Source organism: Salmonella sp. 2018103 (assembly GCF_026247685.1).
Lineage (GTDB): Bacteria > Pseudomonadota > Gammaproteobacteria > Enterobacterales > Enterobacteriaceae > Salmonella > Salmonella enterica.
Genome location: NZ_CP111029.1, coordinates 4,545,997 through 4,603,667 on the forward strand (window position 1 = coordinate 4,545,997; position 57,671 = coordinate 4,603,667).

Below are 57,671 nucleotides of genomic sequence, written 5' to 3' on the forward strand. Positions count from 1 at the left end.
TGACAGACCGCCTGCGTGCGCTTTACGCCCAGTAATTCCGATTAACGCTTGCACCCTCCGTATTACCGCGGCTGCTGGCACGGAGTTAGCCGGTGCTTCTTCTGCGGGTAACGTCAATTGCTGCGGTTATTAACCACAACACCTTCCTCCCCGCTGAAAGTACTTTACAACCCGAAGGCCTTCTTCATACACGCGGCATGGCTGCATCAGGCTTGCGCCCATTGTGCAATATTCCCCACTGCTGCCTCCCGTAGGAGTCTGGACCGTGTCTCAGTTCCAGTGTGGCTGGTCATCCTCTCAGACCAGCTAGGGATCGTCGCCTTGGTGAGCCGTTACCTCACCAACAAGCTAATCCCATCTGGGCACATCTGATGGCAAGAGGCCCGAAGGTCCCCCTCTTTGGTCTTGCGACGTTATGCGGTATTAGCCACCGTTTCCAGTAGTTATCCCCCTCCATCAGGCAGTTTCCCAGACATTACTCACCCGTCCGCCACTCGTCAGCAAAACAGCAAGCTGCTTCCTGTTACCGTTCGACTTGCATGTGTTAGGCCTGCCGCCAGCGTTCAATCTGAGCCATGATCAAACTCTTCAATTTAAAAGTTTGATGCTCAAAGAATTAAACTTCGTAATGAATTACGTGTTCACTCTTGAGACTTGGTATTCATTTTTCGTCCGAGGACGTCAAGAATCCGTATCTTCGAGTGCCCACACAGATTGTCTGATAAATTGTTAAAGAGCAGTGCCGCTTCACTTTTTCTCAGCGGCGCGGGGTGTGCATATTACGCTTTCCCGCTTCAGAGTCAAGCGTTTATTTTCGCTTTTCTCCGTGAGGTTCTGGTCTGAACCCCGCTGACCCGGCGGTCTGTATGCCGTTGTTCCGTGTCAGTGGTGGCGCATTATAGGGAGTTATTTCTGCCTGACAAGAGGAAATTTAAAATAATTTTCTGAGTGTCTCTTTTTTCATCAATGGCGTGCTTAACGTGCCATAAAATAAGCAAATTGCCGTTATTGCAACTGCAATCACACTTCCAGGTGGCATACTAATAACCAAACGAAAGAGAAAGGAAGAACATTCATGCCTTTAAGCGCACAACAATTAGCCGCACAGAAAAATCTATCCTATGTTCTGGCTGAAAAGCTGGCGCAGCGGATATTAAAGGGTGACTACGCCCCTGGTACGATTCTTCCCGGCGAAATAGAACTGGGCGAGCAGTACGGCGTAAGTCGAACGGCAGTTCGCGAAGCGGTGAAAACGTTGACGGCTAAAGGTATGGTGCTACCCCGTCCGCGCATTGGTACGCGGGTGATGCCGCAGGGAAACTGGAACTTTCTGGATCAAGAGCTGCTGACCTGGTGGATGACGGAAGAAAATTTTCATCAGGTGGTGGATCATTTTCTGGTGATGCGTATTAGCCTGGAGCCGCAAGCCTGCCTGCTGGCGGCGACTCTTGGCACACCGGAGCAGAAAGCGCGGCTTAATGCCTTAATGGAAGAGATGGTCGCGCTGAAAAAGCATTTTAAGCGTGAACGCTGGATTGAAGTGGATATGGCGTGGCACGAGCATATCTACGAAATGAGCGCCAATCCCTTTCTAATCTCTTTTGCGACGCTATTTCATTCGGTTTATCACACTTACTTTACCTCAATCACCTATAACGAGGTGGTAAAGCTGGATTTGCACCAGGCCATTGTTGATGCCATCGCTGATGGCGACGGCGAACGCGCTTTCCAGGCCTGCCAGGCGTTGTTAATAGCGCCCAATGAAAGACCAGATAATTAACAGGATATTGAATGACCAGCAAAAAAGCGCGCAGTATGGCTGGCCTGCCGTGGATCGCGGCGATGGCCTTCTTTATGCAGGCGCTAGACGCCACCATTTTGAATACCGCTTTACCGGCTATTGCGCATAGTCTTAACCGTTCACCACTCGCCATGCAGTCCGCTATTATCAGTTATACCCTGACAGTAGCTATGTTAATTCCGGTAAGCGGCTGGCTGGCTGACCGCTTCGGTACGCGTCGCGTCTTTATGGTTGCCGTAAGTCTGTTTACGTTAGGCTCGCTGGCCTGCGCGCTCTCCAGTTCACTATCTGAATTGGTTATTTTTCGCGTCGTACAAGGCGTCGGCGGAGCGATGATGATGCCAGTGGCGCGGCTTGCGTTATTGCGAGCCTATCCGCGTAGTGAGCTGCTGCCTGTTCTTAACTTTGTCACTATGCCGGGGCTGGTAGGTCCGATTCTGGGGCCGGTATTAGGCGGCGTACTGGTGACCTGGGCAAGCTGGCACTGGATCTTCCTGATTAATATTCCCATTGGTGTTGCAGGCATTCTGTATGCCCGCAAATATATGCCCAACTTCACCACGCCGCGTCGCAAGTTTGACATGACCGGCTTCTTTCTTTTTGGGTTAAGTCTGGTTTTATTTTCCAGCGGAATGGAACTGTTTGGCGAAAAGATTGTGGCGACATGGATCGCATCCGCCATTATTTTTTGCAGTATCGTTCTACTATTGGCCTATATCCGCCACGCCCGCCGTCATCCGACACCGTTAATATCACTATCGCTGTTTAAGACACGCACATTTTCCGTCGGTATTGCCGGCAACCTCGCCACGCGTCTGGGGACAGGCTGCGTACCTTTTTTGATGCCGTTAATGCTACAGGTTGGTTTTGGCTACCCGGCTCTGATCGCCGGCTGCATGATGGCGCCGACAGCTTTGGGTTCTATTATCGCGAAATCGACCGTAACGCAGGTTTTGCGACGTTTGGGATACCGGAAGACTCTGGTCGGCATTACGGTATTTATCGGTCTGATGATTGCCCAGTTTTCGTTTCAATCTCCCGCCATGCCGATCTGGATGCTCGTACTGCCGCTATTCATTCTTGGAATGGCGATGTCCACTCAATTTACGGCAATGAATACAATTACTCTTGCGGATCTGACGGACGATAACGCCAGCAGCGGCAACAGCGTTCTGGCGGTTACGCAGCAATTGTCTATCAGTTTAGGCGTGGCGATCAGCGCGGCGGTGTTACGTATTTATGAAGGTTTTGCGGGCACCAGTACCGTGGAACAGTTCCACTACACCTTTATCACGATGGGGGCGATCACTATCGTGTCCGCGCTGATGTTTATGCTGCTAAGAGCCAAAGACGGCAACAATCTGATTAAAGAACGGCATAAATCTAAACCGACCCACGCACCGTCAAAACCGGAGTAAGCTGAAGTCGCTGTTGTTGCAAGGCGGGCTGCGCCATCCGATGAATCAACACATCAATAGCCAGCTCGCCCAATTCATCTTTCGGCTGATGGATAGTCGTCAGCGGCGGCGTCATATAGCGCGCCAGCTCAATATCATCATAGCCAATGACCGCCATATCCTGCGGAATACGAAGCCCCGCCTGATATAGCGCCTGATAGGCGCCGACAGCCATCGCATCGTTTCCGGTAAAAACCGCTTGCGGTCGCTGTTGATGGGCGAGTAACGCCTGCATGGCGTCAAAGCCGCCGCCAAATTCAAAATCGCCGGTGATCTCATAGCCTTGCGGAATAGCCAGCCCTGCGCGTTTCATCGCCGCCCGATACCCTTCCAGCCGCAAACGCGCTGGCGTTTTGTCCAGCGGGCCTGTAATACAGGCTATTCGGGTAAATCCTTTATCGATAAGGTGTTGGGTCGCAAGATCGCCGCCTAACAACGAATTATCCTGAATGAGATCGCTATCGCCCTCACCATCAAACGGCGACCAGTCCATCATGACGGTAGGAATAGACGGATAACGCTCCATGATTTCCCGAGAAGGCTGATGCGTTTCGGTACACAGCAGCAGTAAACCGTCTACCCGTTTTTGCATCAGCGTCTCCAGGTTACGGTTCATCCGTTGCTCGTCGCCTTCGGTATTGCACAGCACCAGACTATAACCGCGCTCAAAACAGCTTCGCTCAACGCCGCGCACCAGTTCGGAATAAAAAGGGTTGGTACTGGCGGTAATTAGCATACCAATCGTGCGGGTCTGGTTTAACTTGAGGCTTCGCGCCAGCGCGGAAGGCGCATAGTTAAGTGATTTAATCGCCGCTTCAACTTTTTCGGTTATCGTCTCACTCACAAAGCGATCTTTGTTAATAACGTGAGAGACCGTCGATGTAGAGACTCCCGCCAGGCGGGCAACATCTTTCATAGTAGCCAAGCGTTACCCCTGCTGATGTAAAAACGCTTCTATCTCTTCGCGCCACGGAACGGACGGTTGCGCGCCTTTACGCGTTACGGCAATCGCGGCGGCGGCATGGGCAAAGCGAATCGCTTCCGGCAACGGCGTCTCCTCCAGTATCGCGGTGATAAAGGCGCCGTTAAACGTATCTCCGGCGGCAATGGTATCGACAGCCTCAACGCTAAATCCAGGAACGCGGCGGCCCTCGCCGTCTACGCTGGCCCAGACGCCACGGCTTCCTAAGGTAATTAATACGGTTCGAATGCCTTTATCATGCAAAACCTGCGCAGCTTTCGCGGCATCGTTGTCATTTTCCACACGCACGCCCGTCAGCTTTTCAGCTTCCGTTTCATTTGGCGTGATGATGTCCACCAGCGCCAGCAGTTCATCCGGTAGCTCACGGGCAGGCGCCGGGTTAAGCGCAACAGTAGTATGATGTTGATGGGCGATTTTCGCCGCCGCCAGTACGCTTTCCAGCGGCGATTCCAGCTGCATCAGTAACGCATCCGCCTGCGCGATACGTTCACGTTGCGCATCAACCAACGCCGGCGATAACGCGGCATTCGCTCCGGCATGAATACCGATGACATTCTCGCCTTCGCCATTAACGAAAATCAGCGCCACCCCGGTAGACTCGCCTTTAATGACGCTAACTGGCGCGATATCAATACGATCGCTGACTAATTGTTTACGAATACTGTCGCCAATATCGTCATCGCCCGTGCAGGCGATAAACGCAATATTTGCCCCGCTACGTCCCGCAGCAACCGCCTGATTCGCGCCTTTCCCGCCAAACGCGACCTGATAATGGCTACCGGTTACCGTTTCACCCGGGGTAGGGAAGGACTCAAGATTAAGGATATGATCGGCATTAATGCTGCCAAGGACGATGAGATTACCTGCGGTTTTCATATTCGGGGTTCCACGTCAAAGTGCGCCACCGGTTAGGGTGGCGCGTGCCCTGCTTTTCTTTTTTTACGTTCACCTCAGCGGAGGCTCGCGTATTTCTGTCGCCATCAGGCCATAGTTGACCCGTGTCGTTTATTACTGCTTGATGACCAGTTTCAGGTCAACCGGATATTTGGCCTGAACTTTTTCGCCTTTCAGCACCTTATCCGCCACCTCAACGCCTTTGGCGCCGATTTGATCCGGTAACTGAGCGATAGTCGCTGCCAGTTTGCCATCTTTTACGGCCTTTTCGCCATCCGGCGTACCGTCAAATCCAACCACCATCACATCTGCTTTACCGGCAGTTTGCAGCGCGCGCAGTGCGCCCAGCGCCATTTCATCGTTCTGGGCGAAGACAGCCTGAACATCCGGATGCGCGGTCAGCAGGTTCTGCATGACGTTCAGACCCTTAGTACGGTCGAAATCGGCAGGCTGGCTGGCCAGGACATTAAATTTGTGGGCGGCTACCGCCTGCTGGAAACCTTCGCCACGCTCACGCGCCGCAGATGTTCCGGCAATGCCTTGCAGCTCAATCACTTTGGCGCCTTCGCCAGCTTTTTTCGCGATATAGTCGCCAGCGATCTTACCGCCCAGCACGTTATCAGACGCGATATGGCTGACGACATCGCCTTTGGTTGCCTGGCGGTCAAGCGTGATAACCGGAATCTTCGCCTGGTTCGCCATCTTCACCGCGTTACCCACCGCATCGGAGTCAGTCGGGTTGATCAGCAGAATTTTGGTCCCGCGAACGGTTAAATCCTGCACGTTCGCCAGCTCTTTGGCAGGGTTGTTCTGGGAGTCCAGCACCACCAGGTTATAACCCAGTTTATCCGCCTCTTTTTGCGCCCCGTCTTTTAACGACACGAAGAAGGGATTATTGAGGGTAGAGATCACCAGCGCAATGGTGTCCTTCGCCATTGCATTCGCGCTCACGGTGGCGCTCAGCGCAACAGCAGATACCAGGGTAGCCAGTTTTTTCATGTTCATATTTCAGATGTCCTGTAGTCGTTGTTACTGCTTTTTGTTGTCTACCAGTACCGCCAGCAAAATCACCACCGCTTTGACGATCATCTGGTAATAGGAGGAAACACCTAACAAATTCAAACCATTATTAAGGAAGCCGAGAATCAATGCGCCGATCAATGTCCCAACAATGCGTCCTTTACCGCCAGCAAGGCTGGTGCCGCCCAGCACCACGGCGGCAATAGCATCCAGCTCATAGCCGGTACCCGCCGTCGGCTGCGCGGAAGAGAGGCGCGCCACTTCAATGATGCCCGCCAGCGACGCTGTCAGGCCGCAAAGTGAATAGACGATAATTTTCACTTTGCTCACGCTAATGCCAGACAGGCGCGTCGCCGCTTCGTTACCGCCCAGCGCGTAGATATAGCGTCCCAGACGGGTGTGATGCAGCATATACCAGGCGGCGATAAAGACGATAGCCATGATCCAGACCGGCGTAGGAACGCCCAGCGGACGGCCGATACCGAACCAGCCAAACAGATCGGCGTTATCGGTAAAGCCAGTGTTGACAGGGCTACCGTCGGTGTAAACCATCGTCACGCCGCGCAGTAGCAGCATCATCACCAGCGTAGCGATAAACGCCTGTACGCGGCCTTTCGCGACGATAACGCCAGTGACGGCGCCAATCGCAGCGCCCAGCGCCAGCGCGGCGGCAACCGCGACCAGCGCATTCACTTCAACGCCGACGATTGAAGCGGCAACCGCGCCGGTGAGCGCCAGCAGGGAACCGACGGACAGATCGATCCCCGATGTCAGAATCACCAACGTCATCCCCACCGCCATAATGGCGTTGACGGAGGTCTGTTGAAGAATATTGAACAGATTATTAACGGTAAAAAAGTTGGGGCTCAACGTCGAAACAATCGCGATCAACACCAGCAGGGCAATGAGCGACTTCTGCTCAAGAAGCCACGCTTTAGTGAAATAACGGCGACCAGAAACAGCCTGGGTTGTCATCTTTTTTACTCCTGATTCACGCGATTAAGCTTGCCCACTGCGGCAGCCATTAACACTTCCTGGGTGGCCTGCTCGCGAGTAAATTCACCGCTGAGATGCCCTTCATGCATGACGATGATGCGATCGCTCATGCCTAATACTTCTGGCATCTCAGATGAGACCAGAATGATGCTCAGGCCGTCGGCCTTAAACTGGTTGATAAGCTGATAAATCTCTTTCTTGGCGCCGACGTCCACGCCGCGAGTCGGCTCGTCGAGAATGAGCACTTTCGGGCGCGTCATCAACCCGCGGGCAATCGCCACTTTTTGCTGATTACCGCCAGAAAGCAGGCCTATCGCCTGTTCCATTGACGGTGTCTTGACGTTGAACAGACGGATAAAATCCCCCACCGCCTGTTGCTCATCTTTGTGTTTCAGGCTTCCGCCAGCGCGGCTGAAATAGTCCAGCGCCGTCAGCGACATATTCTCTTTAACTGACATGCCGAGCACCAGTCCATCGCGCTTACGGTCTTCAGAGATATAAACGATGCCATTGGCCAGTCCGTCCTGCGGAGAACGCGTCACCACTTCGTGTCCATCAAGCGTCACGTAACCGCTGGTTCGCGGCATCGCGCCGTACAATACTTTCATCAGCTCGGTGCGACCGGCGCCCATCAGGCCGGAAATGCCAAGAATCTCGCCTTTTCGCAGCACAAAAGAGACATCATTCACGCCCGGTCCGCACAGATTATCGACCTTGAGGCGAATCTCACCCGGCGCGTTATCCAGATGCGGGTACTGATCTTCCAGCTTACGTCCCACCATCATTTCGATAAGAGAATCTTCGGTCAACGTGGCCACTTCACGCTCGGCGATAAATTGCCCATCGCGGAAGACCGTCACGTCATCGCAAATTTCGAAAATCTCTTTCATACGGTGGGAGATATAGACAATGCCGCGCCCCTGCGATTTTAATTCGCGGATAACGCGGAACAGAGAGTCGGTTTCAGTGTCGGTCAGCGCATCGGTCGGTTCATCCATAATGATGACTTTGGATTCGAAGCTCAGCACTTTGGCGATTTCCACCATTTGCTGATCGCCGATAGAGAGTTCGCCCACCAGCTTATCGCTCTTAAAGCGCAGATTGAGTTTGGCTAAGAGCTGGTCGGCTTCGGCATACATCTTTTTCCAGTCGATTTTGCCAAAGCGATTCACAAATTCACGGCCCAGGAAGATATTTTCCGCAATGGTCAACTGCGGAATCAGGTTCAGTTCCTGATGAATAATGCCGATCCCGGCTTCCTGAGACGATTTAGGCCCGTTAAAGGTGGTCTCTTTACCCAGCCATAACAACGATCCCGCATCTCGCGTATAGATGCCGGTTAATACTTTCATCATGGTGGATTTTCCGGCGCCGTTTTCCCCCACCAGCGCCATAACGCGGCCAGGATAAACGTTTAACGCGGCGCCGGAGAGAGCCTTCACGCCGGGGAACGCTTTATCGATCCCTTTGAGTTGCAGTAATGCGTCCATAGCGGCCTCAGAAAGTGACGCCAGCGCAAAGAATGACGTTCGCATACGGGGAACACTCCCCGCTGCGAATCACCGCCTGACTGTCTGCAGTCAATTTTTTGAATTGTTCGTGTGTCGTATAACTAATTTTTATGGTGTTTCCCTGGTGTTGCTGCAGTTGCTCAAGGTGAGTGAGCAACGTTTCGTGGAGCTGCGGATTCTGTTGTTTGATTTCCGTTGCAAGAATCGCCGCCTCAACCTGCATTTCCCGGGTCACAACATCCACCACCTGCATAAAAGAAGGTACGCCCTGGGTTAGTGCCATATCGATACGCGCGGTGCTATTCGGGATAGGTAAACCCGCATCACAGACCACCAGAGTATCAGTATGCCCCAGACGGGAAATGACCGACGAGATTTCAGAGTTGAGTACGGTGCCTTTCTTCATTTTTCTGCTCCACTAGCGAAACGTTTCGCTGGCCGCATTGTAACCCTGGATGTGTTCATAAAACCATCATGACGTAACAGAATTGTGATCGCCGTCGAAACGTTTCGCTAGCGGAAATCAGGCGATTATCGTGTGGGAATCTACGGATTGGCCAGGCCGGGTAAGCCAACGCGGCCCCCGGCATGGTGATGGGAGGTTAAATCTCGACCTGCGTTCCTAACTCAATCACGCGGTTAGGCGGGATCTCGAACTGATCCGGCGCGCGCAGAGCGTTACGTTGCAGCAACAAATACAGTTTACCGCGCAAACGCAAATACCACGGGCGTTTGCCGACAATCAACGACTCGTGCGACATAAAGAACGACGTTTCCATCATCCGACAGCTAAGCCCTTCCAGACCGCAGCGGTGGAACACCTCTTCAACGTTTGGCGTTTCGCGCCAGCCGTAGCTGGCCACCACGCGCCAGAATGTCGGAGACAACTGCTCAATCTGCACCCGGCGAACGTTATGCACATAAGGCGCATCTTCCGTACGCAACGTCAATAAGATTACGCGCTCATGCAACACTTTGTTGTGCTTCAGGTTATGCAATAAAGCAAAAGGGATCACACTGAGCGCGCGCGACATGTATACGGCAGTACCCGGCACCCGAACCGGCGGTGACTTCTCCAGTGAAGCAATCATCGCTTCCAGCGAATTACCGTGTTCATGCATACGACGCAACAGACGGAAACGCTCGCTCTTCCAGGTGGTCATGATCGTGAACATGATCAGACCCAGGCTCAGCGGCAGCCAACCGCCGGACAACAATTTGTCGAGGTTAGCCGAGAACAGCGGGATATCCACGCACAGGAACGCGATGAGGATCAGCGCGACAAAATATTTGTTCCAGTGCCAGTTCTTACGCGCCACGGTCGTAGAAAGAATAGACGTCAGCACCATCGTGCCGGTCACGGCGATGCCATAGGCCGCCGCCAGGTTGCTGGAGTGCTCAAAGCTAACAATAACAACCACGACTGCGAAATAAAGCAGCCAGTTAACGAAAGGGATGTAGATCTGACCGGACTCCATCTCGGAGGTATGGATAATGCGCATTGGCGACAAATAGCCAAGACGCACGGCCTGACGCGTCAGCGAAAAGACGCCGGAAATGACCGCCTGGGAGGCGATCACCGTCGCCAGCGCGGCCAGAATCAGCAGCGGAATTAACGCCCAGTCCGGCGCCAACAGGAAGAAGGGATTTTTAATCGCTTCCGGATGCTTTAGTAGCAATGCGCCCTGACCAAAGTAGTTCAGTACTAACGACGGCAGTACCACGGTAAACCACGCCAGGCGAATCGGGAACTTACCGAAGTGTCCCATATCGGCGTACAACGCCTCTACGCCGGTAATCGACAGCACCACCGCGCCCAACGCAATAAATGATACGGTTTTATATTCAAGGAAAAAACGTACCGCCCAGACAGGATTCAGCGCATGTAACACTTCGGGATTGGCGATAATACTGCGCAGGCCAAGTACCGCCAGGATTAAAAACCAGGTCAGCATGATCGGCGCAAAGAGTTTCCCGACCATTCCCGTACCGTGCTTCTGAATCATAAACAACAGAGTCAGCACAATAATGGAGAGCGGGACAATCCAGGTATCCAGCTGCGGCGCGACAATCTCCAGGCCTTCAATCGCCGACATCACCGAAATCGCCGGCGTAATCACCACTTCGCCATAGAAGAAGCTGCCGCCTATCAGTCCCATGATAACTAACATGGATGTGGTGCGCGCCGAGGTATTACGCCCGGCAAGCGACATCAGCGTCAAAATTCCACCTTCACCCGCGTTATCGGCGCGCATCACGAAGGTGAGATATTTGATGGAAACCACAAAGATGAGTAGCCAGAAGATCAGCGACAGAAAACCAAACACGGCATCTCGTTCAACGCCAAAACCAAACTGACCGGACAAACATTCACGAAGCGTATAAAGCGGGCTGGTACCAATATCACCGTAGACAACCCCAATAGCTGCGAGGGTAATCGCAGGCAACGATTGCTTATTATCAGTGCTCATAGACTCATCTTTCGTTTATACACGTCACCCTTCACGCTACCTCCTTGTCGGCTGCATTCGCTTACCCCAGTCACACGTTGAATGTTAGTGCCAGGGGATTCACTCCTTTGCCGCCTTGATGTAGTTTGAATGAATGAGTGTATAGATATGAAATGTGTGCTTAGTCCCTTGGCCCACAAAAAAGCGCACAGTATGCACGATTAATCATAAAATCGTACCCCTAAATGAAGCCAGATTAACCTGGCTCAAAGAAAAATAAACAGCGCATCAGACGATTATAGCCCCGGTGGTGAAACGTCTATACTCGCAATTAGCATGATCCATTTGTCGAAAGGACGCCTCTTTATTATGGCTCACCCACATTTATTAGCGGAAAGAATTTCCCGTCTGAGCAGCGCCCTTGAGAAGGGGCTGTATGAACGTAGTCACGCCATACGCCTTTGCCTACTGGCGGCGTTAAGCGGTGAAAGCGTCTTTTTGTTGGGCCCGCCCGGTATCGCCAAGAGTCTGATTGCCCGCCGCCTGAAGTTTGCTTTCCAGCGCGCCCGCGCTTTTGAATATCTGATGACACGCTTTTCCACGCCGGAAGAGGTTTTTGGCCCGCTCTCTATTCAGGCGCTGAAAGATGAAGGTCGCTATGAACGCTTAACGACCGGCTACCTTCCCGAAGCCGAAATCGTTTTTCTGGATGAAATCTGGAAAGCCGGGCCCGCTATCCTGAACACATTGCTGACCGCCATTAACGAACGCCATTTCCGCAACGGCGCATTTGAGGAAAAAATTCCGATGCGGCTGCTGGTGGCGGCCTCTAACGAACTGCCCGAAGCGGACAGCAGCCTGGAAGCCTTGTACGACCGAATGTTGATTCGCCTGTGGCTGGATAAAGTTCAGGATAAAGCCAATTTCCGCTCCATGCTGGTTAGTCAGCAGGATGAGAGCGATAACCCGGTCCCCGCCTCGTTACAGGTTAGCGACGAAGAATATCAACAGTGGCAAAAAGATATCGGCGCGATTTCACTCCCTGATCCGGTCTTTGAGCTGATATTTACTCTGCGCCAACAGCTGGATAATTTGCCGAATGCGCCTTATGTCTCCGACCGTCGCTGGAAGAAAGCCATCCGCCTGTTACAGGCCAGCGCCTTCTTTAGCGGACGCGACGCGGTTGCGCCGATTGACCTTATCCTGCTAAAAGATTGCTTGTGGTATGACGCGCAGAGTCTGAATCTCATGCAACAGCAACTGGAAATATTGATGACCGGACACGCCTGGCAGCAGCAGACCATGCTGACTCGCCTCGGCGGTATCGTCCAGCGTCGCCTCCAGTTGCAGCAACAGCAAAGCGATAAAACCGCCTTCACCGTCATTAAAGAAGGCGGTATGTTCAGCCGTCGCCCGCATTACACTTTACCGCCGGAAGCCAGCGCGTCAACGTTGACGTTATTGCTACAAAAACCGCTAAAACTGCATGATATGGAAGTGATCCATATTACCTTTGACCGCAGCGCGCTGGAACTTTGGCTGACCAAAGGCGGCGAGATCCGCGGCAAACTGAACGGGATCGGCTTTGCCCAAACGTTGAATATGGAAGTCGATAACGCTCAACATCTGGTGGTGCGCGACATCAGTCTACAAGGTACCCGTCTGGCGTTACCGGGAGCGGCTGAAGACAGTATGCCTGCGGAGATCAAACAGCAGCTGGAAACGTTAGAAAACGACTGGCGCCAGCAACATACCCGCTTCAGCGAGCAGCAACATTGCCTGTTTATTCACAGCGACTGGTTAGGGCGCATTGAGGCCAGCCTGCAGGATGTAGGAGAACAGATCCGCCAGGCGCAACAATGCTGACGCTGGATACGCTAAATACCATGCTGGCCGTCAGCGAAGAGGGAATGGTCGAAGAGATGATCCTCGCGCTACTGGCTTCCCCACAGCTGGTCATTTTCTTTGAAAAGTTTCCGCGTTTAAAAAACGCCGTGACCGCCGATCTCCCGCGCTGGCGGGAAGCGCTACGCAGCCGTCTTAAAGACGCACGCGTTCCGCCGGAACTCATGGAAGAGGTCATGTGTTATCAGCAAAGCCAACTTCTCTCTACCCCACAGTTCATCGTGCAACTGCCGCAAATACTGGCGTTGCTTCACCGCCTGCATTCACCGTATGCCGCGCAGGCGAAGCAGTTGACGGAGAGCAACAGTACCTTTACCCCTGCGCTACACACGCTTTTTTTGCAACGCTGGCGGTTAAGTCTGGTCGTGCAGGCCACCACGTTAAACCAGCAACTACTGGAAGAAGAGCGCGAGCAGTTGCTGAGTGACGTTCAGGAACGGATGACGTTGAGCGGGCAACTGGAACCGACGCTGGCGGAAAATGATAATGCCGCAGGCCGCCTGTGGGATATGAGCGCGGGACAGCTTAAACGTGGTGATTATCAACTGATCGTAAAATACGGCGAATTTCTCGCCGCCCAGCCGGAGCTAATGCAACTGGCGGAACAACTGGGACGTTCGCGGGAAGCCAAATCGGTACCGAAAAAAGACGCGCCGATGGAAACCTTTCGTACACTGGTACGCGAACCCGCTACGGTGCCGGAGCAGGTTGACGGTATACAGCAAGGCGATGATATTCTGCGCCTGTTGCCGCCAGAGCTGGCGACGCTCGGCATCACCGAGCTGGAATATGAATTTTACCGCCGGTTAGTGGAAAAACAGCTCCTCACCTATCGCCTGCATGGCGAAGCGTGGCGTGAGAAAGTGACCGAACGGCCGGTAGTACACCAGGATGTCGACGAGCAGCCGCGCGGACCGTTTATTGTCTGCGTCGATACTTCAGGCTCGATGGGAGGTTTTAACGAGCAGTGCGCAAAAGCGTTCTGCCTGGCGTTGATGCGCGTTGCGCTGGCGGATAACCGCCGCTGCTTTATTATGCTGTTTTCCACTGACGTTGTGCGTTATGAACTCTCCGGCCCGGAAGGTATCGAGCAGGCCATCCGCTTTTTAAGTCAACGTTTTCGCGGCGGCACAGATATCGCCAGCTGTTTTCGCGCCATTATTGAAAGAATGCAGGGACGGGAATGGTTTGATGCCGATGCGGTGGTCATTTCGGATTTTATCGCCCAGCGCTTGCCGGATGACGTGGTGAGCAAAGTAGGAGAGTTGCAGCGTCTTCACCAGCATCGATTCCATGCGGTGGCGATGTCGGCGCACGGCAAACCCGGCATCATGCGCATTTTCGATCATATCTGGCGCTTTGACACCGGGATGCGAAGCCGCCTGCTGAGACGCTGGCGGCGCTAACGGCTTATAAAATAGCAGGAATGCTTTCGCGAACCTGAGCGGGCCATACGCCGCACTGTACCTGACCAATATGCGGCAATTGCAGCAGCAACATCGTCAGACGCGACTGCCCAATCCCGCCGCCGATGGTCTGCGGCATTTCGCCGCGCAGCAGCGCCTGATGCCACTCCAGTTGCAGACGATCTTCATCACCGGTCAACGCCAGCTGGCGCATCAGCGTATCGGCATCTACGCGGATACCCATAGAGGAAAGCTCAAACGCATCTTCCAGCACCGGGTTCCACACCAGGATATCGCCGTTCAGACCGGCGTAGCCCAGCTCAGATGCGGAGCTCCAGTCATCATAATCCGGCGCGCGTACATCATGGCGGTGGCCATCGCTCAGTTTACCGCCGATCCCCACCAGGAAAACGGCGCCAAGTTCTTTGGCGATCGCGCGTTCGCGCCCTTTCGCATCCAGATCCGGGAAACGCGCCAGCAGTTCCTGACTGTGAACAAAATGGATCTGATCCGGCAGGAACGGCGCCAGACCAAACTCTTTACTGACCGCGGCTTCGGTAGCTTTAATTCCTGCCCATATAGCCTCTACTGTGCTTTTCAGGGTGGAAAATTGGCGCTCGCCATCGCCCATGACACGCTCCCAGTCCCACTGATCCACATAGACCGAGTGGAGCGGAGAGAGTCGGTCTTCATCGGGGCGAAGGGCTTTCATGTGCGTGTACAGCCCTTCGCCCGCGCTGAAGTCATGTTGCCCCAGGGTTTGACGTTTCCACTTCGCCAGTGAATGCACCACTTCGAACTGGGCGTCAGGCAACGCTTTCACTTTTACCTGCACCGCTTTTTCACAGCCGGACAAATTATCCTGCGTACCATCCCCTACGCGACTCAGGATCGGCGCCTGGACCTCAATCAGACCCAGACGCTCCTCCAGCTGGCGAGAGAAATGTGATTTCACGAAGCTAATTTGACGTTGTTTGGCAATGTAAGCGGTTTTCATTTTTTTACTCCTGCGTCCTGTTGCCTATGATTAAGCAACAAAACGAAAGCACTATTCAATAATCAACAAATAAAAAGCTAACTTCGATTTTGATTCGTTAAAAATAATGGCTAAAATAGAGATAATCATTAATCTGCATAAGAAAAAGCGATGGAAAATTATCAGATCGACAATCTGGACCGCGGCATACTTGACGCCTTAATGGAAAATGCCCGCACCGCCTACGCCGAACTGGCCAAACAATTTGGCGTTAGCCCTGGAACCATTCACGTTCGCGTCGAGAAAATGAAGCAGGCCGGGATTATTACTGGCGCACGGATTGACGTCAGCCCCAAACAGCTGGGCTACGATGTGGGCTGCTTTATTGGCATCATTCTCAAAAGCGCCAAAGACTATCCCTCCGCACTGGCCCGGCTGGAAAGCCTGGATGAAGTGACGGAAGCGTATTACACCACCGGTCACTACAGCATCTTTATAAAAGTGATGTGCAAATCAATCGACGCGCTTCAGCACGTACTTATCAACAAGATCCAAACAATTGATGAAATTCAGTCCACTGAGACACTGATCGTCTTGCAGAACCCGATCATGCGCACCATCAAGCCATGATCGGCTTTTTTAATCCCACATTTTTCCACAGGTAGATCCCAGCTCGTTCACAGAGTACAATGCAGCCTCTTTACCTGAGCGAGCGATCAATGGCAGACATTACTCTTATCAGCGGCAGCACCCTGGGCGGCGCCGAATACGTCGCGGAACATCTGGCGGAAAAGCTGGAAGCTGCCGGTTTTTCAACCGAAACGGTGCACGGTCCGTTATTAGAGGATCTGTCAACTTCCGGGATCTGGCTGATAATCAGCTCAACGCACGGTGCCGGAGACATTCCGGACAACCTGACCCCTTTCTATGAAGACCTTCAGACGCAGAAACCCGATCTTTCCGCGGTACGTTTCGGCGCAATTGGCATTGGTAGTCGAGAATACGACACGTTTTGCGGCGCGATTGAGAAAATAGAAGCGGAACTGAAAGACGCTGGCGCAAAACAGGTTGGGGAAACACTGAAGATCAACATCCTTGAACATGAGATTCCGGAAGATCCAGCGGAGATTTGGCTCGGATCCTGGATTAATTTACTCAAATAAGTGTAAAGATCGTGCGATCCATTGTGGATAAATCTGGTGGAAAGCTTGGATCAACCGGTAGTTATCCAAAGAATAACCGTTGTTCACTTTTTGAGTTGTGTATAAGCACCCGTTTTGATCCCAGCTTATACGGACCACGATCACCGATCATTCACAGCTAGTGATCCTTTCCAACGCATTGATCTTTATTACAGGATCCTGGTTATCCACAGCCTGGCGCGATCCTAATAAGAGATCACAATAGAACAGATCTCTAAATAAAAAGATCTTCTTTTTAATAGCCCGGATCCCGGGGCTTTCTCCATCGGCTAAAGTTGAGTAGAATCCACCGCCCGGGCTTCAATCCATTTTCACACCGCGTTATGCGAGGCAATTACCATGTTTTATCAGGATCCTTTTGACGTCATTATTATTGGCGGGGGTCATGCAGGCACTGAGGCCGCGATGGCCGCGGCGCGTATGGGTCAACAGACTCTGCTTTTGACACACAATATTGACACGTTGGGACAGATGAGCTGCAACCCGGCGATCGGCGGTATTGGAAAGGGACATCTGGTAAAAGAGGTGGATGCGCTCGGCGGTCTGATGGCGAAAGCGATTGATCAGGCAGGTATTCAGTTTAGGATACTAAACGCCAGCAAAGGTCCGGCCGTTCGCGCTACCCGGGCTCAGGCGGATCGAGTCTTATATCGCCAGGCGGTGCGTACCGCGCTGGAGAACCAGCCGAACCTGATGATCTTCCAGCAAGCGGTTGAAGATCTGATTGTCGAAAACGATCGCGTTGTCGGCGCTGTGACCCAAATGGGGCTCAAATTCCGCGCGAAAGCGGTGGTGCTGACCGTCGGAACCTTCCTGGACGGCAAAATTCATATTGGTCTGGATAACTACAGCGGCGGTCGTGCTGGCGATCCGCCATCCATCCCGCTATCTCGCCGTCTGCGTGAGCTTCCGCTACGCGTCAGTCGCCTGAAAACCGGCACACCGCCGCGTATTGATGCGCATACTATCGATTTCAGCGTGTTGGCTCAACAGCATGGCGATAACCCGATGCCGGTTTTCTCGTTTATGGGGAATGCTTCTCAGCATCCGCAACAGGTGCCGTGTTACATCACGCATACCAATGAGAAAACCCATGATGTGATTCGTAATAACCTCGATCGTAGCCCAATGTACGCTGGCGTGATCGAAGGGATCGGCCCACGCTACTGTCCTTCGATCGAAGACAAGGTGATGCGTTTTGCCGATCGTAACCAGCATCAGATCTTCCTTGAGCCGGAAGGACTGACCTCTAACGAGATTTACCCTAACGGTATCTCCACCAGTCTGCCGTTTGACGTGCAGATGCAGATTGTCCGTTCCATGCAGGGCATGGAGAACGCGAAGATCGTTCGCCCTGGTTACGCGATTGAGTACGATTTCTTCGACCCGCGCGATCTGAAACCGACACTGGAAAGTAAATTTATTCACGGCCTGTTCTTTGCTGGTCAAATCAACGGTACTACCGGCTATGAAGAGGCTGCGGCGCAGGGCTTGCTCGCCGGTCTGAATGCCGCGCGTCTTTCCGCCGACAAAGAGGGATGGGCGCCTGCGCGTTCTCAGGCTTATCTCGGCGTGCTGGTGGACGATCTCTGTACGCTGGGCACCAAAGAGCCGTATCGCATGTTTACCTCCCGCGCCGAATATCGCCTGATGCTGCGTGAGGACAACGCCGATCTGCGTTTGACCGAAATGGGCCGCGAGCTGGGTCTGGTGGATGATGAACGCTGGGCGCGCTTCAACGAGAAGCTGGAAAATATCGAACGCGAACGTCAGCGGCTGAAATCGACATGGGTAACGCCGTCTGCGGAATCCGCCGATGAAGTGAATGCGCATTTGACCACGCCTCTCTCCCGTGAGGCCAGCGGCGAAGATCTGTTGCGTCGTCCGGAAATGACCTACGCGCAGCTCACTTCGCTTGCCGCATTCGCGCCTGCGCTTGAAGATGAGCAAGCCGCTGAGCAGGTGGAAATCCAGGTCAAATACGAAGGTTATATCGCTCGCCAGCAGGATGAGATTGAAAAACAACTACGTAACGAGAATACGTTGCTGCCTGCCACGCTGGATTATCGTCAGGTTTCCGGTCTGTCGAACGAAGTTATCGCCAAGCTGAACGATCATAAACCGGCGTCTATCGGCCAGGCATCGCGTATCTCCGGCGTTACGCCAGCGGCAATCTCCATTCTGCTGGTATGGCTGAAAAAACAAGGTATGCTGCGTCGTAGCGCTTGATAACACTAATTTGGCGGGGGCGCTTCGCTTACCCGCCCTACAAATTTGTAGGCCCGATAAGCGAAAGCGCATCGGGCATTTGATTATTAACAGGTAATGACCGTGCTCAACAAACTCTCTCGTCTGCTGGCTGATGCCGGTATTTCTCTTACCGATCACCAGAAAACGCTGCTGGTCGCCTACGTTGATATGCTGCACAAATGGAACAAAGCATACAACCTGACGTCAGTGCGGGATCCCAACGAAATGTTGGTACGCCATATTCTCGACAGCATAGTCGTTGCGCCGTATCTTCAGGGACAGCGTTTTATCGATGTAGGAACAGGACCGGGGCTGCCGGGCATCCCGCTGGCTATTGTTCTCCCTGACGCGCATTTCACCTTACTCGACAGCCTGGGCAAGCGGGTACGTTTTCTGCGTCAGGTCCAGCACGAACTGAAACTGGAAAACATCACGCCGGTTCAAAGCCGCGTTGAAGCCTATCCTTCCGAACCGCCGTTTGATGGCGTTATCAGCCGCGCTTTCGCATCGTTGAATGATATGGTGAGCTGGTGTCATCATCTGCCGGGAGAGAAAGGGCGTTTTTATGCCTTAAAAGGGCAATTGCCAGGGGATGAAATTGCCTCACTACCTGACGATTTTAGCGTCGAATCTGTTGAAAAATTACGCGTTCCGCAACTGGAAGGCGAGCGGCATCTGGTGATTATTAAGTCAAACAAAGTTTAATTTTTATCAAAAAAAATAGAAAAAAAACGACGCGGCTTGTGTTAAAAATCGACAGGTATAACGCATTTCAGCGTTGTTACATTTAACTCTGGATTTACGGTTTCGTTTCAACATGACAACGTCGCTTCTTTTGTTAAAACAGAGAGTAATCAACTTTGTAAATATCAGTCTGCTAAAAATCGAATCGAAAAATCACTTTTGCTTGTTAAATTTTTATTATAAATGTCAATGGGGCGTTTTTAAGGTGTAAGCTGGTATTTTTAAAACAGTACCTGGTTTTACGCTTAAATATCAAAAAGATGAAAAGGCATGAATTGACACGTAAATGAATTGCGTAAGCATGAATATGTTTAATGTGTGATCTGGTGCACGCTTTATCGCCAGTGTTTTCGCGCTATTTGCAGTTTTGTACGATCGTTCACACTTTGGCTAAAAGTTAAAAATGCGGGCCAGAGAAAAATATTTAAACATTTATTCACCTTTTGGCTACTTATTGTTTGAAATCACGGGTGCGCACCGTATAATTTGACCGCTTTTTGATGCTTGACTCTAAGTCTTAAAGAACGTTTTATACGACACGCGGCATACCTCGAAGTGAGCAGGAGTAAAAACGTGATGTCTGTGTCGCTCGTGAGTCGAAACGTTGCTCGTAAGCTTCTGTTCATTCAGTTTCTGGCGGTAATAGCAAGTGGATTGCTGTTTTGCCTCAAAGACCCCTTCTGGGGCATCTCCGCAGTATGTGGGGGATTGGCAGTGGCACTGCCTAATATGTTGTTTATGATATTTGCCTGGCGTCACCAGGCGCATACACCTGCTAAGGGCCGCGTGTCCTGGACTTTCGCCTTCGGTGAAGCCTTCAAGGTGTTAGCGATGCTGGTTTTACTGGTGGTGGCGTTGGCGGTTTTAAAGGCGGTGTTTTTGCCGCTGATCGTTACGTGGGTTTTGGTGCTGGTGGTTCAGATACTGGCGCCGGCTGTAATTAACAACAAAGGGTAAAAGGCATCATGGCTTCAGAAAATATGACGCCGCAGGAATACATAGGACACCATCTGAATAACCTTCAGCTGGACCTGCGTACTTTCTCGCTGGTGGATCCGCAGAACCCCCCAGCCACCTTCTGGACGCTCAATATTGACTCCATGTTCTTCTCGGTGGTGCTGGGTCTGTTGTTTCTGGTGATGTTCCGTAGCGTTGCTAAAAAAGCGACCAGCGGCGTGCCAGGCAAGTTTCAGACCGCGATTGAGCTGATAGTCGGCTTTGTGCATGGCAGCGTCAAAGACATGTACCATGGCAAAAGCAAGCTGATTGCGCCGCTGGCCCTGACAATTTTCGTCTGGGTATTCCTTATGAACCTGATGGACTTACTGCCTATCGACCTGCTGCCGTATATCGCTGAGCATTGGCTGGGTCTGCCGGCAACGCGCGTGGTGCCGTCTGCTGACGTCAACATCACCCTGTCGATGGCGCTGGGCGTATTCATCCTTATTCTGTTCTACAGCATCAAAATGAAAGGCATCGGCGGCTTCGCTAAAGAGTTGACGCTGCAGCCGTTCAATCACTGGGCGTTCATTCCTGTCAACTTAATCCTTGAAGGGGTAAGTCTGCTGTCCAAACCGGTTTCTCTCGGTCTGCGACTGTTCGGCAACATGTATGCCGGTGAGCTGATTTTCATTCTGATTGCTGGTCTGTTGCCGTGGTGGTCACAGTGGATTCTGAATGTGCCGTGGGCCATTTTCCACATCCTGATTATTACGCTGCAAGCCTTCATTTTCATGGTTCTGACGATTGTCTATCTGTCGATGGCGTCCGAAGAGCATTAATTTACCAACACTACTACGTTTTAACTGAAACAAACTGGAGACTGTCATGGAAAACCTGAATATGGATCTGCTGTACATGGCTGCCGCTGTGATGATGGGTCTGGCGGCAATCGGTGCTGCGATCGGTATCGGCATCCTCGGGGGTAAATTCCTGGAAGGCGCGGCGCGTCAACCTGATCTGATTCCTCTGCTGCGTACTCAGTTCTTTATCGTTATGGGTCTGGTGGATGCTATCCCGATGATCGCTGTAGGTCTGGGTCTGTACGTGATGTTCGCTGTCGCGTAGTAAGCGTTGCTTGAATTAAGAGCAATATCAGAAGGTTAACTAGATAGAGGCATTGTGCTGTGAATCTTAACGCAACAATCCTCGGCCAGGCCATCGCGTTTATTCTCTTTGTCTGGTTTTGCATGAAGTACGTATGGCCGCCGTTAATGGCAGCCATCGAGAAACGTCAGAAAGAAATTGCTGACGGTCTCGCTTCTGCTGAACGAGCACATAAGGATCTTGACCTTGCAAAGGCCAGCGCGACCGACCAGCTGAAAAAAGCGAAAGCGGAAGCTCAGGTAATCATCGAGCAGGCAAACAAACGCCGCGCTCAGATCCTGGACGAAGCCAAAACTGAAGCAGAGCAGGAACGTACTAAAATCGTGGCGCAGGCGCAGGCGGAAATTGAAGCCGAGCGTAAACGCGCCCGTGAAGAGCTGCGTAAGCAAGTTGCTATCCTGGCTGTTGCTGGCGCCGAGAAGATCATCGAACGTTCCGTGGATGAAGCTGCTAACAGCGACATCGTGGATAAACTTGTCGCTGAACTGTAAGGAGGGAGGGGCTGATGTCTGAATTTGTTACGGTAGCTCGCCCCTACGCCAAAGCAGCTTTTGACTTTGCCGTTGAACACCAAAGTGTAGAGCGCTGGCAGGATATGCTGGCGTTTGCCGCCGAGGTAACCAAGAACGAACAAATGGCAGAGCTTCTCTCTGGCGCGCTGGCGCCGGAAACGCTCGCTGAGTCGTTTATCGCAGTCTGCGGTGAGCAGTTAGACGAAAACGGTCAGAACCTGATTCGGGTGATGGCTGAAAATAATCGTCTGAACGCGCTCCCGGATGTTCTGGAGCAGTTTATTCATCTGCGTGCCGCCAGTGAAGCTACCTCCGAGGTAGAAGTTACGTCGGCAACCGCATTGAGTGAAGAGCAGCTTTCGAAAATCAGCGCCGCGATGGAAAAACGTCTGTCACGCAAAGTGAAGCTGAATTGCAAAATCGATAAGTCTGTAATGGCAGGCGTTATCATCCGGGCGGGTGATATGGTCATTGATGGCAGCGTACGCGGCCGTCTTGAGCGCCTTGCAGACGTCTTGCAGTCTTAAGGGGACTGGAGCATGCAACTGAATTCCACCGAAATCAGCGAACTGATCAAGCAGCGCATTGCTCAGTTCAATGTGGTGAGCGAAGCTCACAACGAAGGTACTATTGTTTCTGTCAGTGACGGTGTTATCCGCATTCACGGCCTGGCCGATTGTATGCAGGGTGAAATGATCTCCCTGCCGGGTAACCGTTACGCTATCGCATTGAACCTGGAGCGCGACTCCGTGGGTGCGGTAGTCATGGGTCCATACGCTGACCTTGCCGAAGGCATGAAGGTTAAATGTACGGGTCGTATCCTGGAAGTTCCGGTTGGCCGCGGCCTGCTGGGACGTGTGGTAAACACCCTGGGTGCGCCAATCGACGGTAAAGGTCCGGTTGATAATGACGGCTTCTCTGCCGTTGAAGCGATTGCGCCGGGCGTTATCGATCGTCAGTCTGTCGATCAGCCGGTGCAGACCGGCTATAAAGCCGTTGACTCCATGATCCCAATCGGTCGTGGTCAGCGTGAACTGATCATCGGTGACCGTCAGACCGGTAAAACCGCGCTGGCTATCGACGCCATCATCAACCAGCGCGATTCCGGCATTAAATGTATCTATGTCGCTATCGGCCAGAAAGCGTCCACCATCTCTAACGTGGTGCGCAAACTGGAAGAACACGGCGCGCTGGCTAACACCATTGTTGTGGTGGCGACCGCGTCCGAATCCGCTGCGCTGCAATACCTGGCGCCATATGCCGGTTGCGCAATGGGCGAATACTTCCGCGACCGCGGCGAAGATGCGCTGATCATTTACGATGACCTGTCTAAACAGGCTGTTGCTTACCGTCAGATCTCCCTGCTGCTCCGTCGTCCGCCAGGACGTGAAGCATTCCCGGGCGACGTATTCTACCTCCACTCTCGTCTGCTGGAGCGTGCTGCGCGTGTTAACGCCGACTACGTCGAAGCCTTCACCAAAGGTGAAGTGAAAGGGAAAACCGGCTCTCTGACCGCGCTGCCGATTATCGAAACGCAGGCAGGTGACGTTTCCGCGTTCGTTCCGACCAACGTAATTTCCATTACCGATGGTCAGATCTTCCTGGAATCTAACCTGTTTAACGCCGGTATTCGTCCTGCGGTTAACCCGGGTATCTCGGTATCCCGTGTAGGTGGCGCAGCCCAGACCAAGATCATGAAAAAACTGTCCGGTGGTATTCGTACCGCGCTGGCGCAGTATCGTGAACTGGCGGCGTTCTCTCAGTTTGCATCCGACCTTGACGATGCCACCCGTAAACAGCTTGACCACGGTCAGAAAGTGACCGAACTGCTGAAACAGAAACAGTATGCGCCGATGTCCGTCGCGCAGCAGTCTCTGGTTCTGTTCGCAGCAGAACGTGGTTATCTGGCGGATGTCGAACTGGCGAAAATCGGTAGCTTCGAAGCCGCACTGCTGGCTTACGTCGACCGTGATCACGCTCTGCTGATGCAAGAGATCAACCAGTCCGGTGGCTATAACGACGAAATCGAAGGCAAGCTGAAAGGCATCCTCGATTCCTTCAAAGCAACCCAGTCCTGGTAACGTCTGGCGGCTTGCCTTAGGGCAGGCCGTAAGGCATTGAGGAGAAGCTCATGGCCGGCGCAAAAGAGATACGTAGTAAGATCGCAAGCGTCCAGAACACGCAAAAGATCACTAAAGCGATGGAGATGGTCGCCGCTTCCAAAATGCGTAAATCGCAGGATCGCATGGCGGCCAGCCGTCCTTATGCAGAGACCATGCGCAAAGTGATTGGTCACCTTGCGAACGGTAATCTGGAATATAAGCACCCCTACCTGGAAGAGCGCGACGTTAAGCGCGTGGGCTACCTGGTAGTGTCGACCGACCGTGGTTTGTGCGGTGGCTTGAACATTAACCTGTTCAAAAAGCTGCTGGCGGATATGAAGGCATGGTCCGATAAAGGCGTTCAGTGCGAACTCGCAATGATCGGCTCTAAGGGCGTGTCATTCTTTAATTCCGTAGGCGGCAACGTTGTCGCTCAGGTGACAGGTATGGGGGATAACCCTTCTCTGTCCGAACTGATCGGTCCGGTTAAAGTGATGTTGCAGGCCTACGACGAAGGCCGTCTGGACAAGCTTTACATTGTCAGCAACAAATTTATTAACACCATGTCTCAGGTGCCGACGATCACTCAACTGCTGCCGTTGCCGGCGTCAGAAGATGATGATCTGAAGCGTAAAGCCTGGGATTACCTGTATGAACCAGACCCAAAAGCGCTGCTGGATACTCTCCTGCGTCGTTATGTGGAGTCTCAGGTTTATCAGGGCGTGGTAGAAAACCTGGCCAGCGAGCAGGCCGCACGAATGGTGGCGATGAAAGCCGCAACCGATAATGGCGGCAGCCTGATTAAAGAGCTGCAGTTGGTATACAACAAAGCTCGTCAGGCCAGCATTACTCAGGAACTCACCGAGATCGTCTCGGGGGCCGCCGCGGTTTAACCAGGTTATTTCGTAGAGGATTTAAGATGGCTACTGGAAAGATTGTCCAGGTAATCGGCGCCGTGGTCGACGTCGAGTTCCCTCAGGATGCCGTACCACGCGTGTACGATGCCCTTGAGGTGCAGAATGGTAATGAGAAGCTGGTGCTGGAAGTTCAGCAGCAGCTTGGCGGCGGTATTGTGCGTACCATCGCGATGGGGTCTTCTGACGGTCTGCGTCGCGGTCTGGATGTAAAAGATCTCGAACACCCGATCGAAGTCCCGGTAGGTAAAGCCACGCTGGGTCGTATCATGAACGTCCTGGGCGAACCGGTCGACATGAAAGGCGAGATCGGCGAAGAAGAGCGTTGGGCGATTCACCGCGCAGCGCCTTCCTACGAAGAGTTGTCAAACTCTCAGGAACTGCTGGAAACCGGTATCAAAGTTATCGACCTGATGTGTCCGTTCGCGAAGGGCGGTAAAGTCGGTCTGTTCGGTGGTGCGGGTGTAGGTAAAACCGTAAACATGATGGAGCTTATTCGTAACATCGCGATCGAGCACTCCGGTTACTCAGTGTTTGCGGGCGTAGGTGAACGTACTCGTGAGGGTAACGACTTCTACCACGAAATGACCGACTCCAACGTTATCGATAAAGTATCCCTGGTGTATGGCCAGATGAACGAGCCGCCGGGAAACCGTCTGCGCGTTGCACTGACCGGCCTGACCATGGCGGAGAAATTCCGTGACGAAGGTCGTGACGTACTGCTGTTCGTCGATAACATCTATCGTTACACCCTGGCCGGTACGGAAGTATCCGCACTGCTGGGCCGTATGCCTTCCGCAGTAGGTTACCAGCCGACTCTGGCTGAAGAGATGGGCGTTCTGCAGGAACGTATCACCTCCACCAAAACCGGTTCTATCACCTCCGTACAGGCGGTATACGTACCGGCGGATGACTTGACTGACCCGTCTCCAGCCACCACCTTTGCGCACTTAGATGCAACCGTGGTACTGAGCCGTCAGATCGCATCCCTGGGTATCTACCCGGCCGTTGACCCGCTGGACTCCACCAGCCGTCAGCTGGATCCGCTGGTTGTTGGTCAGGAACACTACGACACCGCGCGTGGCGTTCAGTCCATCCTGCAGCGTTATCAGGAACTGAAAGACATCATCGCCATCCTCGGTATGGATGAACTGTCTGAAGAAGATAAACTGGTGGTAGCTCGCGCGCGTAAAATTCAGCGCTTCCTGTCCCAGCCGTTCTTCGTGGCGGAAGTATTTACCGGTTCTCCGGGCAAATACGTTTCCCTGAAAGACACCATCCGTGGCTTTAAAGGCATTATGGAAGGCGAATACGATCACCTGCCGGAGCAGGCGTTCTACATGGTCGGTTCCATCGACGAAGCCGTGGAAAAAGCCAAAAAACTTTAACGCCTTAATCGGAGGGTGATATGGCAATGACTTACCACCTGGATGTCGTCAGCGCGGAGCAACAAATGTTCTCCGGTCTGGTCGAGAAAATCCAGGTTACGGGTAGCGAAGGCGAACTGGGGATTTACCCGGGGCACGCGCCGCTGCTCACCGCCATTAAGCCTGGTATGATTCGCATCGTTAAGCAGCACGGTCATGAAGAGTTTATCTATCTGTCCGGCGGCATTCTGGAAGTGCAGCCTGGCAGCGTGACCGTTCTGGCGGATACCGCGATTCGCGGTCAGGATCTCGACGAAGCGCGAGCCCTGGAAGCGAAGCGTAAAGCCGAAGAGCACATTAAGAGCTCGCACGGTGACGTGGATTACGCTCAGGCGTCTGCGGAACTGGCCAAAGCGATCGCTAAACTGCGCGTTATCGAGTTGACCAAAAAAGCGATGTAACACCGGCTTGAAAGCATAAAACCAGTCTGATTGCGGACTGGTTTTTTTTATCCTCTCAATTTTTATTCGATAAACTAGCAACGACAAAAACAAGCGGCTGAAGGCGACGCGTTTTCAGCGACAGCGCTGTTTTCATTAAATCCTTCTTTCTGGCATTGGCATCTGCACATTGTGCGAAGAAGGAAGGAATGGATGCGTTTTTATTGCATAAAATGAGGGATTATTACTATGTCATTTCAGCCATCCTTTGCGGGTCCACAACCCGACTCAAGGATTGATCGTACTACCTTTATTCGTCGCGCTTATCTTCATCTCGCCGTCGCCATCGTCGGTTTTATCGTGTTGAGCGCGGCGTGGAGTTTTATAGGGGTCGGGGAGTATGCGCTTGATGTGCTGCTGGCTGGTGGAAGATATAGCTGGTTGGTTGTTCTCGGCGCTTTTATGCTGGTGGGAATGCTGGCGACCCGTCTGGCGGATAATGCGGGGACTAATCAAACGCAACTTATCGGGCTGGGGATTTATGTGTTGGCAGAATCCCTGATTTTTGCCCCCTTGTTAACGGTGGCGGCGTATATTAACCCGTCGAGTATTGGCGCGGCGGCAATAACGACTCTGTTGCTGGTCGGCGGCCTGACGTTTACCGCTTTTTCCATAAAAAAAGACTTTTCTTTTCTGCGCTCGTTTCTGACTATGGCTGGGTTCATTGCTTTTGGCGCGATTATTGCCAGCGTCATCTGCGGCTTCTCGCTGGGCGTCTGGTTTTCTGCGCTAATGGTACTGCTGTGCGCCGGGTTTATACTTTACGACACTTCTAACATTATTCACCATTACCCTACCGATCGCCCTGCTGGCGCGGCATTACATCTGTTTGCTTCTATCGCGACCATGTTCTGGTATATTTTGCGGATTTTTATGTCGCGTAATTAAGTAAAAAATACGCGCAACGGAAAACCAGCGGCCTCTGTCGCTGGTTTTTGCTTTTCTGACTCCCCTGCGCTTTATTACGTTATCTTCTTTATTTATGGAGTAAAAAAACAGCAAAAACATCGGACTACGTTGCCAATACGCGGGTATTTTTACTTTTCAGGAGACAAGAGGCGCGGTAATGAACGAAAATGATTCATTAGCAGGCGGGGATGTTATCCCGGTGAGCGTTTTATCCTTCTTCCATTTTACGATGAAAAAAATGTAGTATTTTCAACGTGAAACAGTATAAATTCGTTCTCAAATTACAGTCAGGACGCGTATGTTAAATAGTGCTATGAGCGTAGTGATCCTTGCCGCAGGTAAAGGCACGCGCATGTATTCCGATATTCCTAAAGTGCTGCACACGCTGGCGGGTAAACCCATGGTGCAGCATGTCATTGATGCAGCAACTAAATTAGGGGCCGCACAGGTTCATCTGGTCTATGGCCACGGTGGTGAGTTGTTAAAACAGACCCTGAAAGATGACAAGCTGAACTGGGTGCTTCAGGCGGAACAGTTGGGAACAGGTCACGCAATGCAGCAGGCCGCGCCCTTCTTTAGCGACGATGAAGATATTTTAATGCTTTACGGCGACGTGCCGCTGATTTCGGTTGAAACCTTACAGCGCCTGCGCGATGCCAAACCGCAGGGTGGTATTGGGTTATTAACCGTGAAGCTGGACGATCCGAGCGGCTATGGCCGTATTACGCGTGAAAACGGTAAAGTGACCGGCATCGTTGAACATAAAGACGCCACTGATGAACAGCGTCAGATCCAGGAAATTAACACCGGTATTCTGATCGCCAACGGCGCGGACCTGAAACGCTGGTTGTCTAAGCTGACTAACAATAATGCGCAGGGTGAATATTACATCACTGATATCATTGCGCTGGCTTATCATGAAGGACGGGAAATCGCCGCGGTGCATCCGGCTCGCATCAGCGAAACGGACGGCGTGAATAACCGTCTACAGCTTTCTCGTCTGGAGCGTATTTACCAGGCCGAACAGGCGGAGAAACTGCTGCTGGCAGGGGTGATGCTTCGTGATCCGGCACGTTTTGATCTGCGCGGTAATCTGGTTCACGGGCGTGATGTGGAAATTGACGCTAACGTTATCATCGAAGGTAACGTGACGTTCGGTCACCGCGTGAAGATCGGCGCGGGCTGCATTATTAAAAACAGCGTTATTGGCGATGACTGCGAAATTAGCCCATACAGCGTGGTGGAAGATGCGCATCTGGAGGCGGCCTGCACCATCGGCCCGTTTGCTCGCCTGCGTCCCGGCGCGGAGCTGTTAGCGGGCGCTCACGTCGGCAATTTTGTTGAAATGAAAAAAGCGCGTCTGGGTAAAGGTTCTAAGGCCGGTCATCTGACCTACCTGGGCGATGCGGAAATTGGCGACAACGTGAATATCGGCGCGGGGACCATCACCTGTAACTATGATGGCGCGAACAAATTCAAAACGGTTATTGGCGACGATGTGTTTGTCGGCTCCGATACCCAACTGGTGGCGCCGGTTACTGTTGGTAAAGGGGCCACCATCGCCGCAGGGACTACCGTCACCCGTAACGTAGCTGACAATGAACTGGTATTAAGCCGCGTGCCGCAGGTGCATAAGCAAGGCTGGCAGCGTCCGGTGAAGAAAAAGTGATTTTGTAGGCCGGATAAGCGTCAGCGCCATCCGGCAGACCGGAGATGAGAGGATAAAATAATCCTCCGCTCCATGAGCAGTACTTATAAAAATAACCCCACTCTCTACAAGGCTCGGGGCGCCCGCAACGACGGGCATACAGGTCAGCGACAACGCATGGCGTAATGCCATAATCAGGAAATAAAACTATGTGTGGAATTGTTGGCGCTATCGCGCAGCGTGATGTAGCTGAAATCCTTCTCGAAGGTTTACGTCGTCTGGAATACCGCGGATATGACTCTGCCGGTCTGGCCGTGGTGGATGCAGAAGGTCATATGACCCGCCTGCGTCGCCTCGGTAAAGTCCAGATGCTGGCTCAGGCAGCGGAAGAACATCCTCTGCATGGCGGCACCGGTATTGCTCACACTCGCTGGGCGACGCACGGTGAACCTTCAGAAGCTAACGCGCATCCGCATGTTTCTGAACACATTGTGGTGGTGCATAACGGCATCATCGAAAACCATGAACCGCTGCGTGAAGCGTTAAAAGCGCGTGGCTATACCTTCGTTTCTGAAACCGACACCGAAGTGATTGCACACCTGGTAAACTGGGAACTGAAACAGGGCGGTACTCTGCGTGAGGCTGTTCTGCGTGCTATCCCGCAACTGCGTGGCGCATATGGTACGGTGATCATGGATACCCGTCACCCGGATACCCTACTGGCGGCACGTTCTGGTAGCCCGCTGGTGATTGGCCTGGGTATGGGCGAAAACTTTATCGCTTCTGACCAGCTGGCGCTGTTGCCAGTGACTCGTCGCTTTATCTTCCTTGAAGAGGGCGATATCGCTGAAATCACTCGCCGTTCGGTAAATATCTTCGATAACACCGGCGCGGAAGTAAAACGTCAGGATATCGAATCTAATCTGCAATATGACGCGGGCGATAAAGGTATTTACCGCCACTACATGCAGAAAGAAATCTACGAACAGCCGAACGCGATCAAAAACACCCTTACCGGGCGCATCAGCCACGGTCAGGTGGATTTAAGCGAGCTGGGACCGAACGCCGACGAACTGCTGTCAAAGGTTGAGCATATTCAGATCCTCGCCTGCGGTACGTCTTACAACTCCGGTATGGTTTCCCGTTACTGGTTTGAATCGCTGGCAGGTATTCCGTGCGACGTTGAAATCGCCTCTGAATTCCGCTATCGCAAATCTGCCGTGCGCCGTAATAGCCTGATGATCACACTCTCCCAGTCTGGCGAAACGGCAGATACCTTAGCGGGCCTGCGTTTATCCAAAGAATTGGGCTACCTCGGATCGCTCGCCATTTGTAACGTGCCGGGCTCTTCGCTGGTACGTGAATCCGATCTGGCGCTGATGACCAACGCGGGTACGGAAATTGGCGTAGCATCTACCAAAGCCTTCACCACCCAGTTAACCGTGCTGTTGATGCTGGTGGCGAAACTGTCTCGCCTGAAAGGTCTGGATGCGTCCATTGAGCATGATATCGTGCATGGTCTGCAGGCGCTGCCGAGCCGTATTGAGCAGATGCTGTCGCAGGACAAACGTATTGAAGCCCTGGCGGAAGATTTCTCTGACAAACACCATGCGCTGTTCCTGGGGCGTGGCGATCAATATCCGATTGCGCTCGAAGGCGCGCTGAAGCTGAAAGAGATCTCTTACATTCACGCGGAAGCCTATGCTGCAGGCGAGCTGAAACACGGGCCGTTGGCGCTGATTGACGCCGATATGCCGGTGATTGTGGTGGCGCCGAACAACGAACTGTTGGAGAAACTGAAATCCAACATCGAAGAAGTTCGCGCGCGTGGCGGTCAGTTGTACGTCTTCGCCGACCAGGATGCGGGTTTTGTGAGCAGCGACAACATGCACATCATTGAGATGCCGCATGTAGAAGAAGTGATCGCGCCTATCTTCTACACCGTTCCGCTGCAACTGCTGGCGTATCACGTGGCGCTGATTAAAGGCACCGACGTTGACCAGCCGCGTAACCTGGCGAAATCGGTGACGGTAGAGTAAGTACAAATGTTGTACCAGAAAAAAGGCTGTCGATAGACGGCCTTTTTTTGTGCGCCGTGACAGGCGCTGTTCTTTCTCTATATGGTGGCTGAAGAGCGACTAAGAGGTGCTACGCCTGCCTGCGCTACGGGCACCCGGTCACATTCTCTTCTTTAAGGCCCTGGCTCAATCCAGGTGGATCGGAAATCAAACCACCCCAGGTTATTCAGGTGGATCCCCCTGGCCCGGTCGGGGCCTTTGAGTCGCATCCAGTGGTGAAAAAGCGGTTGTAGCCAGCCTGAACGGGTGGTTTCCCTGACCAGTTGTTCCGCGCTGATTGTTTCGGCATGCCACTGGGTTTCCCATTGGGCCAGCAGCGCATCATCCCCACCGCTGATGGCGTGGCGCAGTAAAGGGGAGCCCAGCAGCCATGTACCGACGTTCCACTCTTCGGGAATGGGGAAATTAACTGTCCCCAGCCAGAGATCAACCTCGGCCTTGCCGCTTGCCCAGTCATCATAATTCAGTGCAACGCCCTCAAGTAAAATGCCCTGCTGGCGCATGATCTTTTGCATGATATCCAGAAGCATTGGAAATTCAGGGTGCTGATCGTGATAGGCCAGACGCAGTTTCGCGTAGGGCGACGACGAGATAAAAGGTGAACAGGCCGGGCCCGCCTCAATAGTATGAAACCAGGAGGACAGCAGGCTGCCGCCCGGTACCCAGAAGGGGCGAATTGCCTCACTCAGATGCTGGAGTATGGCGTAAGGGCTGAGTGTTTCCCGCAGCCAGCGGCGATGTTCGGCGGTATGCCAGTGCGGGGAGCGGCTGTCGCATAATAAAAAATAGCCTCCACGCTCAAGAAACATCTCGCGCAGGTTGTCAGAAGGTTTGCCCGCTACCTGGCTAAGCCGTCCGGAAACGTAATCCTCATCGCTCAGGCTGGAGCTGAGCCAGGCTGCCGTGTCGTTATCCGACAGCGATTCCGCCAGGTTGTCTGTCTCCGTTAAATTCGGCCAGATAAAGACCTCCACTTCATCCAGCAGCCCGCGCAGACCAAAGTAGTGGTCAAAGGCCTTCATTTGCAGATGAAAGCCATTGTTTTCCACCACCTCATAAGGGCCAGTCCCCACAGGATGTGCCGGGAAATCAGCGCGTTGTGTATGATCAGGCGGTAGGATCATGGCATCAATATGACTGAGCAGCAGCGGCAGTCGGTTATCCGGGTGCGCCAGCGTAATTTCAAGACTCAGCGGCCCGGTGGCCTGAATGGTCTGCAAGTGCGAGAACAACGGCAGCTTAGCGCTGCGGGTCAGTGAAGCGATAACCGCGTCGATCGTCAGCTCCTGACCATCATGCCAGAGGACGGCGGGGCGCAGATAAAAACGCCAGCGCAGTGGATCAATCTGCCGCCAGTGGTGGGCAAGATCGGCTTCGATTTCACCTTTTTCCTCATTTATGCGCGTCAGGCCGCTAAAAATCTGCCTGACCAGATGCTGCTCAGAGCGACGCAACGGTATGCCGGGGCACAGCGACGGCATTGTCCGGTAATAGGGGATGCACAGCCGCTGATAGTCTGCCCGCACGCTATAGCCCAGCTTTGAACGCAACAGTTGCGCCACCTGGTGCTTATTTTTACCCAGCAGTTGAATGGCCTGATCAACATGACCAGACTCCAGCAACTGCTCCGCCTTTTCGCTTAACAGCTGTTCTGGTTTATAGCGCAGGTGAAGCCGGGCGCGATGCCCACGTCCGGCCTGTGATTGCCAGATGAGCCACTTTGCCTCCTGCATCTGAAGCAACAGATTACGCATATGCCGCCGGGTGCAGAACAACACATCCGCCAGCTCCTGTAATGTCACGCTAACAGGCTTGTCGCCATAGTGCTGGAGTAGCTTTAAATATTTTTGTTCAGTGTGCCGGGTTGTCATAAAAGGTGAAATTTCCCGAACGGGAATGAGCAATTTTTAATATCCCCTTTTTAGCCGATGATTTTCTCTATCGCAACTTCTATGAGGATTCATCATGACAAAGCGCATTAATAAAGACACTCAGGTCTGCATGTCCCTGGCGGCACGCCCAAGTAACTTCGGTACACGCTTTCACAACTATCTGTACGAAGCGCTGGATCTCAATTATCTCTACAAAGCTTTCTCGCCGACCGATCTTACGCAGGCCATTAGCGGCGTGCGCGGTCTGGGGATCCGTGGGTGCGCGATCTCTATGCCATTTAAAGAAGCCTGCATTCCGCTGGTGGATGAACTGGATGCTTCCGCTCAGGCCATTCACTCAGTTAATACCATTGTGAATACCAATGGCCATCTGAAGGCGTACAACACCGATTACATTGCAATAGCTCGCTTGCTGGCGAATTACAAGGTCTCTCCCGACCTGGTGTTTGCTTTGCGTGGCAGCGGTGGTATGGCAAAGGCGGTGGCCTGCGCGCTGAAGGATGCGGGGTTTACCCGTGGTTATATTGTCGCGATTGATGAAGCGTCAGGTAAACAACTGGCCGAACTCTATGGCTATGAATGGCGCCCGGATACCGACGGTATTGAAGCTGATTTGTTAATTAACGCCACGCCTATCGGAATGGCTGGCGGTAATGATGCCGACAAACTTTCTTATTCCGAACAGGAAGTGGATAAGGCAAGCGTTATCTTTGATGTGGTGGCGCTACCGCCCGTCACGCCGCTGATCCGCTACGCCCGTGAACGCGGTAAAACCGTGATTACCGGTTCCGAAGTGTTTGCTATTCAGGCCGTGGAGCAATTTGTCCTTTATACCGGGATTCGCCCGGATGACGCGCTGTTCCAGAAAGCCGCGGCCTGGTCACGCCTGTAACATTTTTTCCCGCTTTTTCTTTAAATTAAAAGAACAGGGTACCCTACTATGACTAAAAAAATTGTTGCTGTGACGGCCTGTCCGACGGGCGTCGCCCATACCTTTATGGCGGCAGAAGCGTTGGAAATTGAAGCCCGCAAGCGTGGTGACTGGATCAAGGTTGAAACCCGTGGTTCCGTCGGGGCGAAGAACACGCTGACCACGGAAGAGATAGCGCAGGCGGATGTGGTGATTATCGCGGCGGATATTGAACTGGATCTGTCAGGCTTTGTTGGCAAAAGACTCTATCGCACCAGTACCGGCGCGGCGCTAAAAAAGAGTGCGCAGGAAATGGATAATGCTTTCAATAGCGCCGAGGTCTATCAGGGGAGTGCCGGGCGCCCTTCTTCAGCTGGTAAAACAGAGCTACCCGGCGTTTATAAGCATTTAATGACCGGCGTATCCCATATGCTTCCTTTGGTGGTGGCGGGAGGATTGTGTATCGCGCTCTCTTTTGTCTTCGGTATCCAGGCCTTCAACGAGCCGGACACGCTGGCGGCTGCGTTATTTCAAATCGGCGGTAAGGCGGCCTTTGCGCTGATGGTGCCGGTACTGGCTGGGTTTATTGCCTTCTCAATTGCCGATCGTCCGGGTCTGGCCCCGGGGCTTATTGGCGGGATGTTGGCCAGCCTGTGCGGCGCTGGTTTCCTGGGTGGGATTGTGGCCGGTTTTCTGGCCGGTTACAGCGTACGGTTTCTGGCGCAAAATATTAAGCTGCCGGCGTCGATGGAAGCGCTTAAACCTGTGCTGGTTCTGCCGCTACTGTCTACGCTGATTACCGGCCTAATCATGATTTACGTGGTGGGTGGCCCCGTTTCTGCGGTGATGGAAGGGTTGACGACGTTCCTGGGGAATATGACCTCTACGAATGCTATCTTGCTGGGAATGTTGCTGGGCGCAATGCAAGGTTTTGACCTTGGCGGGCCGGTGAATAAAGCTGCGTATACCTTCGGCGTCGGTTTACTGGCTTCTCATTCTTATATGCCAATGGCGGCCATTATGGCGGCAGGGATGGTACCGGCATTAGGAATGGGCGTCGCAACCTGGGCGGCCAGAGCGAAATTCAATGCCGCTGAGCATGAAGCGGGTAACGCATCCTTTATCCTGGGGCTGTGCTTTATCTCTGAAGGGGCGATTCCCTTCGCCGCGCGTGACCCGATGCGCGTCATCCCTTCCACGATGGTCGGTGGCGCAATCGCCGGGGGACTATCCATGTATTTCGGTTGTACACTGATGGCGCCACACGGCGGCCTCTTTGTCCTGGCGATCCCACATGCGGTAGAACATGTGATGCAATATCTGCTCTCTATTGCCCTGGGCACTATTGCCTGCGGCCTGATGTACGCGCTGTTGAAACCGTCTGCGGTTGCGCAAACAGTCTAATTCATCTCCCCCTGCAGGCTGGTCTGGTGTCTCCCCGGGCCAGCTTTTTTATTTCCATTGTCATCAAACCGTCATAATCAAGACATATAACTGTCATCAATTTGTCCTATTTTGCTCATCGTAGCAACTCAAACAATGATTTACCGAAACCGTGCAGGAGACATTATGAAAGTTATGCGTACCACTGTCGCAACTGTTGTCGCCGCGACCTTATCGATGAGCGCGTTCTCTGCCTTTGCAGCAGCAAGCCTGACAGGTGCCGGTGCAACGTTTCCTGCGCCGGTGTATGCCAAATGGGCGGATACCTACCAGAAAGAAACCGGTAACAAAGTTAATTACCAGGGGATAGGCTCTTCCGGCGGCGTGAAACAAATCACCGCGAATACCGTTGATTTTGGCGCTTCCGATGCGCCGCTGTCTGACGAAAAACTGAATCAGGAAGGCCTGTTCCAGTTTCCGACTGTGATCGGCGGCGTGGTGCTGGCGGTGAATATTCCAGGCCTCAAATCCGGCGAACTGGTGCTGGATGGTAAAACGCTGGGTGACATCTACCTCGGTAAAATCAAGAAGTGGGATGATGAAGCCATCACCAAATTGAACCCAGGCGTGAAGCTGCCTTCTCAGAACATCGCTGTGGTGCGTCGCGCTGACGGTTCCGGTACCTCCTTCGTGTTCACCAGTTACCTGGCGAAAGTCAACGACGAGTGGAAATCGAAAGTGGGCGCGGGTTCTACCGTGAACTGGCCAACCGGCCTGGGCGGTAAAGGTAACGACGGCATCGCGGCATTTGTACAGCGTCTGCCAGGCGCTATTGGCTACGTTGAGTATGCGTATGCCAAGCAGAACAACCTGGCCTACACCAAACTGGTTTCTGCCGACGGCAAACCGGTAAGCCCGACGGAAGAGAGCTTCTCTAATGCGGCGAAAGGCGCAGACTGGAGCAAAACCTTCGCGCAGGATCTGACCAACCAGAAAGGTGACGATGTGTGGCCAATCACCTCCACCACCTTTATCCTGGTCCACAAAGCGCAGAAGAAACCTGAGCAGGGTGCTGAAGTGCTGAAGTTCTTCGACTGGGCCTACAAAAATGGCGCTAAACAGGCGAATGATCTGGACTACGCCAGCCTGCCGGATAACGTCGTTGAGCAGGTTCGTACTGCCTGGAAGACCAGTATAAAAGACAGCAACGGTAAGGCGCTGTATTAATTAACGAATTGGCGGATGGCGCTACGCTTATCCGCCCTACGGTTTCGACCGCAGGCCCACGTTGTAGGCCGGATAAGCGTAGCGCCATCCGGCAGGGGCAACGTCGTAAAACGCGTTTAATGGAAAGAGTAATTTATGGCTGCAACCAAGCCTGCTTTTAACCCGCCGGGTAAAAAAGGCGACATGATTTTCAGCGCGCTGGTAAAACTGGCTGCGCTGATTGTGCTATTGATGTTGGGCGGTATTATCGTCTCATTGATCATCTCCTCCTGGCCAAGTATCCAGAAATTTGGTTTCTCATTTCTTTGGACTAAGGAATGGGACGCGCCAAACGATATCTACGGCGCGCTGGTGCCCATTTACGGCACGCTGGTGACCTCCTTTATCGCCCTGCTGATCGCCGTTCCGGTCAGTTTCGGCATTGCCCTGTTTTTAACCGAGCTGGCGCCAGGCTGGCTAAAGCGTCCGCTCGGCATCGCCATTGAACTGCTGGCGGCAATTCCCAGTATCGTGTACGGCATGTGGGGGCTGTTTATCTTCGCGCCGCTGTTTGCGACGTACTTCCAGGAGCCGGTCGGCAATATTCTTTCCAACATTCCTTTTGTCGGCGCGCTGTTCTCCGGCCCGGCGTTTGGTATCGGCATTCTGGCGGCGGGCGTCATCCTCGCCATCATGATCATCCCCTACATTGCGGCGGTTATGCGCGACGTCTTCGAGCAAACGCCGGTAATGATGAAAGAGTCCGCTTACGGTATCGGCTGCACTACCTGGGAAGTTATCTGGCGCATCGTGCTACCGTTCACCAAAAATGGCGTGATCGGCGGCATTATGCTGGGACTGGGCCGTGCTCTGGGTGAAACGATGGCGGTCACTTTTATCATCGGCAACACCTACCAGCTCGACAGCGCGTCGCTGTATATGCCGGGCAACAGCATCACTTCCGCACTGGCGAACGAATTCGCTGAGGCGGAATCGGGTCTGCACGTGGCAGCGTTGATGGAACTGGGGCTGATTCTGTTTGTGATCACCTTTATCGTCCTGGCGGCGTCTAAGTTCATGATTATGCGTCTGGCGAAGAACGAGGGAGCACGTTAATGGCTACGCTTGATATGCAGAACACCGCGCAGCTCGCGGAATCCCGTCGCAAGATGCAGGCGCGTCGCCGCATGAAGAACCGTATCGCACTAACGCTCTCAATGGCGACGATGGCATTTGGCCTGTTCTGGCTGATCTGGATTTTGATGTCCACCATCACGCGCGGCATTGATGGTATGTCGCTGGCGCTGTTTACCGAAATGACGCCGCCGCCGAACACGGCGGGCGGCGGGCTGGCGAACGCCCTGGCAGGGAGTGGATTATTGATTCTCTGGGCTACCGTATTGGGTACGCCGCTGGGGATTATGGCCGGGATCTATCTGGCGGAATATGGCCGTAAATCCTGGCTGGCGGAAATTATTCGCTTTATTAACGACATTCTGCTTTCCGCGCCGTCAATTGTTGTGGGGCTGTTTGTTTACACCATCGTGGTGGCGCAGATGCAGCACTTCTCTGGTTGGGCTGGGGTGATTGCGCTGGCGCTGTTGCAGGTGCCGATCGTTATCCGTACCACTGAAAACATGCTCAAATTGGTGCCGGATAGCCTGCGTGAAGCCGCTTATGCGCTGGGTACGCCGAAGTGGAAGATGATCTCCGCGATTACGCTGAAAGCCTCTATCTCCGGCATTATGACCGGTATCCTGCTGGCTATTGCGCGTATTGCCGGCGAAACGGCGCCATTGTTGTTTACCGCGCTCTCCAACCAGTTCTGGAGCACCGACATGATGCAGCCGATCGCCAACCTGCCGGTGACCATTTTTAAATTCGCGATGAGTCCGTTTGCCGAATGGCAACAATTAGCCTGGGCGGGCGTGCTGATTATTACCCTGTGCGTACTGCTGCTGAATATTCTGGCGCGCGTGATTTTCGCCAAGAAGAAACACGGTTAAGTTTAATACCTTGCCGGATGGCGGCGTAAACGCCTTATCCGGCCTACGGTTGACATATATGTAGGCCTGATAAGCGAAGCGCCATCAGGCATGATGAGGAAAAGAGTGAAATGAGTATGGTTGAAACTGCCCCGAGTAAGATTCAGGTTCGTGATTTGAACTTCTACTACGGCAAATTCCATGCCCTGAAGAACATTAATCTGGATATCGCGAAGAATCAGGTAACGGCATTTATCGGGCCATCCGGCTGCGGTAAATCAACGCTACTGCGTACCTTCAATAAAATGTATTCGCTTTATCCGGAGCAGCGCGCGGAAGGTGAAATTCTGCTGGATGGCGACAATATTCTCACCAACACCCAGGATATCGCGCTGCTGCGCGCAAAAGTGGGGATGGTATTCCAGAAGCCGACGCCGTTCCCGATGTCCATCTATGACAATATCGCCTTTGGCGTGCGTCTGTTTGAGAAGCTGTCTCGCGCCGATATGGACGAACGCGTGCAGTGGGCCTTGACCAAGGCCGCATTATGGAACGAAACCAAAGATAAACTGCACCAGAGCGGGTACTCTCTCTCCGGTGGTCAGCAGCAGCGCCTGTGCATTGCGCGCGGTATCGCCATTCGCCCGGAAGTGCTGCTGCTGGATGAGCCATGTTCAGCTCTGGACCCGATCTCTACCGGGCGGATTGAAGAGCTGATCACCGAGCTGAAACAGGATTACACCGTGGTGATCGTGACCCACAACATGCAGCAGGCGGCACGTTGTTCCGATCATACGGCGTTTATGTACCTGGGCGAGTTGATTGAGTTCAGCAACACGGACGATCTGTTCACCAAGCCCGCGAAGAAACAAACAGAAGACTATATCACCGGTCGTTACGGTTAATTCAGGAGTGCGTAATGGACAGTCTGAACCTTAATAAACATATTTCCGGCCAGTTCAACGCAGAACTGGAAAGCATCCGCACTCAGGTAATGACCATGGGCGGCATGGTGGAGCAGCAGCTTTCTGACGCTATCACCGCCATGCACAACCAGGACAGCGAGCTGGCGAAGCGCGTGGTAGAAGGCGACCATCAGGTTAATATGATGGAAGTCGCCATCGATGAAGCCTGTGTGCGTATTATCGCCAAGCGCCAGCCGACGGCGAGTGACCTGCGCCTGGTAATGGCGATTATCAAAACCATCGCCGAACTGGAGCGCATTGGCGACGTGGCGGATAAAATCTGCCGTACCGCGCTGGAGAAATTCTCCCAGCAGCACCAGCCACTGCTGGTCAGCCTGGAGTCGCTGGGTCGCCACACCGTGCAGATGCTACACGACGTGCTGGATGCGTTCGCGCGGATGGATCTCGACGAAGCGGTGCGTATCTACCGTGAAGACAAGAAAGTTGACCAGGAATATGAAGGCATCGTGCGTCAGCTGATGACCTACATGATGGAAGACTCGCGCACCATTCCCAGCGTGCTGACCGCGTTATTCTGCGCGCGCTCTATCGAGCGTATCGGTGACCGTTGCCAGAATATTTGCGAATACATCTTCTACTTCGTGAAGGGGCAGGATTTCCGTCACGTGGGCGGAGATGAGCTGGATAAACTGCTGGCGGGGAAAGATCCGAAAGAGTAAATCTCATTCTTTTGCCCGGTGGCGCTGCGCTTACCGGGCCTACAGGTACAGATGCTGTAGGCCGGATAAGCGTCAGCGCCATCCGGCATTTCAGTTAACGCGTAATCTCCCACCCGCGCGCTTTCCACAATCCCGGCAACTGCGCCAAATCGGTAAACGTCGTCACGTTAGGGTGATCGATCGGCTTGTTATGCGGATCGGCGCAGAAATAAAACACTTCCATTCCCGCTGCAATTCCTGACTGCGCGCCTGCGCTGGAATCATCCACCAGAATACACTTCTCAACATTGACCTTCATGGCGTTCGCCGCATGGAGCATCAGCGCCGGATCGGGCTTCCAGCGTTGAATATCGTAACCGCTAAACAGCAAATCGGGAAAATGATGCAACATGCCCAGTTTACCCAGCGAATGCTGCATCTTACTGACCGGCCCGTTGGATACCACGCACATGGGCGTCTTAATGCTCTCCAGCAGGGTATTTGCGCCCGCGATCGCTTCCAGTTCGGTATCGAACAGGCGCGCAACCTCGGCGCGATACACCGGCTCCAGCTCCGCCTTTGCCAGCGCAACGCCATGCTCTTTACTGATGGTATCGATAATTTCGTAGAGCTTTACGCCTTTAAAGCGTCTGAATACTTCCGTGAGCTCAAGCGTAATGCCGAACTGCCGGAACATAGTGACATAGGCGCGCGAGCAAATCACTTCACTGTCGACCAGCGTGCCGTCACAGTCAAAAAACACCGCTTCGATTTGGGACATGTCATTTCCATTTTAACAAGTTTAACGTTTACGTAATGCTGAATGAGGGGACGCAATCGTTGCCGTACTAACAAATTGAGTGAAAAAAATTACCACACAACTGCGCCAGGTGTCGCATTTTGGTATAGGATAACGGCGAATTTTCCCTCCTTTCTCCGGAAATTGATAATGAGTCAACAACACACCACCCAGGCTTCTGGTCAGGGTATGCTGGAACGCGTGTTTAAACTGCGTGAACATGGCACGACGGCACGAACCGAAGTGATCGCCGGTTTTACCACTTTCCTGACGATGGTTTATATCGTTTTTGTTAACCCGCAAATTCTGGGCGTAGCTGGCATGGACACCAGCGCCGTCTTTGTGACCACCTGTCTGATTGCGGCCTTTGGCAGTATTCTGATGGGTCTGTTCGCTAACCTGCCGGTGGCGCTGGCGCCCGCGATGGGGCTGAATGCGTTCTTTGCCTTCGTGGTTGTGCAGGCAATGGGACTGCCGTGGCAGGTAGGCATGGGCGCCATTTTCTGGGGCGCTGTTGGTCTTTTATTGCTGACTATCTTCCGCGTGCGTTACTGGATGATCGCCAACATTCCGGTCAGCCTGCGCGTGGGCATCACCAGCGGCATCGGCCTGTTTATCGGCATGATGGGGCTAAAAAACGCCGGCGTGATTGTCGCCAATCCAGAAACGCTGGTCAGCATCGGCAACCTGACCTCGCACAGCGTGCTGCTGGGGGTTCTCGGATTCTTTATTATTGCGATTCTCGCTTCGCGCAACATTCATGCGGCGGTGCTGGTGTCCATCATCGTCACGACGCTGCTTGGCTGGATGATGGGCGATGTGCACTACAACGGCATTGTCTCCGCGCCGCCAAGCGTCACCAGCGTGGTAGGGCATGTCGATTTGGCAGGCTCGTTCAATCTTGGCCTGGCGGGGGTTATTTTCTCCTTTATGTTGGTAAACCTGTTTGACTCCTCCGGTACGCTGATTGGCGTGACCGATAAAGCCGGCCTGGCGGATGAGAAAGGCAAATTCCCGCGCATGAAGCAGGCGCTGTTTGTTGATAGTATCTCTTCTGTCACTGGCGCATTTGTCGGAACCTCTTCTGTGACCGCTTATATTGAATCCTCTTCTGGCGTTTCGGTGGGCGGTCGCACCGGTTTGACGGCGGTGGTGGTCGGTATTTTGTTCCTGCTGGTTATCTTCCTGTCGCCGCTGGCGGGCATGGTGCCGCCTTACGCGGCGGCGGGCGCGCTGATTTACGTCGGCGTGCTGATGACCTCCAGCCTGGCGCGGGTAAACTGGCAGGATTTAACCGAATCGGTCCCGGCGTTTATTACGGCGGTAATGATGCCGTTTAGCTTTTCGATCACCGAAGGTATCGCGCTGGGCTTTATCTCTTACTGCGTGATGAAAATCGGTACCGGTCGCCTGCGCGACCTTAGCCCGTGCGTAGTGATTGTCGCGCTGTTATTCGTGCTGAAGATTGTGTTTATTGACGCACACTGATGAAATGAACCCTCGCCCCATCGGGGGGAGGGTTTTTAACGAACTTACGCTTTAACGCGCTGAATATACTCGCCAAATGCGGTCAACTGACCGGTCAAATGATCTAACGTTCCCTGCTCAATCACTTCGCCCAGTTGCGGGTCGACTTTATTCTGAATCACGCCGCCCATAAATTCCGGTTTATTCATCACCATTGCATCAAGGAACACCAGAATCTGGCGCAGATGATACTGGCAGCGCGCGCCGCCAATCGCCCCCATTGAACTGGTCTGGATAAGAACGGGTTTACCCGCCAGCGGCTGCTCAGGCAGACGGGATAGCCAGTCGATGGCATTCTTCAGGCCGCCGGGAACGGAATAGTTATATTCCGGCGTCACAATGACGACGCCGTCGGCGTTGCGAATCTGCTCCGCCAGCGCCTCTACGCTGGCTGGAAATCCCTCTTCCTGCTGGATATCGGCGTCATACAGCGGAATATCCCCGATCGAAGGCAGCGGCGATACCGTCATTCCTGTCGGCGCGACTTTAGGCAGAGTACGCGCCACCATCCCGTTAAAGGAACCTTTGCGTAAACTTCCCAGCAATGTAACCACATTCAGCGTTTCAGACATACGTGCCCCTTTTTCATTATGAACGATTAAGCGTATACGATTTGGCGGCGGGGAGTTGGGCGAATCGCATCAGACGCCCGGTTGGCTCATTGGCGCGCGTCTGGATATCGGGCAGGCTTTTCCAGCCCAGTTTGCCATCGAACTCCCACACTTTTAATTTTTCTATCGCTGGCGTAACGGTTACGGACCATACCAGCACATCTTCCGCATCGCATACGGCTTCAAGCTGTGTGACATGCGCGCACTTCAGGCGTCCGGCAACGGGTAAAAGTTGCAGCTCCCGCGGATCGTCATTCATGACATCGCCGGTGAGTTTTAACACGCTCTGGCGCAATGTGATGAGTTGCGCTCGCGCTTCGTTGGGATCGTTTTGATTGGCTACCCATAAGTTTTCATTACGGGAGAAAGGGTGGCGTTCGAGCGAATGCGGATGGTGAAAGCCGCGGGAGGTGCGCTGTAATTCCATATCCAGCCCGCACTCTCCTTCGGTGGTCAACGCCACGCCAACCATATTTCCGGCGTAGGAGATAGAAAAACCTGGCAGATTTTTGTCACGAAACGCGGGTTTACCTTTCGCCTGAATAATGATTTCCGGCAGCTCGCTAATTCCGTACAGCATAAACATCAGTTCGGCAAGAAGGCCTCTGGAGGCGAGAAAACGCGTTCGTCGGTGAGCAGGCAGGTTTCTGGCTTCAATATGGCAAGACGAAGAGAGACGAATTGAAACCAACTGTCCCTCCGTAAGTATCCCTCTGGCAAAGTGAGTCGCCATTTTTCGCTCCGTGATTAATGGGCCGTGATAATGACGAGAGTAACATTAACGTAAATTATGGACAGGTTTTACGCGCTAAAAATTCAATTTCAGAACGTTCTTTAATCAGACGGTGACATTTCTGGTAAGAGGAAGGTTAATTTATCAACGCAGGTGGTCAGATAAGGCGACGGCAGAGCGTGTTGATAGCCTGTCGTAGCCACACAATCTTGGGATTATGACTATTACGTTTGTGCCATAATAGGGTAAACGGCACCAACAGCTTTTCCCGCTGTTGCGCATCAAAAGGCAGGGGGCGCGCCACTAACGGTAGCTGGTGGAGCTGATTGTAGTGCTGGCAATAGCGCGGCGCGGTTGCTATCAGGGTGTGATCCGGCTGGGCGGCCATAAAGAGCGACTGCTCGAACCCCGGCAGGCTCAACGCGATATGGCGTTTGCGTCCCATTTCTTGCAGGACATCATCCAGCGCCCAGGTATCGCTTTGCTCCCAGCAAATACTGATATGCGGGTAGCGCAGAAATGTGTCCAGATCCCACGCTTCGCGCAGCGCCGGATGATCTTCCCGCAGCCAGACCCACGGCAAATCGCTAAACAACACCTCAAAATCAATCGCGAGCGGCAACAGACTGAGCAATTCTCGCGAGCGGGGATGGCTTTCGCGTCCGGTAAATCCGATATCGACTTCCCCACGCGTAATCGCCTCCAGTGAGTCATAATCCCAGTTGCGAACCTTAATGGTAGCCTGCGGATAGCGTTGATAAATCTGCTGCGACAGTGAATTAAACATAATCATCATCAGCGGCGACTCTGCCGCCAACTCAAATTTTAAACCGCGCGGCGTTTGATGATGCGGCTTATCAAGCAGTTGATTCCCCATCTGCATCCAGTCCGCCAGACTTTGCTCCATACTGACCATCAGCGGCGTCGGCGCCAGACCCAGCGGCGTATTGACGAACAGCGGATCGTCAAACCATGCCCGGAGTTTCGCCAGCGATTTGCTGACCGCAGAGGGCGTTACGTTCATCCGTTTTGCAGCTTTAGTGACGCTGCGCTCCTGCATGAGTAACTGTAGGCATAACAGCAGATTAAGATCGAGATTGGTAAGGGATTTCTTCATGCTCGGCTACGGACCTGTTGGGCGCGACGGAGAAGATCAGCAGAATACTCACTATGCTACAACCAATCAGAATCCCGATCAGCATATTCATCGCGCTGATACCGAGTATTGCCGCCAGCCAAATCCACAGTGATGAACCGCAAACCTGCGCGATACCCAGCGTGGAACTGGCCACTCCGGCGCGCAGCGAAAACGGCCCCAGCGCCTGGCTCATCGCGACGCCAAAACCAACCGAGAATCCGGCGCAGATAAGCGTCAGGCCAAAGAGCGTGACGGTATTGGTATGAGCAAGGCTTAACGTCACGCCAGCCGTCAAAAACAGCCCCTGTGAGACGAGCATTAAGGTTCGCGGCTTAAATAACCCAAGCGCAAAAGGGGTAGAAAAAGAGACGACCATGCTGACGCCTGCGGTGAGCGCCATGGTAATGGCATAGTCGCCACGGCTAAATCCCATCACCTCCATCAGCAGCACTGGAGAGGCATTGACGAAGGTCAGGATCACCGACACGCTAAGGGTGGTGATCGCCAGTCGACTGACGAAAAAACGGTTAACCAGCGACTCGGCGGCGGGCGACGATCGTGATAAATCGCGTGGAGCCAGCCTTGCCGGGCGCGTCTCGCGCAGGATAAACAGTGATAACAGGCCCACAATAATGCCCATCGCGGACATCGTATAGAACAGACTTTGCCAGGGGAAACGAAGCATAATCAAATGCCCCATCACCGGGGCGAGTACCGGCACAATACAGGTAATCCCATTCAATAATGACAGCACTTTCGCCCGACGATGCTCGTCGAGCGTGTCGCGCAGAATGGCGAACGCCACCACATAGCAGCCGCCTGCTCCTACCCCCTGAAGAAAACGCCCACTCAGAAATAGCGAGCCTTCCGACGCCCGTGAACAAAGCAGTGAGGCTATCATAAAGACGAGCGCGCCGACGATCGCGACCGGCTTGCGGCCTGACTGGTCGGCTATCTTCCCGGCAAACAGCATGGCCGTCGCCATTCCGGCCAGGTAAACGGAGAAGGCGATATGCAACTGCGCCTCGCTGGCGTTCAGATCGGCGGCTATACGCGGTAAACCGACCAGATACATATCAATACCGGCAGGATAGAGTAAAACCAGGGCAAAACTACACAGTAGAAAACGTTTCATAGCGGCCTCACGAAAAGTGTGGCGCTAAGAATACGGGACGACGTTGCGCGAGACGAGTTGCCATTTGGACAACAGTGATTTCCGCATGGGAAATCATTGCTGTCGGATGGCAGCATAAACGCCTTATCCGGCTTACGGGGTTTGTAGGCCCGGTAAGCATCGCGCCACCGGGCAACATAACGTTCAATACAGAAGCTGGAAAGTCGTGCTAACTCGTTAATCTATCAGCGATACATTGCCTTGAAAACATGGCTATGGGCACATTCAAGGACACAAAAGCAGGATACTGCTTTGTTTTATGCGGTGCGCATAAAATTCGAAGGAGCGATGTTAGCGGAAGGCTCACTGCTTCAGTGCCTCATGTCTAAGCCAACATTTTTTTGATAGTATTTGAGTTCGGTAAAGTTAATTTACATATAAAAAGTGAACCGTGGGACGTAAACCATACATATCTATTGATAAATTTTTATGAATTATGCAGTATAGATTAAATATTTAAAATCGAAGTGTGAGACAATTACGATGAGTTTTTATATAGAAAGTGCTCTTGTTGATAATAAGAGAATAGAACTAGTACCACAATCAACTCATGATATAGGTAATAAATACACAGTTTTAATTGGGAGGAATGGGACTGGCAAAAGTATATTTTTAAGTAAACTTGCAAATAGTTTATGCAGTATTCAAATGGAAAACAAATATTTAAAGCGTGATTTTGATATTAACGAAAAAAACAACACCAAGATGTCTTTTAACATTGTGAACGATGGTGTCGAAAATGAGATTCGGTTGGAAGGGCGTAAGTTTGTAGGTGGTGATAGTAAGTATCTTCTTCCTTCAGTTTTGACATGTATATCAACAAGTCCATTTGATAAATTTTCATCAGAGCGTAGGTTTTATAACTCCAAAAATGAGGTTAATACATTCTATCATTATTTTGGATTGAAAGAATTAGGTCGGAAAAATGCCATTCATGCTTTTATTGAAAAAATTCTATATTCAAAAATTAATAGTTTATTACAAAGTGATAGGGAATCATTTGAAAAAATATTGGGTTTTTTAAATTATCAGCCTAAAATAAAACTTGAGTTTCGCACTAGAATTAGTTTCAAAACATTATTTAAACTCGATGATGAAGAGCTTGTAAGCCAAATTGAAAGACCAATTTTTACACACACAGGTGTATATAGGCGAAGTAAAAGCCAATCTGATTATGATGTATCTAGAATAAGAAATGCATTATTATTCATTAACGATTATATTTTATCTTCATCAGATAGACGTTCAAGTGCTGAGGCAAGGTATTTTGATGTCGAAATAAATGCTCTTGATGAGAATATGATAAATATACCTGAGATAGTGATGCATGAGATATTATATTTAATGAAATTGAATTTATTATCTATTAGAGATATATATCTGTATAAAAAATCAGGTGATGAAGTTGTATTGTATGAAGCTAGTTCTGGTGAGCAGTGTTTACTAATAAATACATTTGGCATTGCTAATTGTATTGCAGATAATGCCTTAATACTGATAGATGAGCCAGAAGTAAGTCTTCATCCGGAGTGGCAGGAGGTTTATATTGAGTTACTTATGGATGTCTTTAGTCATAAGAAAGGATGTCACTTTATTATTGCAACTCACTCCCCTCAAATAATATCCAATCTTAAGAAAGATAACTGTTTTATTACTACTCTTGAAAATGGGAAAACATATCATGCTAAAGATTTCATAAATAAGTCAGCAGATTTTCAACTCGCAACTCTAATGGAAGCTCCTGGGCATGAGAATGAATATTTAAAAAGACTGGCGGTTAATATCTTAAGTAAAATTTCGGCCAATGAAAAGTTGAGTGAACAAGATATAAATGATGTTCTATGGCTTAAAGATATATCTAAAAACATAGAACCAAACGATACAGTCATGTTTCTTATTGGTTTGATCGTTAAGAGCAAGGTATCTTTGAAATGATTTCTAATGCTTATTTGTATAATAATGATTTTCAGGAAAGGATAAATGCAAAAATAAGCTCAGAGGGGTTTTGTTCTGATTCATGGTCTGATAATGATATTAGTGATATTAAAGAGTCAATAAAGCAATTTTATATACCTGAACAAAACCATATTTGTCCTTATTGCCAACAAAGATTTTTGACTAACAATGGGAGGCAATGGGATATAGAACATATAATACCACGCCAAACTCAAGTTGGTTTCATGTTTACCCCACAGAATTTATGTGTCTGTTGCCCTGATTGTAATAGTCATAAAGGATATAAAAAAACAACGACTAGTGTCGCTAAAAAAACGCTACCTACAAAATCTCACTTATATCTTATCGTTCACCCACACTTCGATAAATATGACGATCATATAGAGGTCATTGAACCCGGATATCTCTATAGAGCAAAAAGTAAGAAAGGTGAAAATACAATGTATGTTTGTTCATTAAACAGGTTTTATCAGTTTTCTGGTTATAATTCTGCAGTAGCAACAGATCATCGCTTGATGATGTTGGCAAATGGTTTATCTTCTGCACAGAGCGAAGAAGAGAAAAGGCAAATACGTCGAGAAATGATATCTATATCACTACGGGCAAACATATAGTACGGCTTTTGAGGTAATTGATTTTATAAAACAACATTAGTTTAAAAACTAGCTTTCTTCATTTTCAGACGCTATATTTTCTCGGTTGCGGCAAAACCGCAGCCGGAATTGGCGTTCCGAATTATCACGAGTGTCGGTAGCTATGTTTGCAGTGCTACTGGCGCGGCCTGCGCTCGCCCCTTCAATGGTGGCTCAGGCAGGGGCTTCGAAAGAAGCGCCGGGTCGTGATAACCGGTACGCCAACCCTGTCTGGGTCACCACCAGTGAGCCTGGCGTCTCCGGTGGAGGCGTTAACCTGCTTATCACGAAGCGGAGTGCTGCGTATGTGTCCTGTCCCTGAATTTCCCATTGCACCAGCCTCCGCCGGAGGTATCTATGAAAATCACCGTAGAACAACCCTCAGCCAGAGAACTGGTCGATCGCTCGCGAGTCCTGGTGCATGTGATGCTTGAGCATCCTGACGATATCGGCCCGAATTATGCGTTGCTTCTCATCCTTGCCGACCAGCTACAACTATTAAGGGATGCTTTTGAAGAGGATGAGATCAGACGGCTTAGAGACGAGAAATTACCTCAGTAATTCTTACAGCGACCACAGAATCAGGGACAGATGTTGTGGTTGATTCCCCCACCTGCTTTTTCCTGGCTGGCTCCCCCATATTCTCTGAGGTGAATTCCATGGTCACAGCAATGGCGCGGGTTGAAAGGGCATCCCCCATCTTTCGCTGTTAAAGGTGAATAATGTGGGGGGAGTCGAGTACCTGCCAGTGTATCCCCCCATATATTCCGAGTTCCACCATCATTCCCCCATAGCCGGGAGCCGGATCTGTTCTCCATCGAGCACAATCAGTTGCTCGCGCAGCAGCTTCTCCAGCCAGCGCGAAAATTTCTTCTCGACGTTAATTCCCTTAGCCCGTAGATCGTCGCGCAAGAGCGTGCGGGTACAAGGCTTATTCTGGCTGATGCGTTGGTTAATACAGCGCCATAACGTCGTATGGTTGCGGGTGATATGAGGAACGCCGGGTGGTATGCCACTACTCAGTAAGTCATCGTCTGGTTGCCGGGGTTCGTCGTTCAGTACCAGCGAGGTCACTGGTTCGCCATCACTATCGGTATAGATAAAAACTTCCTCAAGATCGTAGGCGGTGACCTCCGGCATCTCCGCATCTTTCATCTTTGTACAACTCAGGGTGATAGCGTTGCGACGTCCCTCACGCCTGACATTAAACTCGGCATCCAGCGCGGCCTGAAAAGCACTTGAACCGCGTGCGCCCCGTTCCTGATCCTTACCCGAGTGATGAACGATCATCATCGCTGCGCGCGTATGATACCGAATGGTGTCGCAACCCTGGATAAATGCGCCCATATCCCGCGCGGTGTTTTCATCTGAGTTACCAAAACAGCGGGCCAGCGTATCGAGGATGATCAGCCGTACCGGCATTCCGGTCATGTTCTGAATGTCCTTTGCCGCCAGGATCACCTGCTCGATGCTTCCCGGAGCGGCTGGAAAGATCGGGCAGTCGACGCGAAACAGGTTATCGAGCGCCATCTCGTCATTAACGCTGAGTTCCCAGGCGCGGATCCGCCGCGATACACCGGTTCCTCCTTCTCCGGCGATAAACAGCACAGCCCCTTGATTGACTCGCTTTCCACCCCATGACGTACCGCTGGCAATATGGCGCGCCAGCGATACTGCCAAAAAGGATTTAAAAGAGCCGCCGGGGCCGTAAATACTGCACAGCGCCCGGGCGGGAATGAGTCCTTTCACCAGATAATCCTGACTCGTGTTAAACCCTTCCGAGCCCCGGCGCAGCGGAAGGGAGGTGGTAAGAGTACGGTCTGATGCTGTCATGACTACGACCTGAGATTTGCAGGAAGCTGCTGGTTGAACACAATCCGGGAAATGGATTCACCGTAGTGACGGTAAAATTCATCCCAGTCGCTCAATGCGGTGACTGCAGGGAGAACCACACAGCCCTTCACTACCTCGGCAGCGGCGGCTGCATTCAGCAACCCGGTATTTTTCTCCTGACTGCAATCATTATCGCCAGCCAGGATAAGGTGGCATTCAGGCCACTGCGCCCGGAAAGCGATGGCCACATTTTTCAGGTTGTATGCCGACAGGGCAGCAACGACTGGAAAATGATGAAGGCATGAGACCGCAAGCGCGGTTGCATATCCTTCGGTAATGATGATGCCTTCCGGTGGTTTGCTGTCCGGTGCCCAGGGTTCCGGTCTACCGTTGCGGCTCGCCAGATGTACCGGGCAAAAACAATCCTTCAGATGGCTACCGGGCTGCAGGTACTTTTTCCCTCCAGGATGAATGAACTGTGCACCTGTCAGCTGCGTGCCTGTATTTCGAATTGGCAATACTAGCGTACCCGCCCCGAAATGCACGCCGCAGATTGTCCGGCTACTACGTTCAGTCAGAAGCCACTGGGCTCGTCGCCAGCCTCGCGTTGTCAGATACGGCGCTTCTCCGGATTCACAATGGCGAAGCAGTGTCTTAATACGCGATTCCATATTCAAAGCCTGTGATTTTTCCCTGGCTGGCGGAACCAGCGGTACAGGATCCATGTCCTGCACCATTCCTGCGGCCGCAACCAGTGCGCAACCGAAGAAGCGGGAAACCAGATCCAGTCCGTCACCTGCGCCGCACTGATTGCAGAACCATGTGCCGCGCCCCTCCAGATCATCCATCCTGAAGCGATCCTTACCCTCACAACAGGGACACGGGCCATGCCGATGATTTGGTGGAATGAAAATGCCCAGTTGTTCAAATATTTTCGGCCAGTTATTGCGTGCCCGATCGGAGACGGCAGAAACGTAATAGCTCATGATTGCCTCCCATACACCTGCTGGTTGTAGCGCCCTCGACCACCGCCATGACCAAGATCCATCGCAACCATCGCCCTGGCTTCCTTTATACTCAGCCCCAGTCCCTGGTAGTGCGCCATCGCCTCCTGCGCCCATGAATAGCGCAGACTGTGTGGTGCATAGGGGCCAGTCAGCCCTGCGCGAACTGCGCTGGCACGCCAGTAATTCATTGCGGCGCGCAGATCGGGTTTTATTGAGCAAACGTCCCCCGCGTTGTGTCATCAGGGGTATAGCTTGGTTCAGGATGCTGCGTAGCCTTTCAGGTTCGAGCACCACCGTCTGACGGGAACGTGATCCTTTGGTGTCAAAAACCACCTGCAATCGATTTTCTCCACGCTCTAACGCAGCGGCCCATGTCTTCAGAGACTGACAACACTGCACCGCTTCCTGTGAACGCAAACCCATTGCTCTGGCAAGCTCCAGCGTCAGAGCCAGCCCTTCATCTTTTTCATGAAAAGCAGACAGCGCCGACAACCAGCGTTTTGAGGTTAATGGTAGATGCGTTCCTGCCCGGCTGGCGTTACCCAGCCCGAGCGCTTTATTGCTGATGCGCTCCGATTGGACAAATTTTTGACGTCCAGACTGAGCAAGGATGGTGCGCAGGGCAGCCATCTCGTTTTGTAGTGTGCGTGGCGTAATGCCTGCTTCCCGTCGCGCCATCACGTAGCTTTCGATATGTGACGATTTCAGATGCTGGAGATCCTGAATCTGGATATTCAGCTTGTGTAGATGCTGGCTTAAACGCCCGGCGATGCGGAGGCGATCATGGACTGTTTTAAAACTGCCGTCAGCCAGCTGGGCGAGTTTTTCCATGCGTTTTGTAAGTTTCGACATAGCTACTCTCCACTCAATTCCCCGACGCGCGGTTGGGCACAGCGTGCTGTGCTGAACGATATCGGTGTGCCGGAGAATGCGCGGATGAGGTATGACGGGGTACGGTGATGCACGAATGCAGCCGCCTGCTCAGGCAGGTATATCCCCACAGGTAAAATGACATGTCCTCCGGTATCGGTTCGGTAGTGCTGGTTTCTCCTCCTGGTAAGTGAATTTCTGACATCTGTTTGAGTGTCAGCCTGTTTGTTGCAGTGAATTTGCAGGCAGTAGCTGGGTTGAAGCTGATCTGCGCGCTGGCGTCACTTTCACTCGCTTACGCTCTTAAAAGTGACGCCGCGTTTTGCAAATTCAGCAGGAAGTACGGACGCAAAGCCTTCGGCAATGCCGTCCGACTTCTCTACAGCGTTCTGTCTGTCGCTACGCTTGCAACAGGGTAGCGATAAAGGGTGTGGTCACCTGTATCGAGACAGGAGGTCAGTTTCAGACCACGCTTCGTTCCCTGGTTGACCGGGGGGCTGACCGCCAAAGGCGCTTCTTACAGGTCGCAGTTCGTCTTAGAACAGGAAGCTTTTAGGGGTACTGCTATGAGTTGGGGATAGGCTAGATCTGGAGGAAGGGGAAAGATGCGGGAAACTGTTTTTGGGATTTGAAGGTTTTATTGAAAAAGATGTGTAATAGGTAATATCACTATAATTATGTTACTGTTATTTATAATGAATAGATATACTTACGTATGTGTAGTTAACACCAATATACATAACTTGCTGTTTAAGGAAGGAGAGGGACTTTAGATCTAGTAAACTTACTCACTCAATGAACTGAAGTAGATAAGGTTATTTTCAATTTTCATTGTTAATATCACGCAGTTTGCAAAAATGATTTTTCTAAATAATCCTTTAAAAAACTAGTTTTTAGTTTTAATATTATATTATATAAATTATGAGGATGTTTAGAATGAGCTCTCATGAAATAACATTAGATAAGACCAAAAGAGCATCACTGTGGCTCGAACAGTTTGATGATGATGATCGGCCTTATGCTAACCTCTTATTGAAAAAGATACATTGGGTATCTAGTTACGAATTTGAAAAAACGATAAAGAATGAGGTCGAGAATATTGGAAATGAAAGTGAGTATGCAATCGCTATTTTTGTTGAGCGTGAAGTTTTACCGGAAGAAAGAGTGTATAAATTCAGTGATAAAAAGCCACAAAGGGCAGATGGGGAAGCATTTGAACCAATTAATATAATAAAAAATCGGAAGGAAATTGGAAGCGAAGGATTGCTTAATACAATAGCAACTAATTTATCAAGATCCGATAGTAGGAAATATTTATATTATCCTCCAGCTAATGTTTTTAGAAAGAAAAAAATAAGAAAGGTTGTCATATTAACTGATACTATCGGATCTGGTAATCAGATGTATAATTTCCTCGATTGTTTTCAGAAAACACCGTCGTTAAAAAGTTGGTATTCATCTCATCATATCAAGTTTTTTGTTGTTTGCTATGCTGCGACACAGGAAGGTTTAAAAAGAATGGAATATCATCCTTTTAAACCAACGATAATCTACAATAAAATATGCCCTACCATTGAAAATAGTTTTTCAGGGGACGAAAAGAAGAAGATAACATCTCTATGTCATAAATATAACCCAGATCAGAATAAAAATACCCCTTTCGGCTATGGGGGAGTAGCGGCACTTATTTGTTATAGTCATGGTATGCCGAATAATGCACCTGCTATACTTTATAAACGTTCAAATTCATGGAAGCCTTTATTTAGAAATAGAACAGCTATTGATTTAAAAGATGAACTCCCTACGGGAGATGCTGATTATGATCCTGAAAATTATTTGAACCTTATGAATCAGAAACGAATAGCCGCATCAGCTAAGTTTCAAAAGCTTAATGATGAAGGTAAAAAATATATCCTAGTTTTATTATCATTAAGACGGTTACCTAGAACGAAAAACGCAATAGCCTCAAGAAGTGGGTTATCATCAAGAATCGTTTCGGATATCTTAGTTCGGTTAACATTTTTGGGATGGATTGATGATAACTATCGACTTACTGATGAAGGGCAGTTACTAATCGAAGAGTTAAGGAAAAAAGGCAAAGCTAAAGAACTTCCAAAACAGGTAAAAGAGGGGTATTATCCTACAACGTTGAGGAGGCCATAATGTTTCATTTAGCGTTAACACAAGTAACTACCATTACTTGTCAGGAGAAGTGTATACCTTTCCTGCGGGCCATATATTTTATGTGCTCATGTATTAGCACTCGCAATAGTGTAAGCAAAATCACGACGATCCCGACTTCGTCGGCTCGATCGTGGTCTTTCTTATCGTCGCGATTTTACTTACCCCTCCGGGGTCAAAGTAAATGAAACAATGGTCTCCTCAGCGTTATCGTGCAGAAGCTCTTATCCAAGGTGTTAAACCGGAGATAATTGATAGTGCGATCTTACACACAAAAAAAATAATAAATTTAAATCCAAAGGTAATACCAATATTGACATTGCGTCACCTTGCTTTTATGGCTGGTGTTGAATATTCTTTTCTACGCAAAGTTATTAATAGAGAACACTTTCATCCGTATAGGTTTTTTCTTATTAGGAAGAGAAGAAGTATTTCAAAACGGAAAATATTTGTCCCTGAACCTCAATTACTTAAGGTACAGAAGTTTATACACGATAATGTTCTTAAGCATATATTGCCACATGATGCTAGCTTTGCATATACACCATATTCATCTATATATGATGCTGCACACGTACATATAAATAGTAGATGGCTTATAAAAATTGATATTACAAACTTCTTTGAGAGTATATCCGAGATAGATGCATATCATGTTTTTAAATGTAATGGATATTCTAATTTAATATCATTCGAATTAGCTAGGATTTGTACTTGGCCTATTCCTCGCTCTCGAAATGAAAGACTGCATAGGCTACAAAATAAATATCTAAAAGAATATAAGTTTTACGATCGTAAACAAGAATTAGGTAGCACACCACAAGGCGCTCCAACTAGTCCTTGTTTATCAAACTTAGTATGTAAAAATTTAGACGCAGAAATAAGTTTTTTATGTGAAAAATTACAAGTTAGATATTCTAGATACTCTGACGATATTACCATTTCATCTACTAATACGAGTTTTTCAAGGCATAATGCCCAACATATCATAGACAGTATTTATATAATTTTGAATAAATATGGTTTCAATCCGAATAAATATAAGACTAAAATAATTCCTCCTGGCGCAAAAAAAATAGTGTTAGGATTAAATGTTGATAAAGATAGTGTCGGGCTTGATAAAGAATTAAAATATAAAATTAAGCAGCATATTCATTTTTGTTTACACGAAAAAGTCGGTCCTGTACAACATGCTAGATTTAAAGGATTCTCTTCGGTTATAGGCTTTCGGAATCATTTACATGGACTAATTTTCTATGCTCGGTCTATAGATGTTATCTTTGGTGAGAAAATGCTCAGTAAATATAATGAGATTAATTGGCCATTTTAGTTTTTGGGTGTTGTATAAGTGACTCATAAAATATTTACGCTAATTTCATTCTTTTAGATGTAGGATGGCGTAATATTTTAAACGGCTATGTCGAGGATTGATTTTTGCTTTTAGAAAGAATGGCGATTTACGCCATTCTTTCTTAGAATTTAAAGGGAACAACTACATTTTCAAAGTCATCGCTTTGGTCTTGAATATAATCAATGCCAGATATTTCAGCTAACAAAGATGGTTTTACGCAGAGTTTGTCTGCAAGCATTTCGAATGAAATACCAAGTTGTTCTTTTAAAACTAATAAACTCTCTTTAAGTATGTGAGGTTCTTCCATTGGGATGGAATCGTCATACTTTTCTTTTTTAGCTTGTCTAGTCTGGCTAAACCAAACATTGGCACTTCTATACTGCTGAGCATTAATAAATCCTAAGAAATGAGCACGATATATGATCGCTCTTGCACTCATTTTCCACCTTAATTTTAGGTGGTATACTTTTTTCCAATCAATTGTTCCTCTTGATGTTATACAAGCAGGAAATTCTCGAGCAAAAGATTTGCGTGGAAATAAAAATGCACTAGCAAAAGCATCGGCTTCTCTTTCTGTTTTTTTACAACCAGTTTCAATGCCATCATGCATGATTAGATGACCGCATTCATGTGCGATATCAAAACGCATTCTACAAACGCTTTCTTTCGCAGTATTACGAATGATAATAGGGTATTTTCTGTTAATTGAAAGAGCGTCAACTTTATCTGAGACCCCATCAAAAGTCGTAACTATTGCTCCTTGGTTTTCAACAACGTTAACCATATTATCTATAGGGGCATCATCTGTTAATCCCCAGCGAACTCGAGCACCCTCTGCAATCTTTTCAATAATAGGAGCAGTGAGTTCAGGGATCTTCTCATTATCAATTAGATTAAAACGGTTCTCTGGTAAGTCTAAGTGTTCATATAATTCAGATACTAATTGTTCAAGAATGGTGCTATATGATTGCACCCTTTCCTTCACACCCGCTGGTGTTGTCTGGCGTTTACGAAAATGGCACTGTTCTGGTTTTACATCACCAGCCAGAGGGTATTCAAAAAATTTAGGCGATACCTGCAAGAGTTCTGCCAAAGCATTGCGTATATCATGTGCAGGTGCTCTGGCATC

The 57,671-nt window shown here is 51.0% G+C and carries 50 protein-coding genes, 1 rRNA gene and 2 pseudogenes (2 of these 53 only partly in view); 34 read left to right on the plus strand and 19 right to left on the minus strand.

Annotated features, from left to right (window positions below; genetic code table 11):
• Positions 1-595, minus strand: a 16S ribosomal RNA gene (locus tag OLG56_RS21865) (it extends 947 nt beyond the left edge of the window).
• Positions 596-1,075: 480 nt separating this feature from the next.
• On the opposite strand from OLG56_RS21865, the gene OLG56_RS21870 reads away from it, so the two are divergent.
• Positions 1,076-1,780, plus strand: a complete 705-nt coding sequence (locus OLG56_RS21870) for a FadR/GntR family transcriptional regulator (RefSeq protein WP_001131144.1) — start codon at positions 1,076-1,078, stop codon at positions 1,778-1,780.
• Positions 1,781-1,791: 11 nt separating this feature from the next.
• Positions 1,792-3,219 (plus strand): multidrug transporter subunit MdtD, encoded by a 1,428-nt coding sequence (mdtD, locus tag OLG56_RS21875; RefSeq protein ID WP_000202071.1) that lies wholly within the window; start codon positions 1,792-1,794, stop codon positions 3,217-3,219.
• Here mdtD and rbsR read toward each other — a convergent pair.
• The 7 genes from rbsR to kup form a co-directional block, all read right to left on the minus strand.
• Complete coding sequence (rbsR, locus tag OLG56_RS21880) at positions 3,185-4,183, minus strand: ribose operon transcriptional repressor RbsR (RefSeq protein WP_000224487.1); 999 nt, start codon at positions 4,181-4,183, stop codon at positions 3,185-3,187. The two genes, mdtD and rbsR, sit on opposite strands and share 35 nt — an antisense overlap.
• A 3-nt stretch (positions 4,184-4,186) precedes the next feature.
• Positions 4,187-5,116 (minus strand): ribokinase, encoded by a 930-nt coding sequence (gene rbsK, locus OLG56_RS21885; RefSeq protein WP_000844733.1) that lies wholly within the window; start codon positions 5,114-5,116, stop codon positions 4,187-4,189.
• 132 nt (positions 5,117-5,248) lie between these two features.
• A complete protein-coding gene (gene rbsB, locus OLG56_RS21890) occupies positions 5,249-6,139 on the minus strand; it encodes a ribose ABC transporter substrate-binding protein RbsB (protein ID WP_001056260.1) in 891 nt (296 codons plus the stop codon).
• 24 nt (positions 6,140-6,163) lie between these two features.
• Positions 6,164-7,129, minus strand: a complete 966-nt coding sequence (gene rbsC, locus OLG56_RS21895) for a ribose ABC transporter permease (RefSeq protein ID WP_000211345.1) — start codon at positions 7,127-7,129, stop codon at positions 6,164-6,166.
• A gap of 5 nt (positions 7,130-7,134) precedes the next feature.
• The gene (rbsA, locus tag OLG56_RS21900) at positions 7,135-8,640 is read right to left on the minus strand and encodes a ribose ABC transporter ATP-binding protein RbsA (RefSeq protein WP_000339366.1); all 1,506 of its coding nucleotides are present in this window, start codon (positions 8,638-8,640) and stop codon (positions 7,135-7,137) included.
• Between the two features lie 7 nt (positions 8,641-8,647).
• The gene (gene rbsD / locus OLG56_RS21905; protein ID WP_000715944.1) at positions 8,648-9,067 is read right to left on the minus strand and encodes a D-ribose pyranase; all 420 of its coding nucleotides are present in this window, start codon (positions 9,065-9,067) and stop codon (positions 8,648-8,650) included.
• 196 nt (positions 9,068-9,263) lie between these two features.
• A complete protein-coding gene (kup, locus tag OLG56_RS21910; RefSeq protein ID WP_000102338.1) occupies positions 9,264-11,132 on the minus strand; it encodes a low affinity potassium transporter Kup in 1,869 nt (622 codons plus the stop codon).
• Between the two features lie 348 nt (positions 11,133-11,480).
• On the opposite strand from kup, the gene ravA reads away from it, so the two are divergent.
• Both ravA and viaA read left to right on the plus strand, forming a co-directional pair.
• The gene (gene ravA, locus OLG56_RS21915) at positions 11,481-12,977 is read left to right on the plus strand and encodes an ATPase RavA (RefSeq protein WP_061377481.1); all 1,497 of its coding nucleotides are present in this window, start codon (positions 11,481-11,483) and stop codon (positions 12,975-12,977) included.
• On the plus strand, positions 12,971-14,422 hold the full coding sequence (gene viaA, locus OLG56_RS21920; protein ID WP_000956585.1) for an ATPase RavA stimulator ViaA: 1,452 nt from the start codon (positions 12,971-12,973) through the stop codon (positions 14,420-14,422). Before ravA ends, viaA begins: the two co-directional genes overlap by 7 nt.
• Before the next feature lie 4 nt (positions 14,423-14,426).
• Here the strand turns inward: viaA and asnA are convergent, their stop codons facing one another.
• Complete coding sequence (gene asnA / locus OLG56_RS21925) at positions 14,427-15,419, minus strand: aspartate--ammonia ligase (RefSeq protein ID WP_000845114.1); 993 nt, start codon at positions 15,417-15,419, stop codon at positions 14,427-14,429.
• A gap of 150 nt (positions 15,420-15,569) precedes the next feature.
• Between asnA and asnC the strand changes: the two genes are divergently transcribed.
• From asnC to glmS, 16 genes are all read left to right on the plus strand, one after another.
• Positions 15,570-16,028: a transcriptional regulator AsnC gene (gene asnC / locus OLG56_RS21930; protein ID WP_000433016.1), complete on the plus strand. Its 459-nt coding sequence runs from the start codon at positions 15,570-15,572 to the stop codon at positions 16,026-16,028.
• Between the two features lie 89 nt (positions 16,029-16,117).
• The gene (gene mioC, locus OLG56_RS21935; RefSeq protein WP_001518982.1) at positions 16,118-16,561 is read left to right on the plus strand and encodes an FMN-binding protein MioC; all 444 of its coding nucleotides are present in this window, start codon (positions 16,118-16,120) and stop codon (positions 16,559-16,561) included.
• A gap of 378 nt (positions 16,562-16,939) precedes the next feature.
• The gene (gene mnmG, locus OLG56_RS21940) at positions 16,940-18,829 is read left to right on the plus strand and encodes a tRNA uridine-5-carboxymethylaminomethyl(34) synthesis enzyme MnmG (RefSeq protein ID WP_061377480.1); all 1,890 of its coding nucleotides are present in this window, start codon (positions 16,940-16,942) and stop codon (positions 18,827-18,829) included.
• 102 nt (positions 18,830-18,931) lie between these two features.
• Positions 18,932-19,555, plus strand: a complete 624-nt coding sequence (gene rsmG, locus OLG56_RS21945; protein WP_001528235.1) for a 16S rRNA (guanine(527)-N(7))-methyltransferase RsmG — start codon at positions 18,932-18,934, stop codon at positions 19,553-19,555.
• Between the two features lie 615 nt (positions 19,556-20,170).
• Entirely contained in the window at positions 20,171-20,551 is a 381-nt protein-coding gene (gene atpI, locus OLG56_RS21950; RefSeq protein ID WP_000116685.1) for a F0F1 ATP synthase subunit I, read from the plus strand.
• An 8-nt stretch (positions 20,552-20,559) separates the two neighbouring features.
• The gene (gene atpB / locus OLG56_RS21955; RefSeq protein ID WP_000135632.1) at positions 20,560-21,375 is read left to right on the plus strand and encodes a F0F1 ATP synthase subunit A; all 816 of its coding nucleotides are present in this window, start codon (positions 20,560-20,562) and stop codon (positions 21,373-21,375) included.
• 46 nt (positions 21,376-21,421) lie between these two features.
• Positions 21,422-21,661 carry a F0F1 ATP synthase subunit C gene (gene atpE / locus OLG56_RS21960; protein WP_000429386.1) on the plus strand — a complete coding sequence of 80 codons (240 nt, stop codon included), beginning with the start codon at positions 21,422-21,424 and terminating at the stop codon, positions 21,659-21,661.
• A gap of 59 nt (positions 21,662-21,720) precedes the next feature.
• The gene (gene atpF / locus OLG56_RS21965) at positions 21,721-22,191 is read left to right on the plus strand and encodes a F0F1 ATP synthase subunit B (RefSeq protein ID WP_001052212.1); all 471 of its coding nucleotides are present in this window, start codon (positions 21,721-21,723) and stop codon (positions 22,189-22,191) included.
• A gap of 14 nt (positions 22,192-22,205) precedes the next feature.
• Positions 22,206-22,739 (plus strand): F0F1 ATP synthase subunit delta, encoded by a 534-nt coding sequence (gene atpH, locus OLG56_RS21970; protein WP_001288957.1) that lies wholly within the window; start codon positions 22,206-22,208, stop codon positions 22,737-22,739.
• Between the two features lie 12 nt (positions 22,740-22,751).
• The gene (atpA, locus tag OLG56_RS21975) at positions 22,752-24,293 is read left to right on the plus strand and encodes a F0F1 ATP synthase subunit alpha (protein WP_001176750.1); all 1,542 of its coding nucleotides are present in this window, start codon (positions 22,752-22,754) and stop codon (positions 24,291-24,293) included.
• Positions 24,294-24,343: 50 nt separating this feature from the next.
• Positions 24,344-25,207: a F0F1 ATP synthase subunit gamma gene (gene atpG, locus OLG56_RS21980; protein ID WP_000896506.1), complete on the plus strand. Its 864-nt coding sequence runs from the start codon at positions 24,344-24,346 to the stop codon at positions 25,205-25,207.
• Positions 25,208-25,233: 26 nt separating this feature from the next.
• The gene (gene atpD, locus OLG56_RS21985) at positions 25,234-26,616 is read left to right on the plus strand and encodes a F0F1 ATP synthase subunit beta (RefSeq protein WP_000190499.1); all 1,383 of its coding nucleotides are present in this window, start codon (positions 25,234-25,236) and stop codon (positions 26,614-26,616) included.
• A gap of 20 nt (positions 26,617-26,636) precedes the next feature.
• Entirely contained in the window at positions 26,637-27,056 is a 420-nt protein-coding gene (locus OLG56_RS21990) for a F0F1 ATP synthase subunit epsilon (RefSeq protein ID WP_001251971.1), read from the plus strand.
• Between the two features lie 228 nt (positions 27,057-27,284).
• Entirely contained in the window at positions 27,285-27,983 is a 699-nt protein-coding gene (locus OLG56_RS21995) for a Bax inhibitor-1/YccA family protein (protein WP_000009908.1), read from the plus strand.
• Between the two features lie 319 nt (positions 27,984-28,302).
• Complete coding sequence (gene glmU / locus OLG56_RS22000) at positions 28,303-29,673, plus strand: bifunctional UDP-N-acetylglucosamine diphosphorylase/glucosamine-1-phosphate N-acetyltransferase GlmU (RefSeq protein ID WP_061377479.1); 1,371 nt, start codon at positions 28,303-28,305, stop codon at positions 29,671-29,673.
• A gap of 188 nt (positions 29,674-29,861) precedes the next feature.
• Positions 29,862-31,691, plus strand: a complete 1,830-nt coding sequence (gene glmS / locus OLG56_RS22005) for a glutamine--fructose-6-phosphate transaminase (isomerizing) (protein WP_000334064.1) — start codon at positions 29,862-29,864, stop codon at positions 31,689-31,691.
• A gap of 152 nt (positions 31,692-31,843) precedes the next feature.
• Here glmS and OLG56_RS22010 read toward each other — a convergent pair whose 3' ends face one another.
• On the minus strand, positions 31,844-33,601 hold the full coding sequence (locus OLG56_RS22010) for an SgrR family transcriptional regulator (RefSeq protein ID WP_000213169.1): 1,758 nt from the start codon (positions 33,599-33,601) through the stop codon (positions 31,844-31,846).
• A gap of 94 nt (positions 33,602-33,695) precedes the next feature.
• On the opposite strand from OLG56_RS22010, the gene OLG56_RS22015 reads away from it, so the two are divergent.
• The 7 genes from OLG56_RS22015 (at position 33,696) to phoU (ending at position 40,751) form a co-directional block, all read left to right on the plus strand.
• Positions 33,696-34,514 (plus strand): shikimate 5-dehydrogenase, encoded by an 819-nt coding sequence (locus OLG56_RS22015; RefSeq protein WP_000166709.1) that lies wholly within the window; start codon positions 33,696-33,698, stop codon positions 34,512-34,514.
• 48 nt (positions 34,515-34,562) lie between these two features.
• Complete coding sequence (locus OLG56_RS22020) at positions 34,563-35,936, plus strand: fructose-specific PTS transporter subunit EIIC (RefSeq protein ID WP_072275000.1); 1,374 nt, start codon at positions 34,563-34,565, stop codon at positions 35,934-35,936.
• Between the two features lie 165 nt (positions 35,937-36,101).
• Positions 36,102-37,142 carry a phosphate ABC transporter substrate-binding protein PstS gene (gene pstS, locus OLG56_RS22025; RefSeq protein WP_000867131.1) on the plus strand — a complete coding sequence of 347 codons (1,041 nt, stop codon included), beginning with the start codon at positions 36,102-36,104 and terminating at the stop codon, positions 37,140-37,142.
• 135 nt (positions 37,143-37,277) lie between these two features.
• Positions 37,278-38,237 (plus strand): phosphate ABC transporter permease PstC, encoded by a 960-nt coding sequence (gene pstC, locus OLG56_RS22030; RefSeq protein ID WP_000741630.1) that lies wholly within the window; start codon positions 37,278-37,280, stop codon positions 38,235-38,237.
• Positions 38,237-39,127 carry a phosphate ABC transporter permease PstA gene (gene pstA / locus OLG56_RS22035; protein WP_000212196.1) on the plus strand — a complete coding sequence of 297 codons (891 nt, stop codon included), beginning with the start codon at positions 38,237-38,239 and terminating at the stop codon, positions 39,125-39,127. Before pstC ends, pstA begins: the two co-directional genes overlap by 1 nt.
• Positions 39,128-39,237: 110 nt before the next feature.
• Positions 39,238-40,011: a phosphate ABC transporter ATP-binding protein PstB gene (pstB, locus tag OLG56_RS22040; protein ID WP_000063118.1), complete on the plus strand. Its 774-nt coding sequence runs from the start codon at positions 39,238-39,240 to the stop codon at positions 40,009-40,011.
• Positions 40,012-40,025: 14 nt separating this feature from the next.
• Positions 40,026-40,751, plus strand: coding sequence for a phosphate signaling complex protein PhoU (phoU, locus tag OLG56_RS22045; protein ID WP_000377800.1), 726 nt, complete (start codon positions 40,026-40,028; stop codon positions 40,749-40,751).
• Positions 40,752-40,845: 94 nt separating this feature from the next.
• Here the strand turns inward: phoU and yieH are convergent, their stop codons facing one another.
• The gene (gene yieH / locus OLG56_RS22050) at positions 40,846-41,511 is read right to left on the minus strand and encodes a 6-phosphogluconate phosphatase (protein WP_000078081.1); all 666 of its coding nucleotides are present in this window, start codon (positions 41,509-41,511) and stop codon (positions 40,846-40,848) included.
• A 168-nt stretch (positions 41,512-41,679) separates the two neighbouring features.
• Here yieH and adeP point away from each other — a divergent pair, with 168 nt between their 5' ends.
• Positions 41,680-43,017 (plus strand): adenine permease AdeP, encoded by a 1,338-nt coding sequence (adeP, locus tag OLG56_RS22055; protein WP_001519317.1) that lies wholly within the window; start codon positions 41,680-41,682, stop codon positions 43,015-43,017.
• Between the two features lie 44 nt (positions 43,018-43,061).
• Here the strand turns inward: adeP and OLG56_RS22060 are convergent, their stop codons facing one another.
• The 4 genes from OLG56_RS22060 to OLG56_RS22075 all read right to left on the minus strand — a co-directional run bounded on the left by OLG56_RS22060 (position 43,062) and on the right by OLG56_RS22075 (position 46,673).
• Positions 43,062-43,628, minus strand: coding sequence for an NADPH-dependent FMN reductase (locus OLG56_RS22060; RefSeq protein WP_000005236.1), 567 nt, complete (start codon positions 43,626-43,628; stop codon positions 43,062-43,064).
• A 16-nt stretch (positions 43,629-43,644) separates the two neighbouring features.
• A complete protein-coding gene (locus tag OLG56_RS22065; protein WP_000190678.1) occupies positions 43,645-44,400 on the minus strand; it encodes a 4'-phosphopantetheinyl transferase family protein in 756 nt (251 codons plus the stop codon).
• A 157-nt stretch (positions 44,401-44,557) separates the two neighbouring features.
• The gene (gene yidZ / locus OLG56_RS22070; RefSeq protein ID WP_000749364.1) at positions 44,558-45,517 is read right to left on the minus strand and encodes an HTH-type transcriptional regulator YidZ; all 960 of its coding nucleotides are present in this window, start codon (positions 45,515-45,517) and stop codon (positions 44,558-44,560) included.
• A complete protein-coding gene (locus OLG56_RS22075; protein WP_061377478.1) occupies positions 45,486-46,673 on the minus strand; it encodes an MFS transporter in 1,188 nt (395 codons plus the stop codon). Before OLG56_RS22075 ends, yidZ begins: the two co-directional genes overlap by 32 nt.
• 522 nt (positions 46,674-47,195) lie before the next feature.
• Here OLG56_RS22075 and OLG56_RS22080 point away from each other — a divergent pair.
• From OLG56_RS22080 to OLG56_RS22095, 4 genes and pseudogenes are all read left to right on the plus strand, one after another.
• On the plus strand, positions 47,196-48,647 hold the full coding sequence (locus tag OLG56_RS22080) for an AAA family ATPase (protein ID WP_061377477.1): 1,452 nt from the start codon (positions 47,196-47,198) through the stop codon (positions 48,645-48,647).
• The gene (locus OLG56_RS22085; RefSeq protein WP_047084753.1) at positions 48,644-49,282 is read left to right on the plus strand and encodes an HNH endonuclease; all 639 of its coding nucleotides are present in this window, start codon (positions 48,644-48,646) and stop codon (positions 49,280-49,282) included. Before OLG56_RS22080 ends, OLG56_RS22085 begins: the two co-directional genes overlap by 4 nt.
• A gap of 172 nt (positions 49,283-49,454) precedes the next feature.
• A pseudogene (locus tag OLG56_RS22250) lies at positions 49,455-49,574 on the plus strand (ash family protein); the annotation flags it as partial.
• Between the two features lie 83 nt (positions 49,575-49,657).
• Positions 49,658-49,861 (plus strand): hypothetical protein, encoded by a 204-nt coding sequence (locus tag OLG56_RS22095; RefSeq protein WP_015959185.1) that lies wholly within the window; start codon positions 49,658-49,660, stop codon positions 49,859-49,861.
• 219 nt (positions 49,862-50,080) lie between these two features.
• On the opposite strand, the gene OLG56_RS22100 is transcribed toward OLG56_RS22095, so the two are convergent.
• From OLG56_RS22100 to OLG56_RS22110, 3 genes and pseudogenes are all read right to left on the minus strand, one after another.
• Positions 50,081-51,133: a helicase RepA family protein gene (locus OLG56_RS22100; RefSeq protein WP_061377476.1), complete on the minus strand. Its 1,053-nt coding sequence runs from the start codon at positions 51,131-51,133 to the stop codon at positions 50,081-50,083.
• A gap of 2 nt (positions 51,134-51,135) precedes the next feature.
• The gene (locus tag OLG56_RS22105) at positions 51,136-52,119 is read right to left on the minus strand and encodes a primase-helicase zinc-binding domain-containing protein (protein ID WP_061377475.1); all 984 of its coding nucleotides are present in this window, start codon (positions 52,117-52,119) and stop codon (positions 51,136-51,138) included.
• Positions 52,116-52,992 (minus strand): annotated as a pseudogene (locus OLG56_RS22110) (integrase domain-containing protein). Before OLG56_RS22110 ends, OLG56_RS22105 begins: the two are co-directional and overlap by 4 nt.
• A gap of 954 nt (positions 52,993-53,946) precedes the next feature.
• Here OLG56_RS22110 and OLG56_RS22115 point away from each other — a divergent pair.
• Both OLG56_RS22115 and OLG56_RS22120 read left to right on the plus strand, forming a co-directional pair.
• Complete coding sequence (locus OLG56_RS22115; RefSeq protein ID WP_061377474.1) at positions 53,947-55,173, plus strand: phosphoribosyltransferase-like protein; 1,227 nt, start codon at positions 53,947-53,949, stop codon at positions 55,171-55,173.
• Between the two features lie 202 nt (positions 55,174-55,375).
• Complete coding sequence (locus tag OLG56_RS22120) at positions 55,376-56,521, plus strand: reverse transcriptase family protein (RefSeq protein WP_061377473.1); 1,146 nt, start codon at positions 55,376-55,378, stop codon at positions 56,519-56,521.
• A 142-nt stretch (positions 56,522-56,663) separates the two neighbouring features.
• On the opposite strand, the gene OLG56_RS22125 is transcribed toward OLG56_RS22120, so the two are convergent.
• A protein-coding gene (locus tag OLG56_RS22125) for a helix-turn-helix domain-containing protein (RefSeq protein ID WP_061377472.1) crosses the window boundary here: on the minus strand, positions 56,664-57,671 show its 3' portion. The gene runs 120 nt beyond the window's last position; 1,008 of the gene's 1,128 nt are visible here — the last part of the coding sequence; its start codon lies off the right edge, out of view — the gene reads right to left on this strand; the stop codon is at positions 56,664-56,666.

Bases quoted from the DNA above. Each gene is read 5' to 3' on its own strand.
- OLG56_RS21870 (WP_001131144.1), top strand. From the start codon at position 1,076: ATGCCTTTAAGCGCACAACAATTAGCCGCACAGAAAAATCTATCCTAT.
- mdtD (WP_000202071.1), top strand. From the start codon at position 1,792: ATGACCAGCAAAAAAGCGCGCAGTATGGCTGGCCTGCCGTGGATCGCG.
- rbsK (WP_000844733.1), bottom strand. From the start codon at position 5,116: ATGAAAACCGCAGGTAATCTCATCGTCCTTGGCAGCATTAATGCCGAT.
- rbsB (WP_001056260.1), bottom strand. From the start codon at position 6,139: ATGAACATGAAAAAACTGGCTACCCTGGTATCTGCTGTTGCGCTGAGC.
- rbsC (WP_000211345.1), bottom strand. From the start codon at position 7,129: ATGACAACCCAGGCTGTTTCTGGTCGCCGTTATTTCACTAAAGCGTGG.
- rbsA (WP_000339366.1), bottom strand. From the start codon at position 8,640: ATGGACGCATTACTGCAACTCAAAGGGATCGATAAAGCGTTCCCCGGC.
- rbsD (WP_000715944.1), bottom strand. From the start codon at position 9,067: ATGAAGAAAGGCACCGTACTCAACTCTGAAATCTCGTCGGTCATTTCC.
- kup (WP_000102338.1), bottom strand. From the start codon at position 11,132: ATGAGCACTGATAATAAGCAATCGTTGCCTGCGATTACCCTCGCAGCT.
- ravA (WP_061377481.1), top strand. From the start codon at position 11,481: ATGGCTCACCCACATTTATTAGCGGAAAGAATTTCCCGTCTGAGCAGC.
- viaA (WP_000956585.1), top strand. From the start codon at position 12,971: ATGCTGACGCTGGATACGCTAAATACCATGCTGGCCGTCAGCGAAGAG.
- asnA (WP_000845114.1), bottom strand. From the start codon at position 15,419: ATGAAAACCGCTTACATTGCCAAACAACGTCAAATTAGCTTCGTGAAA.
- asnC (WP_000433016.1), top strand. From the start codon at position 15,570: ATGGAAAATTATCAGATCGACAATCTGGACCGCGGCATACTTGACGCC.
- mioC (WP_001518982.1), top strand. From the start codon at position 16,118: ATGGCAGACATTACTCTTATCAGCGGCAGCACCCTGGGCGGCGCCGAA.
- mnmG (WP_061377480.1), top strand. From the start codon at position 16,940: ATGTTTTATCAGGATCCTTTTGACGTCATTATTATTGGCGGGGGTCAT.
- atpI (WP_000116685.1), top strand. From the start codon at position 20,171: ATGTCTGTGTCGCTCGTGAGTCGAAACGTTGCTCGTAAGCTTCTGTTC.
- atpB (WP_000135632.1), top strand. From the start codon at position 20,560: ATGGCTTCAGAAAATATGACGCCGCAGGAATACATAGGACACCATCTG.
- atpE (WP_000429386.1), top strand. From the start codon at position 21,422: ATGGAAAACCTGAATATGGATCTGCTGTACATGGCTGCCGCTGTGATG.
- atpH (WP_001288957.1), top strand. From the start codon at position 22,206: ATGTCTGAATTTGTTACGGTAGCTCGCCCCTACGCCAAAGCAGCTTTT.
- atpA (WP_001176750.1), top strand. From the start codon at position 22,752: ATGCAACTGAATTCCACCGAAATCAGCGAACTGATCAAGCAGCGCATT.
- atpG (WP_000896506.1), top strand. From the start codon at position 24,344: ATGGCCGGCGCAAAAGAGATACGTAGTAAGATCGCAAGCGTCCAGAAC.
- atpD (WP_000190499.1), top strand. From the start codon at position 25,234: ATGGCTACTGGAAAGATTGTCCAGGTAATCGGCGCCGTGGTCGACGTC.
- OLG56_RS21990 (WP_001251971.1), top strand. From the start codon at position 26,637: ATGGCAATGACTTACCACCTGGATGTCGTCAGCGCGGAGCAACAAATG.
- OLG56_RS21995 (WP_000009908.1), top strand. From the start codon at position 27,285: ATGTCATTTCAGCCATCCTTTGCGGGTCCACAACCCGACTCAAGGATT.
- glmU (WP_061377479.1), top strand. From the start codon at position 28,303: ATGTTAAATAGTGCTATGAGCGTAGTGATCCTTGCCGCAGGTAAAGGC.
- glmS (WP_000334064.1), top strand. From the start codon at position 29,862: ATGTGTGGAATTGTTGGCGCTATCGCGCAGCGTGATGTAGCTGAAATC.
- OLG56_RS22010 (WP_000213169.1), bottom strand. From the start codon at position 33,601: ATGACAACCCGGCACACTGAACAAAAATATTTAAAGCTACTCCAGCAC.
- OLG56_RS22015 (WP_000166709.1), top strand. From the start codon at position 33,696: ATGACAAAGCGCATTAATAAAGACACTCAGGTCTGCATGTCCCTGGCG.
- OLG56_RS22020 (WP_072275000.1), top strand. From the start codon at position 34,563: ATGACTAAAAAAATTGTTGCTGTGACGGCCTGTCCGACGGGCGTCGCC.
- pstS (WP_000867131.1), top strand. From the start codon at position 36,102: ATGAAAGTTATGCGTACCACTGTCGCAACTGTTGTCGCCGCGACCTTA.
- pstC (WP_000741630.1), top strand. From the start codon at position 37,278: ATGGCTGCAACCAAGCCTGCTTTTAACCCGCCGGGTAAAAAAGGCGAC.
- pstA (WP_000212196.1), top strand. From the start codon at position 38,237: ATGGCTACGCTTGATATGCAGAACACCGCGCAGCTCGCGGAATCCCGT.
- pstB (WP_000063118.1), top strand. From the start codon at position 39,238: ATGAGTATGGTTGAAACTGCCCCGAGTAAGATTCAGGTTCGTGATTTG.
- phoU (WP_000377800.1), top strand. From the start codon at position 40,026: ATGGACAGTCTGAACCTTAATAAACATATTTCCGGCCAGTTCAACGCA.
- yieH (WP_000078081.1), bottom strand. From the start codon at position 41,511: ATGTCCCAAATCGAAGCGGTGTTTTTTGACTGTGACGGCACGCTGGTC.
- adeP (WP_001519317.1), top strand. From the start codon at position 41,680: ATGAGTCAACAACACACCACCCAGGCTTCTGGTCAGGGTATGCTGGAA.
- OLG56_RS22060 (WP_000005236.1), bottom strand. From the start codon at position 43,628: ATGTCTGAAACGCTGAATGTGGTTACATTGCTGGGAAGTTTACGCAAA.
- OLG56_RS22065 (WP_000190678.1), bottom strand. From the start codon at position 44,400: ATGGCGACTCACTTTGCCAGAGGGATACTTACGGAGGGACAGTTGGTT.
- yidZ (WP_000749364.1), bottom strand. From the start codon at position 45,517: ATGAAGAAATCCCTTACCAATCTCGATCTTAATCTGCTGTTATGCCTA.
- OLG56_RS22075 (WP_061377478.1), bottom strand. From the start codon at position 46,673: ATGAAACGTTTTCTACTGTGTAGTTTTGCCCTGGTTTTACTCTATCCT.
- OLG56_RS22080 (WP_061377477.1), top strand. From the start codon at position 47,196: ATGAGTTTTTATATAGAAAGTGCTCTTGTTGATAATAAGAGAATAGAA.
- OLG56_RS22085 (WP_047084753.1), top strand. From the start codon at position 48,644: ATGATTTCTAATGCTTATTTGTATAATAATGATTTTCAGGAAAGGATA.
- OLG56_RS22095 (WP_015959185.1), top strand. From the start codon at position 49,658: ATGAAAATCACCGTAGAACAACCCTCAGCCAGAGAACTGGTCGATCGC.
- OLG56_RS22100 (WP_061377476.1), bottom strand. From the start codon at position 51,133: ATGACAGCATCAGACCGTACTCTTACCACCTCCCTTCCGCTGCGCCGG.
- OLG56_RS22105 (WP_061377475.1), bottom strand. From the start codon at position 52,119: ATGAGCTATTACGTTTCTGCCGTCTCCGATCGGGCACGCAATAACTGG.
- OLG56_RS22115 (WP_061377474.1), top strand. From the start codon at position 53,947: ATGAGCTCTCATGAAATAACATTAGATAAGACCAAAAGAGCATCACTG.
- OLG56_RS22120 (WP_061377473.1), top strand. From the start codon at position 55,376: ATGAAACAATGGTCTCCTCAGCGTTATCGTGCAGAAGCTCTTATCCAA.